Below are 57671 nucleotides of genomic sequence, written 5' to 3' on the forward strand. Positions count from 1 at the left end.
GGTGCGCTGTTGAGGTTTGAGCGCACGGGTAGATCGAGGGTTGCTGGCTTGGTCGCACACGGCGGTGCTGTAGCGCTGTGGTCCAGGGATTGTCTGTGGGCCGATTTAGAGCTTTCGGGGTCAGGGGAGAACGCGCCCGCTGATCGCGCGGCCCGCTATTTGCGGAAATTTCGGGCGCGTAGCGCCCGATCCCCGCTCGCTCTTTCGCCCCACAGCCGCCTTCGCACATAGCCGCCTTCGCACATAGCCGCCTTCGCGCGCAGCTCGCCTCAACCCGCGCAGCTCGCCTCCGCGTGCGCAGCACGCTCTTGATCTCGGGTGTGGACCACACACAGAGGTGACCGCCTGGCTGCCCCGTATGCCGTCGACCCGCCCGCAGGGGTGCAGATCATCGGCAGGGCCGCCACAAACGCAACCGGCGGCAAACAGCGCGACGTAAGCCTGAACCCGACCACGACGCAACCACCGGCGGGCCGCGATACGGAACCCTCAAAACCGGACCACCCGCGAACCGCAGCCGATCAGCGAAAAGCGCCCGCCCAAACGTGAGAACCACGAACCCGCCGCACGACAGACCAGAGCTGGCGGCCCTGCCGATGATCTGCTCGGCTTGTCCCGGGTCGATGGCCTCCGAAGCGGCGGCGGCACTGGCGTAGCAGCAGGAGCGTGGCTGCCAGGGCCAGGATCACGGCCAGCGGGCCCTGCCAGGGGCGCGCGGGGACCGCGGGGGCGGACAGCGCGATTGTGGCCGCGGTGGTGACGGCCAGCACCGGGGCGGGGACGGTGGCGGCCACCAGTGCCCCCAGGCCGGTAGGGCCGGCGGCGGGGATCGAGCGGTGGCAGGCCCAGGAGATCGCCAAGCGGCCGGTGGTGAGCGCGGTGATCACGCTGGTCACCAGGGCGAGTGCGTGGGTGCCGGGGAGCGCGGTCAGCGCGGCGGCCTGGGTGAGCAGGGCGAGGGTGAGGGTGGCGACGCCGAACGGGCCGATGTCGGGCTTTTTCATGATGGCCAGGCCGGCCTCGCCGGAGCGGTAGGAGCCGAGCGCGTCGACGGTGTCGGCCAGGCCGTCCAGGTGCAGGGCACGGGTCAGCAGGGTTCCGGTGCCGAGTGTGACGGCGGCGGCGAGTAGTGGTGGTGCGCCGGCGGCGTGCAGCACCATTAGCACCGCGGCCAGGATCGCGCCGAGCGGGATGCCGATCGCCGGGGCGACGGACATGGCGACCGCGGCGGTACGACGATCCACGACACCCACCCGCATCGGCGTGACCGTGAGCGTGGTCAGTGCCAGCCGCACCCCGTCGGCGAACAGCGTCCACCGACCGGCAGGCCCGCCGCCGGAGTCCTCCGGGGCGGGCCTGTGCGGTGGTTCTGTGTCGGCGGCGGTCACGGGTCAGCGTTTGGTGGCCGAGTCCGGGTCGTCGGAGCGGCGCGGGTTCCCGAAGCCGGGGATCCAGGAGTTGCCGTCCTCCTCGTCGTGCGACGCGGCCGTGGCCGGGGTGCCGGTGGTGATCACCGTGGTCGCCTCGGGGTCGTCCTTCGGCGGCACCCGGATCGCGGTGGTCGCCTCCGGGTCGTCCTTCGGCGGCAGGCTGATCGCGGTGGTCGGGGAGTCGTCGCCGTTGAGCGAGATCATCGTGGTCCGCTCCGGGTCCTCGTCCGCCGCCGACGCGAACGTGGCCGTGGTGGCCCCGGAGTCCTTCGCGGTGGCGCCCGCGTCGGTGACCGTGGTTCCGGCCTGCGGAATCACGGTCGTCGTCTCGGGGTCCGCGCTCGCGGCGGGGGTGATCACCGTCGTCGCGCCGCCGTTGGGCTCCCCGGCGATGACCGTCGTCGTGTCTTCTGCGGAATCCGAGGACGGGGTGATGGTGGCGGTCGCGTCGTCGGTCACCGGACCCGCCGCCGTGGTACCCGCTGTCGCCGTACCCGCCGTCGTGGCATCCGCCGTCGTGGCATCCGCCGTCACAGCACCCGTCGCCGTGGCGTCCGTCGCCGTGGCGGCGTCGCCGCCGGTCGTCACGGCGAAAGACTCCGGGACCGCGGTCTCGTCCGCGGGCGGCGGCACCTCGCGGAGCGGCAGCGAAGCGGCCAACGCGATGGCGGACCGGAGCAGCGGGAGCGCGGCCAGCGCCGCGGTGCCCTCGCCCAGGTCGAGGCGCATGTTGAGGACGGGGGTGAGGCCGAGGACGTCCGCGGCGAGTTTGACGGCGGGGTCGCCGTTGTGGTCGGGGAGCAGGCACCAGTGACGGGCCTGGCCGGCCAGGTCGCGGGAGACCAGCGCGGCGGCGACGCCGATCGGGCCGTCGAGGAGCACGGGGGTACGGCGGGCGGTGGCGCCGAGCAGGATGCCGGTCACCACGGCCACGTCGCCGCCGCCGACCTCGGCCAGGATGTCCTTGGCCTCGCGGCCGCCCTTGCGCACCCGCTGCATGGCGTCGCGGACCGCGGCGCAGCGTGCCATCCAGGCGTTGTCGTCGAAGCCGCCGTCGGGCGTGCGGACCGGCGGCAGCACCGCGGCGGGTTCCGCACCGGCGGTGGCGGCCAGGACCGCGGCCGCGGCGGCGGGGGTGCCCGCGCCGGAGGCGGCGATGACGAGCAGGTCGGCGCCGTTCTCGACCGCGTCCTCGGCGAGCCGCCAGCCGAGCCGGAGCGCCTCGTCGACCTCGTCGGCCGTGAGCGCGGGGCCGTTCTCGATCGCGGCGGACGCGGGCGCGTCCACGACCTGGAGCGTGGCGCCGGCGGACGCGGTGAGCTGGGCGAGCGCGCCGATGCCGAGCCGGGCCTGGGCGGCGCGCCGAGCGGGTTCGCCGTCGGGCGTGCCCGCGGACGCGCCGCCGGCGTGGTCGCCCTGGACGAGCAGCACGCGCACGGACTGCCACGGGCGGGGCGTGTCCGTGCCCTGGGTCGCGGCCGCGAACCGGACCACGCCGGCCAGCTCGCCGAGCCCGCTGCCGCCGATGTCCAGCGTGGTGAGCCGGTCGATCGCGGCCGGTCCGGACGTGTCGTCCGGCAGCGGCAGCTCCATGTTGGGCTGGATGACCAGTCCGCTGCGCACGATCGGCAGCGCGTGGGTGGGGCCGCGGAGCGCGTCGCCGGGCGTGGCCGCGGGCGGCGCCAGCACGGGCGCGGCGACCGGCGTGATCACCTCGGGCAGCACGATCGGCGCGGGCACGTCCGGCAGCACGGAAGCGGCCGGCCCGTCCGGCAGCGACGGCGCGACGGCGACCGCGGCGGACGGGTCCGGATCGGAGGCGCCGGGGAGATCGGAGGCGCCGGGGAGACCGGCCGCGCCCTTCAGCCAGGTCGGCTGGCCGGCGACGACCAGCACCACGGCGTCGGCGGAGGCGGCGACCGCCTGGTTGACCGTGCCGAGCGCGTCCGCGAACGCGCGGCCGAGCGGGGTGGTCGGCACCAGCGACAGCCCGACCTCCGGGCTCACCAGGACCAGGCGCGCGGCGCACGCCCGTACCGCCGCGGCCAGTTCTTCGATGGTCTTGACGTCGTCGGCGGGCTGGTGGACCGGGTCGAGCAGCACGCCGGCCCAGCCGCCGAGGTCGTCGACGAGCAGCGTCTCGTCCGGCTTCGCCTCCAGCAGCGTGGCGATGAGCAGGCCGGGGTCCGCGCCCACCTCGTCCGTCACCCAGGTCTCGGGCCGCCGTTCGCGGTGCGCCGAGATGCGCGCCTCCCACTCCGGATCGCCGGGGGAATCCGACGGGGAGACAGGAGCGGACGTCGCGAGGTAGCGGACACTGGTCGCACCGGACACGAGCGACTCGGCGAACTCCGACTTGCCGGATCGGATGCCGCCGAGCACGAGAAGGGTGTTCCACCCGTCAACGGACATAGCCGTACCTTAGAGCGATCCGCTGTGCGCGGTCAGGCGGGCCGGGCGACTAGGCTTGCAGGACGCGCGGAGACGCCGAACGAGGGGAGACGCGCATGCCGTGGAACTGGCGGTACGAGGACTCGGACGGCAAGCCGGTGGAGGGCCCGTCGGAGGCGTTCTCCAGTCAGGCCGACGCCGAGTCGTGGATCGGGCAGATCTGGCGTGAGCTGCACGGCACCGGTGTGAGCACGGTGATCCTGGTCGAGGACGACCGGGTGGAGTACCGGATGAGTCTGCAGCAACCGGTGTCCGAGTGAGCGATCGGATGGGCAACGGCAACCTCGTGATGGGGGTGCCGAAGGAGGCGTTCCGGCCCAGCCCGATCTTCCTCGGGCTGGTCGCGCTGTTCGTGACCGCGGCCGTGATGGCGTGGAACGGTTTCGGCAACGTGGCGTTCGACGTGTTCCTGCTGGTGGTCACCGGCTGGCTGATCTCACTGTGCCTGCACGAGTACGCGCACGCGCTGGTCGCGTTCCGGTCCGGCGACATCGACGCGGCACACCGCGGCTACCTGACGCTGAACCCGTTGAAGTACAGCCACCCGTTGCTGTCCCTGGTGCTCCCGGTGATCATCGTGGTGCTGGGCGGTATCGGCCTGCCCGGCGGCGCGGTGTGGATCAACCACGGCGCGCTGGGCAGCCGCCTCAAGTCGTCGCTGGTGAGCCTGGCCGGCCCGGCGACGAACCTGGTGTTCGCGATCGTGCTGGCGATCCCGTTCCTGCTGGGCGTGACCGGGCGGACGCACACCGAGTTCTGGGCCGGTCTCGCGCTGCTCGGCTTCCTGCAGCTGATGGCCGCGGTGCTGAACCTGGTGCCGGTCCCGGGCCTGGACGGCGGCAACATCCTGCGGCCGTGGCTGCCGCTCTCCTGGAAGCGCACGTGGGACGTGATCGCGCCGTTCGGCTTCATCATGCTGTTCGCGCTGTTGTGGAACCCGACGATCGGCGGCGTGTTCTTCAGCGGCGTCTTCACGCTCGGCGACCTGATCGGCATGCCGTCCTACCTCTACAGCGAGGGTTTCGCGCTGCTCCGCTTCTGGACCTACCAGGCGAGCTAGACAAAGACCTTCAACACAAGGCCGCGCGGGTACGACGTACCCGCGCGGCATTTTTGTCTTTCAAGGCCGATTGGCCGGGGACTGCGTCTTCGCCGGGTCACGCTCGACCAGGTCACCGAGTGCGTCGTCGATCTGCTTGACCAGGTCCTCCTCCAGCCGCACGCCCGCCGCCCTCACGTTGTCGTGGACCTGCTCCGGCCGGGACGCGCCGACGATCGCGCTCGCCACGTTCCGGTTCTGCAGCACCCACGCCAGCGCCAGCTGCGGCATGCTCAGCCCGGCCGCGTCCGCCAGCGGCACCAGGCGCTGCACGGCGGTGAGCACGTCGTCGTTCATGAACCGGGCGATCGTCTTCGCGCCGGACTCGTCCGTGGCCCGGGAGCCGTCCGGCGGGGCCTGACCCGGCAGGTACTTGCCGGACAGCACGCCCTGCGCCATCGGCGAGAACACGATCTGGCTCACGCCCAGCTCCAGCGACGCGGGCACGACCTGGCCCTCGATGATCCGGTGCAGCGCGGAGTACTGCGGCTGGTTCGAGATCAGGCTGATCTTCAGGTCCTTGGCGAGCGAGTGGCCGGCGCGCAGCTGGTCCGCGGTCCACTCGGAGACGCCGATGTAGTGCGCCTTGCCGGAGTGGACCACGTCCGCGAACGCGGACATCGTCTCCTCCAGCGGCGTGTGGAAGTCGAACCGGTGGGCCTGGTAGACGTCCACGTAGTCGGTCTGGAGGCGGCGCAGCGACCCGTCGATCGACTCGCGGATGTGCTTGCGGGACAGGCCGCTCTCGTTGCGGCCCGGCCCGGTGCGCCAGAAGACCTTCGTCAGGATCTCCAGGCTCTCGCGGCGCTCGCCCCTGAGCGCGCGGCCCAGAACCTCCTCGGCACGGCCGCCGGCGTAGGCGTCCGCGGTGTCGAACGTGCTGATACCCGCGTCGAGGGCGGCGCGCACGCACGCGAGCGCGGCCTCCTCCTCGACCTGGGAGCCGTGGGTGATCCAGTTTCCGTATGAGATCTCGCTGACCAGCAGGCCGGAACGGCCAAGGTGACGGAATTCCATGCGCCAGACCCTACCGGTGAGGTGGGTTTCTGAAGTTCTTCTTGAGGTGCGGGGCCTATGGTGTGAGGAGCCGGCCCGGTTTGCCGTCCGCTTTTCCGGGCCGGTCCCTCCTACAGGACAGGTTTCGTGTCGGCCAGCAGACGGTCGATCTCGTCCATCACGTCCGCGCGGGACGCGTGCACCGGGTCGATCAGCGGCTCACCCCGGCGGTCGATCGCGCCCCACCGCCCGGTGCCGGTCCCGGCGCCGATCAGGAACGCGACCGGGTGGATCACCATCGCCGGGTAGGCCGGCGGGACCACCACGGTGCCGGACCGGTCCACCACGCCCTTGCGGCCGTTCAGGTCCACGATCGCCAGGCCCTCGTCGGTGAAGCCGTCCACGTACCGGCCGTCGGTCAGCGCGGTCGCGAAGCCGCTGTACTGCGTCGGGACCACCACGGTGCCGGACGTGTCGACCGCGCCCCAGCCGCTCTTGCGCCGCACCGCGGAGATGCCCCGGCGGAACGGGCGCACGTCCTCGTACGGCTGCGAGATGATGATCTTGTTGGTCTTGTCGACCGCGACCCAGCCGCCGTTGCCGTCCCGGGACACCCACGCCAGCCCGTCCGAGAACGAGCCCACGCCGTAGTAGCCCGCGTCCGCCGGGATCAGCAGCTCACCCGACTCGTCGATCAGCTCCCAGTGCTGCGCCTCCGGCCGGCGCACCCACGCCACGCCGTCCCGGAACGGCTGCACGTCCGCGTAGCTGGCCGCGATCACCGGCTCGTCGGCCTCGTCGGCGTAGCCCCAGCGCTGCACGCGCTCGGAGAACATCGGCTGCGGCGACCGGTGCACCTGCCGGATCTCGTCCTCGACCCGCGGGTACGGGCCCCAGCCGTTCGCCGCCACCTTCGCGAACACCGCGTCCAGCGCCAGCTCGGTGCGCGAGATCAGGTCCGGGTCCTCCACCTTGCGCAGCTCCAGCGCGCGCTCGAAGTGGTGCAGCGCCTCCATGTAGCGGCCCTGGTCGTACGCGGACCGCCCCGCGTGCTCGTGCATCGTGGCCCGCAGCCGGTCCGGCAGCTCCGACGAGTTCGCCTCCGCGAACAGCCGGTCCGCCTCGATGAAGTCGCCCCGCCACTGCAGCACGTGCGCCAGCCGCGCCTGCGCGATCGCGATCCGCCGGAAATGCCCGGTCAGCTCCGCGTGCTCCAGGCCCATCCTGCCGTCGTGCAGCGCCGGGCCCAGATCGCCGAGGATCCTGCTCACGACCGCGCGGAGGCTCAGCAGACGGGCCCGGGTGGCGTTGTCGGTCGCGCCGGCCAGCTTCTCGGTCAGGCGCTCGCGTACCTGCCGCAGCTCGTCCGGATCGTCGACCAGCTCGCGCAGCGTCTCGTGGTGGAACCGCCAGTGGTACGTGGCCAGCACCTGCTCCGGATCCGCCGGCCTCGGCGGCTCCTCCTCCACCGGCGCGTCGTCGTCCTCCGGCTGCGGCTGCTCCGGCTCGTCCGCGGTGTCCACGGGCTCGTCCGGGCTGATGATCGGCGTGATCATCGTGGGCGACCGCAGCGCCGTGGCCGCACCCGACGCCGGTCCGGCCGGGCCGGGCAGCACGGTGTCCGGGCTGGCGGTGACGGCCGGCTCGGTCTCGGCCTTCTCGTCGTTCTCCTGCGCCTCCGGCGCCTTCTCCGCGGCCGCGGCGGGCTTGCCGCCGAACCAGCCGGAATCGGCCGGCTTCGACTCGGACTCGGGCGCGACGCTGTGCGTCTCGGCACCGCTCGCCTTGAGCAGCTCCCCGAGCGAAGGGCGATCCGGGGGTACGGGCGGGGCCGGAATCGCCTCCGGCGCGCTCTCGCCCTGATGTTCGCCCTGCTGCTCGCTCTGCTGCGGCCCGGTCTCCTGGGCCGGCGGGGTGCTGGGCGTGCTCTGCGGGGCCGGCGTGTCCTGCTGCGGGGCCGGCGTGCTCTGGGCGGTCGGCTGCGGTGCGTCGTCCTGGCGTTGGGCGGCCGGCTGCGGTGGGTCCTGGCGTTGGGCGGCGGGCTGCGGTGCGCCCTGCGCGGCCGCACGATCCCGCTGGGTCGGCTGCTGCGGGTAGAGCTCGTCGTCGTAGGCGGCATCCACCGGCGGCGGCTGTACCGACCCGGCCGGCCGCCGGTACTCGGCCTCCGCGTAGCCCGCGCGATCCTCCTCCGGGAAACCGTCCGGCCCCCGGCGCACATCCGGCCGCGACGCGGCCTCGGACGCGTAGGGAACGGCGCTGACCGGCCGGTCCTCGCCCCGGTAGTCGCTCGGCACGGCGCTGACCGGCCGATCGTCGCCCCGGTAGGGGGCCGCGCTGACCGGCCGATCCTGCGGGTAGACCTGGTCCGGGCGGCGGCTGTCCTCCTCCTGACCCGGCATGACCGGGACGTTCGGGAACGCCCCGCTGCTCTCCGGACGCCCCGCGCCGTCCACGGGCCTGCCGGTCCGCGGGTCGATCGGGCCCCGCTGGTCAGCGGGCACACCGCTGACCGGCTGGTTCTGGTCGCGGCCTGCGTCGGGCCGGGTCTGGCCGTACGGGGTGCCGCTGACCGGCCGGTCCTGGTCGCGACCGGCCTCAGGGCGCACCTGACCGTAGGGCGTGCCGCTGACCGGCCGGGCCGCGTCCGGAGCCCACTCGTGTCCGTAGGGCACGCCGCTGACCGGCCGCTGCGACTCGCGCTCCGCGTCCGGCCGCGGCCGATCCTGAGCCGCCCATCCGCCCTGCTGGGCCGCGCCCGGCGCCCACTCCTGCCCGCGCGGAGGCCCGGCCGCCGGCCGCTGCGGCGCTGAACCCGGCCGCGTCTGCTCGTAGGGCGCGCCACTGGTCGGCGCGGACGCACCCGGCGCCCACTCCTGCCCGTAGGCCGCGCCACGCTCCCGCTCGAACGGCGCGCCACTGACCGGCCGCGCGTCCGGCATCCCGCTGACCGGCCGCACCTGCTCGAACGGCGCCCCGCTGACGGGCCGCCCGCTCTGGTCGTAGGGCGCGGAGCTGACCGGGCGGGCCTGCTCGGACGCGTCCGCCGCGAGCGGCCGGTTCCGGTCGTAGGGCGGGCCGCTGATCGGCTGCGTGCGGTCGTAGGGTGCGGCGCTGACCGGCCGCGTCTGGTCGAACCCGCCGACCGGCTGGGTCCGGTCGGACGGCATCCCGCTGACCGGGCGGACGGTCTGGTCGTAGGGCGCGGAGCTGACCGGTCGCGTGCTCTGGTCGTAGGGCGCGGAGCTGACCGGTCGCGTGCTCTGGTCGTAGGGCGCGGAGCTGACCGGGCGGGTGGCGTCGAACGAGTCCCCGCCGAGGCGGCGGGTCTGCTCGGACGCGTCCGCCCGCGCCGGATCGTAGGGCGCGCGGGCCGGCGGGCCCGGGACCTGATAGGCCGCGGCCGGATTGACCGGCCGGCCCTCCGGACCCCACGGGGTGCCGGACGGCGGCTGTGCGGGCCGCTGCGGGCTCGACGGCGGCTGGTTGGATCCCGGTCCGGGATACGGCCGTCCGGACCCGCCAGGGCGCGCTGAGACGTCGGGACGCGCGTTCCCGCCGGAGCGCTCCGGACCGTCCGGGTAGTCCGGTCGGCGCGTGGGGGACGCCGGGGGCGCGGCAGAGGCCGCGGGCGCCATCGGGCGTCCACGGTCGCCGTCCCGTCCCGGGCGCGGGTCCGCGTCCGGCATGTCCTGACGCGAGTAACCGGACCGCTCCGCCTCCGCGAAGCGCTCGGCCGACGCCGCGGGCGCACGCCGCGACGGATCGCCACCGCGCGACGGGTCCCCACCACGCGACGGATCGCCACCGCGCGACGGGCCACGGACGTCGCCGGCCGCCGGGTCCCAACCGGCCGCGGCCGGTTCCTGCTCCCACGGCTGCTCGTCGCGGCGCCGGATCGGCACGACCGGCGCCAGCGGCTCCTCCGGACGCGCGGGCTCGCGCCGTCCGGGCTCGTCCCCGCGGACGGGCTCGCCACGCCGCTCGTCCCGCCGGCCAGGCTCCCCGATGCGCGACGGCTCCCCGCGACGTGCCGGCTCATCGCCACGACGCCCCGGCTCGTCCCCGCGCACAGGCTCGCGCCGTCCGGGCTCATCGCCACGCACGGGCTCGCGCCGCCCCGGCTCGTCCCCGCGCACGGGCTCGCGCCGCTGCGGCTCGTCCCCGCGGACGGGCTCGCCACGGCGTGCGGGCTCGTCGTCCCGGACCGGCTCCCGGCCACGCGAAGGCTCGTCCTGGCGGGCGGGCCCGCGCTGGCCCGGCTTGATCCAGGTCCGTTCGCCCCGCCGCGACGGATCCCCGCCACGGTCCGGGTCGTCGGGACGCGCGGACGGCTCCTGCCGCCTCGGCTCCCCGGCCCGCACCTCGTCCGGCTGGTCGCGCCAGGCCGGATCGCCCTCGCGTCCCGGCCGGTCGCCGCGCCCACGGCCGGGCACGGGCTCGTCGCGACGCACCGGCCGCTCGTCGTCCCGGCGCCCCGGCCGCTCGTCCTCGCGCCGGATCGGCCGCTCGTCGTCCCTGCGCACCGGCTCGTCGCGCCGGGCCGGGCGCTCGTCCTCGCGCCGGATCGGGCGCTCGTCGTCCCGCCGGACCGGACGCACGTCGTCCCGCCGCCCCGACCGGTCGTCGTAGTCCGCGTCTACCGGCTGCGGCTCGCTCCAGTCCTGGACGACCTCGCGACGGCGCCACGGCTGGTCGCCGCGCGGCGCCTCACGCCGTCCCTCGCGCGCCTGCTGCCAGTCGTCCGCCTGATCCCACCCGGGCCGCCGGCCACGGTCGGGTCCGCCCGCCGCGGCGGCCGGACGCACGTCGCCGGGCCCGTCCTCCGGTCGCCGGGCAGGGCGGCGCGGCCGATCGGGATCACCCGTCCGCCAGTCCTGCTCCCCACCCCGGCCGCCGCCGTAGCGACCACCGTCCCGGCCGCCGTCTCGACCAGAGTCACGACCACCACGGTCACGCGGGTCGATCTCCTCGCCCCGCCGTCCACGATCCCGCGGATCCGGCCCGCCCCGGTCCCGGGGATCCCGCCGCCCGCGCGGATCGATCTCACCCGAGCCGAGGCCCGGGTCGAAGCCGGAGTCGTAACCCGAGTCGAAGTCGGGGTCGAAATCCGGATCGGCGCCGCGCCCGTTCCGTACCCGCGAATCTTTCGTATCGTCCCGAAGGTTGGGATCGCGGCGGCCGCGCGCGCCCCTCGGGTCCCGGCCCTCGTAGTCGAAGTCGCTCCGCTGTCCGCCGCCACGGGCGCGGGGTGCGTCGTCCCAGTCGTCCTCGACCGGCGCGCCGCGGCGCGGCTCGTCGGACCGCCCCCGATCCCCATAAATCCGGACATCGTGTCCGCGGGTGGGCGCCGGCGCGAACTGGTCCTCGTCGTAGTCGTACCCATTGGCGCCTGGTTTGCGTGGTCTGGCGCGGCCGGACGCGGGGCGCGAAGGGCGGCCGTTGGCCGGCGGGGGCGCGGGTGCGGGGTTGTCCGGGTCCGGGCGCACGGAGGACCGGTAGACCGCGCTGCTGCGCGCCTGGACGGACGGTCCGGGGTCGCCCGGATATTTCTGCCCGGGAACCTCCATCCACTCGTCCGTCGTCTCGACGGCCCACGCGGGCAGCGCTGAACCGCGTCGATCCCTACGCTCCGGCGTCACGGTTCACCCCACCTCGCTGTGCGCTCCCGACCTGGGCCCGGTGTCGACGGACCGGGACGCGTGCCAGCGGAGACGCTGGCGGGCGTCGCATGGTCACGCCGGCTCACCTCATGGGAAATCTATCGCTGGGCAGCCGTGGTCACCGGGTAAAGTCACCCGGCTCGGCGCAGCGATGTCCGCGGAAAGGAGGGTAACGGCGTGGGCTTGTTCAACGCCACTGCGCGCACCATGCCGCAACAAAAACTCGTCGGACAAATCACGACATTCTGGGTTATCGCGGCATCAGGCTTTCGTCGGTACTCCACATATCGTCAGGCAACGGTCGCCGGGACGTTCACCAACACCGTCTTCGGATTCCTCCGCTGTTACCTCTTCCTGGCGGTCGCCGGCGGCGCGGTGGCGGGCGGTTACACCCCTGGTCAGCTGGTTACGTACGTCTGGGTGGCGCAGGGCCTGCTCGCGGTGGTGCTGCTCTGGGGCACGCCCGAGCTCGCCGACCGCATCCGCACCGGCGAGGTGACGGCCGATCTGCTCCGGCCGGTCCACCCGGTCACCAGCATGCTCGCGGCCGACCTCGGCCGGGCCTGGCACGCGGTCCTGACCAGGTGCGTTCCGCCCGTGCTCGCCGGTCTGATCTTCTTCCACCCCTATCTGCCCGCCCGCTGGCACACGGTGCCGCTCTTCGCACTCTCCGTCCTTTTTGCGATCGTCATCACGTTCTGCTGCCGGTTCCTGGTGAACGCGATCGCTTACTGGCTCCTCGACGTCCGCGGGCCGCTGATGCTCTGGACGCTCGGCGCCGGCGTACTCTCCGGGCTCCTCTTCCCGTTGCGCTTCCTGCCCGACGCCGTGCTGCTGCCGCTGTGGCTGCTCACCCCGATGCCCAGCCTCTTCCAGGCCCCGCTGGACGTGCTGGTCGAGCGCGACGCCACGCCGGTCCAGTTCGGCATCGTCGGACTCCAGGCGTGCTGGCTGGTCGTCATGCTGCTGCTCTGCCGCCTCGTCCAGCGCCGCGCCGAGCGGCACCTGGTGATCCAGGGTGGGTGAGCTGCGCGCCCGGCTCGGCGGGCACCTCCACCTGCTGCGTGCCCAGGCCCGGTCGCAGATGAGCTACCGCGTGTCGTTCGCCATCGACCTGGTCTCCAACGTCGGCGCCACCGCGCTGGACGTGCTCACCGTCTTCGTGCTCTACGGCGTGTCCAGCGTGATCGGCGGATTCCGGCTCGGTGAGTCGCTCGTCATGGTCGGGATCGCGCAGTGCGGGTTCACGCTGGCGGACCTCGCGGTCGGCAACATCGAGCGGATCCGGCTCTACGTGCGTACCGGCCTGATGGACGCGGTCCTGATCCGCCCGCTCGGGCCGCTCGGCCAGCTGCTCGCCATGGACCTACCGCTGCGCAAGCTGTCCCGCGTGCTGCTCGCCATCGTGGTGCTGGTCGTAGCGCTGGCCCACGCCGGCATCGACTGGACGCCGGCCCGGGTCCTGCTCGCGATCGCGGCGCCGATCGGGGGCGCGGTCTTCTTCGGCGCGATCTTCGTGGGCACCGCGTCCGTGGCGTTCTGGTGGATCGAGTCCGGCGAGCTGGGCAACGCGTTCACCTACGGCGGGCGTGACTTCACCAGCTACCCGGTCACGGTCTTCGACGGCTGGTTCCGGAGCCTCTTCGCGTACGGGCTCGGCTTCGCGTTCGTCGCCTACCAGCCGACGCTCGCGCTGCTCGGCCGCCCCGACCCACTCGGCCTGCCCGCCTGGGCCGGCTGGGCCGCCCCGCTGGTCTGCCTCCCGGTCGCGTTCGCCGCGGCCCTGATCTGGCGCACCGGCATCCGCCACTACCGGAGCACCGGATCATGACCGTCATCGAGGCGCGAGCCCTCAGCAAGGCCTTCACCGTGAGCGTCAAGAAGGGCCGCTTCCGCCGCGAACGCCGGCAGACCGCCGCCGTCGACGGCGTCGACCTGCGCATCGACCGGGGCGAGACGGTCGGCTACATCGGCCCGAACGGCGCCGGGAAGTCGACCACGCTGAAGATGATGACCGGTGTGCTGATGCCGTCCGGCGGCGAGGTCACGGTCTGCGGCCTGGTCCCGGTGAAGCAGCGCATCCGGCTCGCGCTGCGCATCGGCGTGGTCTTCGGCCAGCGCTCCCAGCTCTGGTGGGACCTGCCGCTGCGCGAGTCGTTCGCGCTGCTCCGGCACATCTACCGGGTCCCGACCGCCGATCACGCGGCCCGTCTGCTGCGGTGCCGGGCGATGCTGGAGCTGGACGAGTTCCTGGACACGCCGGTGCGCCAGCTCTCCCTGGGCCAGCGCATGCGCGGCGAGCTGACGGCCGCGCTGCTGCACGGCCCCGAGGTGCTCTTCCTGGACGAGCCGACGATCGGCCTGGACGTGGTCAGCAAGCAGGCGGTGCGGGCGTTCCTGACCGAACTCGGCGCCGCCGGGGACACGACCGTGATGCTCACGACGCACGACCTCGCGGACATCGAACGCCTCTGCCGCCGCCTGGTGATCATCGACCACGGCCGGGTGGTGCACGACGGCACGCTGGAGGCGCTGCACGCGCGCTACAACTCCCGCCGCCGCGTCGTCGTCGACCTCGACGAGCCGCCACCCGCCCCGCTCACGCTCACCGGCGCCACGCTGGACGCCACCGAGCTCGACGGCCGCCGCCTGACGTTCGGCCTGACCACCGGCACCGCCGCGGACGTGGTCGTCCAGGTGGCCCGGTCCGCCGCCGTCCGCGACATCTCCGTCCTCGAACCCGACATCGAGGACGTCATCGCCAAGCTCTACAAAAACACCTAGATCTCCAAAAAAACCTAAGAGCGGATTTTCCCGCTTTCGCCGTGGTCCGGCCCGCATGCTCCCGCGGGCCAACCGCGCCGGCGTCCTAACCTCCGCTTCGCTCCGTTCTGCCGCCGCGGCGGAGCCGGTTCCGCGTCACAAGGGCAAAGACCCGGTCGTGCCGCAGGGGAGATGCGGCCCGGTTCCGCGCCGATGTGGTCAGGGGAGGCCCAGGAAGCGGAGGAGGGCGGTGGTGGCGGCGGCGGTGACGACGACCGCGGTGAACGGGGCCTTGCGCCAGGCGAGGAGGACACCGACCAGGACGCCGGCGGGGCGGGCGACGCCGGCGAGGGCGCCGTTCTCGGTGAGGGCGGCGGTGGCGGCGAGCGCGCCGAGGAGGGCGGCGGCGGCCGGCGGGAGGACGTGACGGATGCGGGGCGGGAGCTGCAGGCGGTCCTGGAGGAGGACGCCGGTGACGCGGAAGGCGTAGGTGCCGACCGCGAGCGCGGCGATGACGGCGATCAGCATGCGGGCGCTCCCGTCGTACCCACGTGGGCTTCTTCGTTTTTTTCGGGTTTTCGGGGGATGAGGAGCGTCAGGAGGCCGGCCAGGGAGAGGAGCACCGGGAGGCCGGCGGGGAGGAACGGGGTGGTGAGGACGGCCAGCGCGGCGCCGGAGAGGGCGACCTCGCGGGTGGCGCGGTCCTTCAGTGACGGCAGGAGGAGCGCGATGAGGCCGGCCGGGAAGGCGGCGTCGAGGCCGAGGACGGCGGGGTCGGTGACGGCGGAGCCGAGCGCGATGCCGGCGAGGCCGCCGAGGTTCCAGAAGATGAAGAGAAGGCCGCCGGTGGTCCAGAATGCGAGGCGGCGGTCGCGCGGATCCTGCTGGGCGAGCGTGAACGCCACGGACTCGTCGATGACGATGTGCGAGCCGATCAGGCGCTGCCACCAGCGGGGACCGACGGCGTCGGCGACGGCCAGGCCGAACGGGAGGTGGCGGGCGTTGACGAGGAGGCCGCCGAGGACGGCGGCGAGGGGGTTGCCGGCGGCGATGAGGGCCACGGCCATGAACTGGGCGCCACCGGCGAAGATGAAGACCGACATGGCGACCACGGACCATGGGGGCAGGCCGCTGCCGACCGCGATCGCGCCGAAGGAGATGGCGACGGCGCCGGTGGCCACCGAGATGGCGAGGGCGTCGCGGACGATCGTCGTTCGATGTACTGAACGCATGTCGTGGAATATCGAACGTACCGACCGGTATGTCAAACCGAACGAAGAGGTCGATGAAACGAACGAGTGAGCCGCCGATCGCCGCCATCGCGGCAGCCCTGAAGCGGGAACGGGAGCGGATGGGGCTCTCGCTGGCGGAGGTGGCGCGGCGCGCGGGTGTGGCGAAGTCCACGCTCTCCCAGCTGGAGGCGGGCAGCGGCAACCCCAGCGTGGAGACGCTCTGGTCGCTCGGGAACGCGCTCGACGTACCGCTGAGCCGGCTCATCGAACCCCCGGCCCCGGCCGTGCGGGTGATCCGGGCGGGGGAGGGGCCGCGGGTGACGTCGGAGCTGGCCAGCTACACCGGCGTGCTGCTGAACGCGGGCGACGGGCGCGCGCGACGGGACGTCTACCTGGTGGAGACGGAGCCCGGCTCGGCGCGGCTGGCGGAGCCGCACCTGCCGGGCACGGTGGAGCACGGGATCGTGGCGGCCGGGCGGATGCGGCTCGGGCCGGCGGAGAGCCCGGTGGAGCTGGGCCCGGGAGACTACGTGTCGTTCCCGGGCGATGCTCCGCACGTCTACGAGGGGCTGGAGCCGGGCAGCTGGATGATCCTGATCATGGAGCACCCATGATCAGAACTTCTCGCCGACCCCGACCGCCGGCACCGGCACCCGCATGCGGCGGAAGCTGAGCGACCGGGAGATGCCGTAGAAGTAGAGCGAGCCCATCCGCTCCGACGTCTTCGGGAAGCGGTCGTTGACCGCCTTCTTGATCCGGCGGCTGATCAGGAAGCTGTCCACGATCACGGCGAGCGTCAGCGCCAGCCAGAGGATGTTGACGACCGTCTGGACCCGCGGGTCCGGGATGGTGGCGCCGAGCAGCACGATGAACGCGCCACCCAGGAAGAACGACCCGGCGGTACGCCGCGAGTCCACCACGTTGCGCACGAGCAGCCGCTCGGGACCCCGGTCACGCGGCCCGCCCTCCTGGCGGAAGCGCTCGGACTCACGCTGCCGCGCGAGCTTGCGCTGCTCCTTCGCCTCCTCCTTGGTCAGCGGCGTCCGGCTGACCGAGGCGCCACCGGGGCGGCGCTGCGTGCTCGGCCGCTTCGGCGTGGTGACGCCCAGCTCGCGCTTGCTCGGGGTGTAACCCCGGGTGGCGGCGGAGCCGGCCTCGGTGGACTCGACCTCGGAGACCTGGTCCTCGACGAGGGCGGTGGACTTACGACGAAACAGCGGCACGTCGCCAAGGGTAGCGGCGAGATGAAGCGCAGCGAAACCGGCCGTCGACCGCAAGGTAGTCACCCGAACGAACGAGAGGCCGGGACCCCGTTCGGGGTGCCGGCCTCTCGTCAGGACGATCGTCAGACGCGCTCGACGTTCGCGCCCAGGTCGGCGAGCTTCGTCTCGAAGTTCTCGTACCCGCGCTTGATCAGGTCGACGCCGTAGACACGCGAGGTGCCCTCGGCCGCCAGCGCCGCGATCAGGTGGCTGAAGCCGGCCCGCAGGTCCGGGATGACCAGGTCGGCCGCGTGCAGCTTGGACGGTCCGGCGATGACCGCGGAGTGGTGGAAGTTACGCCGGCCGAAGCGGCACGGCGTACCACCGAGGCAGTCCCGGTACGTCTGGATCGTCGCGCCCATGGTGTTGAGCGACTCCGTGTAGCCGAGCCGCTGCTCGTACACGGTCTCGTGGACGATCGAGATGCCCCGGGCCTGGGTGAGCGCGACCACGAGCGGCTGCTGCCAGTCGGTGGCGAAGCCGGGGTGCACGTCGGTCTCCAGCGCGACCGCGGTCAGCTCGGTGCCCGGGTGCCAGAAGCGGATGCCGCCCTCGCGGCCCGGCCGGGTCTCGTTCGGCGCGAGCGCGTCGGTGACCTCGAACTGGCCGCCGATGGACCGGAACACGTTGAGGAACGTGCCCATGTCCGCCTGCTGCGCGCCGAGCACGGTGATGTCGCCACGCGTGGCCAGCGCGGCCGCGGCCCAGGACGCGGCCTCGATCCGGTCCGGGATCGGCCGGTGCGAGTAGCCGCCGAGCCGCTTCACGCCCTGGATCTCGATGACCCGGTCGGTGTGCACCGTGATGATCGCGCCCATCTTCTGCAGGATGCAGATGAGGTCCATGATCTCCGGCTCGACCGCGGCGTTGCGCAGCTCGGTGACGCCCTCGGCGAGCACCGCGGTCAGCAGCACCTGCTCGGTGGCGCCGACGCTCGGGTACGGCAGCTCGAACTTGGTGCCGTGCAGCCCGTTCGGCGCGGTGAGGTGCATGCCCTCGGGCGCCTTGTCGACGATCGCGCCGAACTGGCGCAGCGCCTGGATGTGGAAGTCGATCGGACGCGGGCCGATGTGGCAGCCGCCGAGGTCCGGGATGAAGGCGTGGCCCAGCCGGTGGAGCAGCGGGCCGCAGAAGAGGATCGGGATCCGGCTGGACCCGGCGTGCACGTTGATCTCGTCAGTGGAGGCGGACTCGACATTGGACGGGTCGAAGATCAGCTCGCCCTCGGTCTCACCCTTGCTGACCCGGACCCCGTGCAGCTCGAGCAGGCCGGTGACGACCTCGACGTCGCGGATGTTGGGGACGTCGTAGAGCTTGCTCGGGCTGTCGCCGAGCACGGATGCCACCATCGCCTTGGAGACGAGGTTCTTGGCGCCGCGGACTCGGACCCGGCCGTTCAGTGGAGTGCCACCGTGCACAGCCAGCACGTCGTCGGTCAACGCAACCTCCAGCGCTTGCGTAAGGGGGATGGGCGCCGGCACTCGTCTCAACTTCGGCGAGCGGGGGGTGGCGCTTGTCGCGGGGGGAAGCATAGCGCTCGGTTACCAAGACAAGAACCCACGCACCGCTCGTCCTGGCGCGAAACCGGGACGAACGGCCGTGGTTCTGTCGTGGATCTTACGGATGTGCCCGTTCGGTGTTACGGCAGCGCAAGCATCTGATCGAGCGCGGATCGTGCAAATGCCGAAGTGTCCGGATCGACCGTAATCTGGTTCGGTGTCCGTCCGGCGACAAGCTCCTCCAGCGCCCAGACCAGATGCGGCAGATCAATGCGGTTCATAGTCGAGCAGTAACAGACAGTGCGTTCCAGGAACGTGATCTGCTTGTCCGGGTGCGCGTCCGCCAACCGGCGCACGAGGTTGAGCTCGGTGCCGATCGCCCAGGCGGACCCGGCCGGAGCGGCCTCGACGGTCTTGATGATGTACTCCGTCGAGCCCACGTAGTCGGCTGCCGTCACCACCTCGTGCCGGCATTCCGGGTGCACGAGCACGTTTACCCCGGGGATGCGCTCGCGAACCTCCTCCACGCAAGACAGTGTGAAACGCCCGTGCACGGAGCAGTGGCCGCGCCAGAGGATCATCTTCGCGTCCCGCAGCTGCTCCGGGGTGAGCCCGCCGTGCGGCTTGTGCGGGTCGTACAGCACGCAGTCGTCCAGCGTGAGGCCCATCTCCAGCACCGCGGTGTTGCGGCCCAGGTGCTGGTCGGGCAGGAAGAAGACCTTGGAGCCCTGCTCGAACGCCCAGTCCAGCGCGCGCTTGGCGTTGGACGAGGTGCACACCACACCCTTGTTACGGCCGACGAAGCCCTTGATGTCCGCGGACGAGTTCATGTACGTGACCGGCACCACGTCGCCGGCTATGCCCAGGTCCTCGAACAGGTCCCACGCGGTCTCGACCTGCGACAGCACGGCCATGTCGGCCATCGAACAGCCGGCCGCCAGGTCCGGGAGGATGACCTTCTGGTCGGCGGTGGTCAGGATGTCCGCGCTCTCGGCCATGAAGTGCACGCCGCAGAACACGATGAACTCCGCGTCCGGCCGGGCCGCGGCCTCGCGGGCGAGCTTGAACGAGTCGCCGGTCACGTCGGCGAACTGGATCACCTCGTCGCGCTGGTAGTGGTGCCCGAGGACGAAGACGCGGTCGCCGAGCGCGAGCTTGGCGGCCATGGCGCGGGCGACCAGGTCCGGGTCGCTCGGTGACGGAAGATCTCCGGGGCAGTCGACGCCGGCCTCGGAGGCCGGGTCGGTGCCCCTGCCCAGCAGAAGCAGGGCGGTTGCGGTATTGGACGGCTCTACCCAGGTCGATGTCACAGCAAGATTGTCTCACAGTGAGACCGGCCCGCCGATGTGATCCAGGCTTCCCTCAGAATGGTCCGGACGGCCGCCTACCAGGAGGTACAGGGACGTGCGAATCCTGATTTGTCCGGATAAATTCGCGGGGAGTATCGATGCGGTGTCGGCCGCCCGCGCCATCGCCGACGGCTGGCGGCGGCACACGGAGACCGACGACCTGATCGAGCGCCCGCTCGCGGACGGCGGCCCCGGCTTCATCGGCGTGCTCGCGCCGGCCGTGCACGGGCGCCGCGTGATCGTCGACACGGTCGACCCGCTCGGCCGCCCGGCACAGGGCGAAATTCTGATCAAAGACGGCATCGGGTACGTGGAGAGCGCCCACGCCTGCGGCCTGCACCTGCTTTCCGAGCCGGAACGGGACCCGAAGCGCACCACGTCCTACGGTCTCGGCCTGCTGCTGCTCGCCGCGATCGAGCACGGCGCGGTCCGCGTGGTCATCGGCCTCGGCGGCTCCGCCGTCAACGACGCCGGCGCCGGCATGCTCGCGGCGCTGGACGCGGCCCCGATCGACGCGGCCGGCTACGCGCTGCCCTACGGCGGCGCCGCGCTCACCGCCGTCGAGGGCCTGACCGGCACGCCCCGGATCCGCGGCGCCGAGCTGCTCGCGGCCACCGACGTCGACAACCCGCTCACCGGCCTGCACGGCGCGTCCGCGGTCTACGGCCCGCAGAAGGGCGCCACCCGCGAGGACGTGTTCCTGCTGGACAGCGCGCTGGAACGATTCGCCGGCATCCTGCAGACGCTGCCCACCGCGCCACCCGGCGTGCGCGACCTGCCGGGCGCGGGCGCGGCCGGCGGGCTCGGCGCCGCGATCCTGGCGCTCGGCGGCCGCTGCGAGTCCGGCATCGACCTGGTGACCAGGCTCACGGACCTGCCCGCGGCGCTGGACGAGGCGGACCTGGTGATCACCGGCGAGGGCTCGTTCGACCACCAGTCGCTGCGCGGCAAGGTCGTGGCCGGGGTGGCCGGTGGCGCCCGCGACCGCGGCCTGCCCTGCGTGGTGCTGGCCGGTCGGGTCACCACCGGGCGGCGTGAGGCGGCCGCGGCCGGCGTCACCGAGACGTACTCGCTCGTCGACTTCTACGACGGCGACGTGGACGCGGCCATGGCCACGCCGGCGGACGGTCTGGCCGCGCTCGCGGAGCGCCTGGCCGGGCAGTACAGCCGGTGAGAGCAAGCGCGCACGGGCACAAGCTGGGAAGAGTTTTAGACTGGGTGGGAATGCAGGGTCAGCGGACATGCGTTGGCCACAGACGGAATAAATCCGCACAGCGCAGGGAGACTTCCAAGTGACCACTTCAGCGCAGACCGGCACCGAGGCAGTGGCCGAGGAGACCAAGGCCGCGACCACCGTCCTCCTCACGGACGTGGCAGCGGAGAAGGTCAAGAACCTGCTCGAGCAGGAGGGCCGCGACGATCTTCGTCTGCGCGTCGCGGTGCAGCCCGGCGGCTGCTCCGGCCTCCGCTACCAGCTCTTCTTCGACGAGCGCTCGCTCGACGGCGACATCGTCGACGACTTCGGCGGCGTCGAGGTCGTCGTGGACCGGATGAGCGCGCCTTACCTGACCGGCGCGACCATCGACTTCGCGGACCGCATCGACGCGCAGGGCTTCACCATCGACAACCCGAACGCCGGCGGCTCTTGCGCCTGCGGCGACTCGTTCCACTGAGTTGCTGGTCGTCGCTTCGCTCCTCCGGGCTCGCCGCCGCTCCCGGCGCTGACACGTTCACCGGCAGACGAAGAGCATGTCTGCCGGTGGCCGCGCCAGCTCTGGTCGCCTGCGTCTCACGACGTGGTCCAGGCCGTGGCGGGTCGGGGGGAACTACACAAAGATCAAAAGCCGCAGGGGGTACGACGTGCACGTCGTACCCCCTGCGGCCTTGGTTTGTGCCCTTGGGGCTGCGGCGTTACGGTCGGGTGGCGTGCGTCTGACTCACAGGCGGCCTCCGGGCTGCCTGCCGTAGGCTGTCTCAGCTATAGCCGCCGACACTCGAGGGCCGACATGAAGATCGCCGTTACCGGCTCGATCGCCACCGACCATCTGATGCACTTCCCGGGACGGTTCGCCGACCAGCTCCTGGCTGACCAGCTGCACAAGGTGTCGCTGTCCTTCCTCGTCGACGACCTCGTGGTGCGCCGCGGCGGCGTGGCCGCCAACATCGCGTTCGGCATGGGCCAGCTCGGGCTCAGCCCGATCCTGGTCGGCGCCGTCGGTGCGGACTTCGCCGACTACCGCTCCTGGCTGGAGCGGCACGGCGTCGACTGCGGCTCGGTCTACATCAGCGAGGTCGCGCACACCGCGCGCTTCGTCTGCACCACCGACACCGAGATGAACCAGATCGCGTCGTTCTACGCCGGCGCGATGGCCGAGGCCCGCAACATCGAGCTCGCGCCCGTCGCGGACCGCAACAACGGCCTCGACCTGGTGCTCATCGGCGCCAACGACCCGGCCGCCATGGTCCGCCACTCCGAGGAGTGCCGTGAGCGGGGCATCCGGTTCGCCGCCGACCCGTCGCAGCAGCTCGCCCGCGTCGAGGGCGACGACGTGCTGAAACTGATCGACGGCGCCGAGTTCCTCTTCACCAACGAGTACGAGAAGTCGCTGCTCGAGAGCAAGACCGGCCTCACCGAGGCGCAGGTCCTGGACCGGATCAAGGTCCAGATCACCACGCTCGGCAAGGACGGCGCGCGCATCTCCGGCCGCGACATCGAGACCATCCACGTCCCGGTCGCCCGCGAGGTCTCCGCCTACGACCCGACCGGCGGCGGCGACGCGTTCCGGTCCGGCTTCTTCGCGGGCCTCACCTGGGGCCTCAGCCTGGAGCGCTCCGCGCAGATCGGCTCGCTGCTCGCCACCTACGTGCTGGAGACCATCGGCACCCAGGAGTACGAGATCAGCGCCGACCAGTTCGTCAAGGCCCTCGGCGAGGCCTACGGCGACGCCGCGGCCGAGGACGTGCGCCCGCACCTGATCCCGTGAGCGGCCGCCCGGTGCTGATCGTCTTCGCCGGGCTGCCGGGGGTCGGCAAGAGCACGCTCGCCCGCCGGGTGGGCGCCGCACTGCCGGCCCCGGTCCTTCCGGTGGATCCGATCGAGCGTGTCTATGGTGCGGCCGGGCCGGAGGCGTACCAGGCGGTGGCCGCGCTGGCCGAGATCCAGCTGGAGCTCGGGTTGCCGGTGATCGTGGACGCGGTCAATCCGGTGGCCGAGGCACGGGAGATGTGGCTCGAACTCGCGGAGCGGGCCAAGGTGCCGCTGCGGGTGGTCGAGGTCTGGTGCGCGGACGAGGACGAGCACCGTCGCCGGATCGAGGCTCGGCAGGCCGCGGACCCGGCGTACGCGGATGTGGACTGGGTCCGGGTGCTGGAGAGACGCGCGGAATACCAGCCGTACGTCGGGCGCCGCGTGGTGATCGACACGACGGTGCCGGGGGATCCGCTGGGCTCGTTGCTGGACTATCTGCGCGGGTGATCGTGGGCGCCGCGCGGAGCCTGTGAACGGGGCTCCGCGCGGCGCGCGAACGCGGTGCGATTGGGTCCGCGCGGTGCCCGTCCGGCATACGGAACAGCCAGGCGGTCACTCATCCGCGAAAAGCGAAGATCAAATGCCCACGTATACGTCAGCGAGACCGGGGTATCGTCCGAACACTCTGTGCCCGAAATTTCGGCTTATTGCGTGATCGCGACCTCCGGCGGGCCGGAGGTGAGGGCTGGTCCGGCGGCGGCGCCTGGAGCGACGGCGGGGCTGTCCGGTTCGCCGGCATGGTCGGGCGTGCTTGCGAGGGTGGTGGGTGGGGGAGTGAGGCGCGCGGCGAGGTAGCCGAGGGCGGCCAGGGCCAGGGGAATCGTGCCGGCGAGGATGGCGGTGCGGACGGTGGTGGCCTGGGCGATGGCGGCGAGTGTGATGCTGCCGACCGCGCCCGCGGGCTGGCCGGCCATGGAGCTGAGGGACGCGACGGTGGTGCGGTTCGTGGCGTCGGCCTGGCGGTGGAGGAGGCCGGAGTAGACCGGGTTCACGGCGCCGTGGAGTGTGTAGCAGAGCAGGTAGGCGGTGATCGCGCCGGCGGGGCCGGTGAACAGGCCGATCGCGAGGACGGCGAGTGCCTGGCCGAGTTGCAGCGTCAGGCCGGACCAGGCGGGGCCGAGTCGCCGGACCAGGAGTGGGACCAGGGCTGCGCCGGCGGCGGAGGCGAGCCAGGCGGCGGAGCCGACGGGGCCGAGGATCGAGGCGGCGGTGGCGGGGTCGCCGACCACTTCGGAGAGGCGCACGGGGAAGAAGACCTCGAACGTCATCATGCCGAACGCCCAGCACAGTTCCACACCGACCAGCGCGGCCAGCACGCGGGAGCGGCGCAGGAGGCCGAGCGCGTCGGTTACCACGGCGGGCACGCCGCGCAGGGTGGCGGCGAAGCGGGTGCGGGAGTGGCGCGGCGGCTCGCGGAGGAGCGTGAGGATCGCGGTCACGGTTATCGTCTGCAGTACGACGGCGACCAGGATCGGGGTGGTGAGCGCGCTCACGGCGGGGATCGGGTCCAGCGCGACCAGGGCACCGGAGAGCAGCGCGCCGCCGCCGATCGCGATGCCGGACACGACGCCGGCACGGCTGAGGCCGCTCTCGAAGGACGCGGACGGGTTCTCGGCTAGGGTGGCGTCGACGTACCAGGAGTCGAGCGGGCCGCTGTCCAGGGCGCGGAACACACCCTGCATCGCGAAGATCACCACGAACATCCAGAACTGGTCCGCGACCACCAGGAACGCCAGTGACGCGAGGTTGACCAGTGCGGCGAGCAGTAGCACGGGGCGGCGGCCGATGGTGTCGGCCAGGCCGCCGGTGGGCAGCTCCAGGCCGAGCACGACGAAGCCCTGCGCGGCGGTGATCAGGCCGATCTGGGCGAGCGTCATGCCACGCTCCTGCGCCAGCAGCACCAGCACCGGGATCATCAGTCCGACCGGCATCCAGCGCAGGCCGTGGAGTATCAGATAGCGGGTCCGGACGGTCATCGCGGCGTCCTCCTCGGGACCGGATGGTTCTCGTACATGACCAGGACACGCTCGGAGCCGTCCGTGACCGGCATGGTGCGGTAGCGCTCCATCACGGCGTCGACCTCGGCGGTCAGGGCGCGGACCTGGTCGGGGGTGAGCGTGAGCAGGTAGTCGTTGGTGGTGGCGGCGGCCTGCCACTCGGCCGGCCACTCCCGGGACTCGGCGCGCCACTGGGCGGCCCAGCGGCCGTGCTCGGAGCGGTAGAACTCCTCCAGCCAGTCGAGTGCGGCCTGGGAGTCGGGGTCGTCCGCGAAGTCGCCGGCGATGATGCTGTGCCAGTTCTGCGCGGCGCGCCACCAGCGTTGTTTGCCGGAGCCGGGCCGGTCCTCCTCCACGACCAGGCCCACCTCGGCGAGTTGCCGCAGGTGGTAGCTGGTGGCGCCGGTGTTCGTGCCGAGCCGCTCGGCGAGCTTGGTGGCGGTGGCGGCGCCGTCGGTCCGCAGCGCGGCAAGCAGGCGGGACCGCAGCGGGTGGGCCATCGTCTTCAGCTGCGCCGGGTTGATCCGGACACCGATCCAGTCGCGTTCTTCCACAGATGCACAATAACTGTGCACAGAAATTATGCACAAGAGTTGTGCACGGAAACGCCGGACTCGTCGTCGCGCGGAGCAGATACTAAAGCCGCAATTACGACGAAAGGCTCTCAATCATGAAGAAAACAGCGCTTGCTGCGGCCCTGCTGGCGGCCCTGGTCCCGAGCCCGGCCCTGGCCGCGCCGGTCGACCCGGTCCTGGTGCCGCCGGTCGCGGACACGGACGGCCCCACGCCGTCGATGGCGGCCGTGCTGAAGCAGGCCTGGTCCGTACCCGCGAAGGGGTTGACCGGTGATCCGCTCTACTTCGCGGGCGCGGTCTACTACGCGGAGAGCGGCGGCGGCAGGGCCGGCCTGGTCCGGCGGGACACCGGGACCGGCAAGCGGCAGTCGTTCGCGCCGGCCGTGCGCGGGTACGGCATCGCGAGCCCGGTCAGCGACGGCGACTCGGTCTTTACGATCACCACGGATGACGGCGTCGTGCGCGCCTACCGCCCGGACGGCAAGCCCCGCTGGACCGCGAAGCTCCCCGGCGACGTGCGCACCGACTGGGTGCTGGCCACCGGCGGGCTGGTGCTGGCCGCGGCCGAGTTCCGGTGCGGCCACCACGAGGGCGACGTCTGCGAGCGGACCGAACTGCACGCGTTCCGCGCGGACACAGGTCGCCGCACCTGGATCCGGAAGCTCGCCGGCGGCAGCCCGGTCGCCACCGTGGCCGGCGGGCGGATCGCGGTCCGCACCTGGCAGGACAGGGACGAGCTGTACGGCGACGACATCATCGAACCGGGCAAGGAGCCGGAGCCGATCGTGGACGACTCGCCCGCGCTGGTCACCGTGCTCACCCGGAAGAACGTGAAGGTCTGGCAGCGAGCGGTGCCGGGCGGCGGCGAGATCGCGGCCGACGCGGACGCGGTGGCCGTGAACGGCGACCGGCTCTGCGCCTACCGCGCCACGAACGGCAAGACGCTCTGGTGCGCGCCGACGTCACACCGCTACCAGGACCTGGCCGCGGCCGACGGCCGGTTCTACGTCGGCCTGAACGACGCGAAGATCCCGGACGACCACCGGGTCGCCGCGCTCGACGGGAAGACCGGCCGCCGCCTGTGGACCGCGCAGGGCGCCCGCCCGTACGGCGGGATCACCTCCGGTAACGGCGTGGTCTGGCTGGTCAGCAACACGGACATGCCGGCCGGTCAACTATTGGCGCTGCGTGCCACGGACGGTAGGGAACTGCGCCGGCTGCCGCTCGGCGAGTACGGCGGCAGCAAGGTCGCGCTCGGCGTGAACCGCGCCTTCCTGTTCCGCGACGGCCAGACGGTCGCCGCGTTCCGTTAGACGCCCGCCTCGGCGCGCAGCTCGGCCACGATGCCGGGCAACTCGGCCAGGAACCGGTCCACGTCCTCCGAGGTGGTGTCGCGGTGCAGCGACACCCGCACGTTGCCGTGCGACAGCACGCCCATCGCCTCGAGGACGTGGCTCGGGCGCAGCGTGGACGACGTGCACGACGAGCCGGACGACACCGCGAAACCGCGCCGGTCCAGCGCGTGCAGCAGCGCCTCGCCGTCCACGTAGAGACAGGAGAACGTGACCAGGTGCGGCAGCCGTTCGACCGGGTCGCCGACCACCTCCACGTCCGGGACCAGCCGCGGCACCTCGGTCCTGATCCGGTCGACCAGCGCGGACTGCCGCTTGCGTTCCGCGGCCGCGTCGTTGGTCACGGCCCGCAGCGCGGCCGCGGCCCCGACGATGGCGGGCAGATCAATGGCGCCGGGGGTACGGGCATAGGAGCGCTCGTCCTCCGGGTACGGCGACACCCAGCGCATGCTCTTGCGGATCACCAGCACGCCCACGCCGGACGGCCCGCCCCACTTGCGCGCGCTCGCGGTCAGCAGCGACCAGCCCGGCGGCACGCCCATCCGGCCGATCGACTGTGCCGCGTCCACGTAGAGCGGCACGCCCGCCTCCGCGCACATCTCCGCGGCCGCGGACACCGGCTGCACGGTCCCGGCCTCGTGCGACGCGCTGATCAGTGCGGCCAGCGCCACGCCCGGCGCCTTGACCGCGGCCTCCCAGGCCTCCAGATCGAGCCGGCCCTTGAGGTTCACGCCGACGCTGGTGGCGGGCGCGCCCGCGAACGTCGCGGCGTGCAGCACGGCGGAGTGCTCGATCGCGGAGTGCACAAAGGTCTCGCCGGCCCGGCGCCGGCCGGCGAGGCCGCCCAGCACGGCCGCGTGCGCGGCGGTGGTGCCGCTGGTCGTGAAGAACAGCTCCTCACGGCGTACGGAGAGACACTCGGCGATGGTGGCGCGCGCGGCCTCGACGAGGTGCCGCGCCTTGCGGGACTGGGTGTAGAGCTTGCCGGGATCGGCCCAGCCCTCGGCCATCGCGGCCATCATGGCCTGTTTGGCCAGCGGGTGCAGGGGGACCGCGGTGGCGGCGTCGAGGTAGGCGGCCGAAGCTCCGGGTTGCGCGCTTGAGGACACGTGCCAAACGGTATCGTCCAGATGATCGCCGTGATCACAAAGCGGCTGACACGCGGACCCCTGGGGCTTGCGCCGAGGCCAGGTGAAGTAATCTGCGGTCGTCGGTGCCGCCTGAAGAGGCGGTGCCCGGTGGCGAGAAACCGGCCACGCGGCACACCAACCACCGCGGCCGGTCGTATCACACGGCGGTGAGGCATGGGGCGCGAATGAGCAACATGTACCGCGGAGGAGAGGCAGGAGCAGTGGTCGCAAAGGGTTCGGGCGTGCGCGCCTCGGACACGGGACGGGACAACGGCTCCCGCAACCGGCGGGTCGCCGGGCTCGGCTTCGGGGGCGTGCTGCTGGTCGCCCTGCTGAGCGGCTGCGACGTCGGTGCGGCCTTCGGCGGCTTCGGCTGGCCGCAGGGCGGCATCACGCCGCAGGGCCAGAAGATGTACGACCTGTGGATCGGCTCCGTGGTCGCGGCGCTCGTGGTCGGCGTCTTCGTGTGGGGCCTGATCTTCTGGTGTGTCATCCGGTACCGGAAGCGCGGCGACGAGCTGCCTCCGCAGACCCGGTTCAACATGCCGATGGAGGTGCTCTACACGGTCACTCCGGTGCTGGTGGTGTGTGTGCTCTTCTACTACACCGCGATCACGCAGACCGAAGTGGACAAGCTCTCCACGAACCCGGACGTCACCGTCGAGGTCGTCGCGTTCAAGTGGAACTGGCAGTTCAACTACCTGGCCGAGCCGGGCAAGGACTCCGAGGTGCTGGCCTCGACCGTCGGCTCGACCGACGAGATCCCGCTGCTGGTCCTGCCGACCGGAAAGAAGATCCGGTTCGAGGAGACCAGCCGTGACGTCATCCACTCGTTCTGGGTGCCGGAGCTGCTGTTCAAGCGCGACGTGCTCCCGGGCAGCGCCCGCAACGTCTTCGAGGTCTCGATCGACACCGAGGGCCGGTACGTCGGCCGGTGCGCCGAGCTGTGCGGCACGTACCACTCGATGATGAACTTCGAGCTGGTCTCGGTCTCGCCGGAGCGCTACCAGACGTTCCTGCAGGCCAAGCAGGCCGGCAAGTCGACGCCGGAGGCGATGGAGGCCATCGGCTTCACCGGCGACGACCGGTTCGCGGTGACGACGGACCCGTACACGCAGAAGCGTGACGAGCACAACTTCAACGGCTCGCAGCCCGCTGGCACGGGAAGGTAGGGGACGGCCATGAAGGCTGAATATCGGATGTTCGGCGGTGTCGCCCTCTTCCTGTTCTTCGCCGCCGCGCTCTACGGTTTCTGGACCGACGGCGAGACCGGCCACCTGGAGTGGGTCGGCGTGGTCGCGCTGATCCTGTCCGGCCTGCTCTGCTCGATGTGTGCCGGCTTCTTCTGGTTCGTCTCGCGGCGCATCGACCTCCGTCCGGAGGACCGGGCGGACGCGGAGATCGCGGAGGGCGCCGGCGAGGTCGGCTTCTTCAGTCCGGGCAGCTACTGGCCGTTCGGTCTCGCGCTCTCCTGCGCGCTCACGGCACTGGGCCTGGTCTTCTTCATGTGGTGGCTGATCGCGCTGGGCATGCTCCTGGTGATCAGCTCCGCCTGCGGCCTGCTCTTCGAGTACTACTCCGGCACCCGGCGTCCGGTCGAGTTCTAGAGGCTTCCACAGAAACGCCCGCCCCGGTCTTCCGGGAGCGGGCGTTTCTGCTGTGTCTAGGCGGCGCGTCGCTGTATCGGCGCCACGCGGTTGCCGGGTGTCCTGCGCCAGACCCGCATCGTGATCGGCTGCAGGACGATCGCCGCGCCGCAGCCGGTGCAGACCAGCTCGGGGCAGTCGACCCCATGATCATCTTCACAGGGCGGGATCTCGAACAGCATCTCCCGCTGGCAGATGACGCACTGCATCTCTCGTTCTTCCACGGGTACCTCCTCGGGGAAGGGTGGGGAATTACCCGAATGTGATTCCAACCTGCCACCGACCACCGACAAAAAGTGGGACCCCGCGTCGGCGTGTCACCACAAAACGGGCAAAAGTAGTGGGGGTACGACGTATCTCACGCCGTACCCCCGTGTGATTTTGATCGTGAGGGGTTTATTCGGCCGCTTTGGCGGCGGTGGCCGCGTCGACCCACGTGGCCAGCAGATTCTCCGTGGCGCCGGAGTCGACGGCCTCGGCGGCCCGCTTCAGGCCGTCGCTGAGCGCCTCCCGGAGGTCACCCTGAAGCCCGGACTGCGCGGCGAAGCCCGCGGCCGCGTTGAGCAGCACGGAGTCCCGCACCGGACCGGTCTCGCCGGCGAAGAACCGCCGTGCGGCCGCACCGTTGAACGCCACGTCGCCGCCGCGCAGATCACCCGGCGCGGACCGCGGGATGCCCAGCTCGGTCGCGTCGAGCAACTGCTCCGTGACCGTGCCGCCGGACGTGGCCCAGACCCGGGTCGGCGCGGCGGTGCTGAACTCGTCCAGCCCGTCCTCGCCGCGCATGACCAGCACGGAGTCGCCGCGACGGGCGAACACGCCGGCCATCACCGGCGCCATCCGCGGGTCGAAACAGCCCACCGCGCCCGCGGTCGGCCGCGCCGGGTTGGTCAGCGGGCCGAGGAAGTTGAACGCGGTCGGCACGCCCAGCTCGCGCCGGGTCGGGCCGACGAACCGCATGCCGGGGTGGAACCGGCCCGCGAAGCAGAAGCCGATGCCGGCCTCGGTCACGGTGCGGGTCACGCCCTCCGGGCCCAGGTCGAGCGGGATGCCGAAGTGTTCCAGCAGGTCGGCGGCGCCGCACGAGGACGACGCGGCACGGCCGCCGTGCTTGACCACCGGCACGCCGGCCGCGGCCACCACGACCGCGGCCATCGTCGAGATGTTCACCGTGTGGGCGCGGTCGCCGCCGGTGCCGACGATGTCCACCGCGCGGGTGCGGATCTCCTCCGGCACCGTGACCGGCACCGCGTTGGCCAGCATCGCGTCGACCAGGCCGGACAGCTCGGCCGGCGTCTCACCCTTGGCCCGGAGCGCGATCGCGAAGCCGGCGACCTGGGCGGGGGTGGTGTTCCCGGTGACGATCTCGTTCATCGCCCACCAGGTGTCCTCGGTGGACAGTTCGTCGGCTCGCAGCAGTGCGGTGAGCAGATTCGACCAGGTCCGTTCGCCCATGGCGGGCCTCCCGAGGATCTGTAGTGGGTGTTATGTCGGTATTTACGCGTTGGTGACCTGTGGCGCCTTGCCGGAGCGGAGCATCGCCGCCACGGCCCGGCCGGTCTCCACCGGGTCGAGCGGGTGCAGCAGCGTGCCGTCGACCTCGGCGAACGCGGCAAGCCATCGGTCCGCCGCGCGGGCGATCACGACGATCACCGGCGGGGGAGACGTGTATTCGTCCTTGACCTGCCGGGCGATGCCGAGACCGCCGGCCGGCGTGGCCTCGCCGTCGAGCACCATCAGGCTGATCTCGTAGTCGTCGACCAGCCGGCGGCACTCCTCCCAGCTGGACGCGTCCGCGAACTCGACGACCAGGTCCGGAGCGGGACGGGTGCCGATCGCCAGGCGCATGTGATCGCGCACCTCGGGATCGTCGCTGTAGAGCAACACCGTGTACGTAGCCTGCGGGTTGCTGTCACCACTGGTCATGATCCGCTCCGTTCCGACGCCGTGCTGATCTCCTGCGCGCGACAGTCGCGGCGCACGTGTGAAGTGCGTCGCAGACCGTCGTGCGGATGCTACTCGTCACCCGCCGGAAGGGGAGGCCCCGGCACGCGTGATCTCGTCCGTACCCTCGGAATCGCTCTTGATCCTGGCGGCCTCGGCCGCCTCCTCGCGATCCAGTTGGCGGTCGACGCGGCGGGCCTCACGCTCCTGCTGACGGATCCACTGGAGGATCAGCACGCCCAGCATGGTCACGCTGACGATCTCGCCGCCGGCCCAGAGGATGCCGCCCGCGGTCTTCTGGTCCGTGAACGGATCGAGCCAGGTCAGGCCCAGGTTCGGGTACCAGTCGCCGCCCAGCAGCGTGGTGCTCTGCATGATCGTCAGACCCAGCACGGTGTGGAACGGCACGGAGAGCAGCATCAGCAGCGCACGGCCCGGGTACGGCCAGCGGTTCGGCAGCGGGTCCAGGCCCAGCAGCGGCCAGAAGAACAGACAGCCGGTGGCCAGGAAGTGCAGGTGGACCAGCTCGTGGACGAACGCGTTCTCCAGGCTGAGCCGGTAGAGGCCGCTGAAGTAGAGCACGAACGGGTTGATGACGAAGAGCGCGTAGGCGTAGAGCGGGTGCGTCACCACCTTCGCGACGCGGCTGTGCAGCACGCTCAGCAGCAGGGCCTTCGGTGACTTCGGCAGCAGGCGCAGCGCCAGCGTCACCGGCGCACCCAGCGCGAGGAAGATCGGCGCGATCATCGACAGCACCATGTGCTGGATCATGTGGACCGAGATGACCGCGGTGTCGTAGGCGTGCAGCCCGCTCACGGTCACGGCCGCCACCGAGCCGAACCCGAGCACCAGGAAGCAGAACGTGCGCAGCGGCGGCCAGGCGTCGCCGCGCAGTCGCAGCCGGTACACCCCGTAGAGGTAGAGCGCCGTGCCCACGACCAGGCCGGCGGCCAGCCAGCTGTCCACGCTGGCCTCGGTGAAGAACTTGCTCCCGGTGAGCGGCTCCACACCCGATGGTACGGAAGCGGCCGAGGTCGCGAGGGGATTCCGATCGACGAGCAGCACGTCACCGAGGCTATGCCCACGCGTTTTCCGCGTGCGGTCCGGCCCGGCCGGGTGACCGACACGCCCCAAGATTGCCACCCCGGCGATGTTCGCCCCACGTATGGGGCAATAATGACGGCGTGACTGCGGCAGCCATTGACAAGAGCCGGATCCATTCGCTGACCCGACCCAACATGGTCAGCGTCGGCACGATCGTGTGGCTCTCCAGCGAACTGATGTTCTTCGCGGCCCTGTTCGCGATGTACTTCTCCATCCGGGCCGCGGCGCCTGAGCTGTGGGAACACCACACCGAGGCGCTGAACATCCCGTACGCGACGACGTTCACCGTGATCCTGGTCCTGTCGTCGATCACCTGCCAGATGGGTGTCTTCGCGGCGGAGCGGGGCGACGTGCACTCGCTGCGGCGCTGGTTCACGATCACGTTCGTCATGGGTCTGGTCTTCGTGCTCGGCCAGGTGAACGAGTACATCACCCTCGTGGGCGAGGGCGTGAAGATCAACACTGATGGGTACGGATCGATGTTCTACCTGACGACGGGCTTCCACGGCCTGCACGTCACCGGTGGCCTCATCGCGTTCATCATCTTCATGGCGCGCACCACGATGGGCCGGTTCACCCCCGCTCAGGCCACCGCCGCGATCGTCGTGTCCTACTACTGGCACTTCGTCGACGTCGTCTGGATCGGCCTGTTCGGGATGATCTACTGGCTGCAGTAGTTCGGTCTCGGCGTCACATCCTGGGCCACCGCCCCGTCCCTTGAGCACGAACGGTCTACCACCGCGTAAGGACTCCTTGCCATGACTTCTCATTCCCCCGCCAGCCGGGGTGCGGGCCGCGGCGGCGGTCTTCGCGCCCGGTGGCGCCGTGGGCGTAACTCGCCGCCGAGCAAGCTGCGGCGCCGCGCCGGGGCCGCCGTGCGGCTCGTCGCCGCGCTGATGCTGGCCGGCGGCGTCTACACGTTTCTCGCGCCCAGCGTCCAGGCGCAGGAGGACGTTGCGCTCTCCACCGCGGCGCAGCAGGGCAAGGAGATCTTCGACAACAGCTGCATCACCTGCCACGGCCGCAACGCCCAGGGCATCGAGGGCCGCGGCCCGAGCCTGATCGGCGTCGGCTCCGCCTCCGTCGAGTTCCAGGTCGAGTCCGGCCGCATGCCGATGGTCCGCCAGGAGGCGCAGGCCGAGCGCAAGGCCCCGATGTTCAACGCCGAGGACACGCAGAAGCTCGCGGCGTACATCCAGGAGCTCGGCGGCGGCCCACAGATCCCGTCCGGCCCGCTGACCCACGACATGGACGCGGACCCGGAGGCACTCTCCCGCGGTGGCGAGCTGTTCCGGCTCAACTGCACCTCCTGCCACGGCTTCGGCGGTGGCGGCGGCGCGCTCTCGTCCGGCAAGTTCGCGCCGTCGCTGACCGACGTCAGCGAGCGCGACATCTACGCGGCCATGCTCTCCGGCCCGCAGAACATGCCGGTCTTCGGCGACAACCAGCTCACGCCGGACCAGAAGCGCGACATCATCACCTACATCACCGGCCAGCTGCAGGACGGTGGCGACCCGGGCGGCTTCAACCTCGGCCGCTTCGGACCGATCACCGAGGGGCTGGCCATCTTCCTGGTCGGCATCACCGCGCTGGTCTTCACGTGCCTCTGGATTGCGGGGAAGTCGTGAGCACGAAGACGCCGTCCACCGAAGCGGTGGACATCAACGACCCGAAGCTGTCCCGCTTCGAGATCATCCGTGAGGGTGCGCGCCGGGACGACATCGAGATCGTGCACTACGAGCCGCAGTTCGCGCCCGGCAGCAAGGCCGAGAAGCGGATGGTGCGGATCGTCGCCGGGTTCTTCCTGATCACCGGCGTCGCCTCGCTCGCGTTCCTGGGCATCTTCATCTTCTGGCCCTGGGAGTACGAGTTCGGCGCCTACACGGCCAGCAAGTTCTACACGCCGCTGCTCGGCGTCACGCTCGGCATCGCGCTGCTCGGCATCGGCTTCGGCATCCTGACCTGGGCCAAGAAGCTGCTGCCGCACGAGATCTCGGTGCAGGACCGGCACGTCGGCACGAACGCGGACGAGCAGAAGCTGACCGGCGAGACCGCGCTCTACATGCTCGACGAGCTCGGCCTCAAGCGCCGCCCGCTGCTGAAGGGCGCGATCGGCCTCGGCCTCGCCCCGGTGGCCGTGGTCGCGGCCGCGCCGCTCATCGGCGGCCTGATCAAGGACCCGCACGGCGACGAGCGCCAGTCGATGTTCAAGACCGGCTTCAACGCCGACTACAACGACGGCAAGCTGGTCCGCCTGGTCCGCGAGGACGGCTCCCCGGTCCGCCCGGAGGACGTCAGCGCCGGCGGCCAGATCACGGTGTTCCCGGGCATCTCGCACGGCGCCACCAACGAGTGGGCCGACTCGCCCACGCTGCTGATCCACCTGCGGGCGAACGACGCGGCCAAGGCCGCCGAGGCCGCCGACGCGGACGAGATCAACAAGGGTGCGTACTACGGGCCTTATGTCGCGTTCTCCAAGATCTGCTCGCACGCCGGCTGCCCCGCCAGCCTCTACGAGCAGCAGACGAACCGGCTGCTGTGCCCCTGTCACCAGTCGCAGTTCCTTATCATTGACAACGCCCGACCGATTTTCGGTCCCGCCCACCGCAGGCTCGCGATGCTGCCGATCGAGGTAGACGCCGAGGGCTTCTTCGTGGCGAAGGCCGACTACAAGGAGGCCGTCGGGCCGGACTTCTGGGAGCGGCCATGAAACGCCGGAAGCTGGACATCGGCGCCGTGCCCGGAAACGTGGCGCGCGGTGCTGACGAGCGACTGCAGGTGGCGACCCCGCTGCGCAGCCTTCTGAACAAGGTCTTCCCCGACCACTGGTCCTTCCTGCTCGGCGAGATCGCGCTGTTCTCGTTCGTCGTGCTGCTGCTGACCGGCGTGTTCCTGACCCTCTTCTTCGACCCGTCGATGAAGGAGGTCGTCTACGACGGCTCCTACACGGCGCTCCGGGGCACCGAGATGTCGGCCGCCTACGCCTCGACGCTGGACATCTCGTTCGACGTCCGCGGCGGCCTGATCATGCGGCAGATGCACCACTGGGCCGCGCTCATGTTCATGGCGTCCATCGTCATCCACATGTTCCGGGTGTTCTTCACCGGCGCGTTCCGCAAGCCGCGCGAGACCAACTGGGTCATCGGCGTGACGCTGTTCTTCATGGGATTCTTCGCCGGCTTCACCGGCTACTCGATCCCGGACGACGGCCTCTCCGGCACCGGCCTCCGCATCGCCTCCGCGATCATGCTCTCCATGCCGGTCATCGGCTCCTGGCTCTCCAGCTCGATCTTCGGCGGCGAGTTCCCGGGCATGCTGATCATCCCGCGCTTCTTCATCGCGCACGTGCTGATCATCCCCGCGGTCCTGCTCGGCCTGATCGCCGCGCACCTCGGCCTGGTCTTCAGCCAGAAGCACACGCAGTGGCCGGGTCCGGGCCGCACGAACGAGAACGTGGTCGGCGAGCGCATGTTCCCGCGGTACGCCATGAAGCAGGGCGGCTTCTTCATGGCCGTCTTCGGCGTCATCGCGTTCATGGCCGGCGCGTTCCAGATCAACCCGATCTGGCTCTTCGGGCCGTACCGGGCGTCCGAGGTCTCCTCGGCCTCCCAGCCCGACTGGTACGTCATGTTCATGGACGGCCTGGTCCGCCTGATGCCGGCCTGGGCCATCGAGATCCCGATCGGCGACGGCTACGTCATCCCACCCATGTTCTGGCCCGCCGGCGTGCTGCTCGGCGTGCTGGCCGTCCTCCCGATGACGTACCCCGCCATCGAGGCCCGCCTCACCGGCGACAAGAAGATCCACAACCTGCTCGAGCGTCCGCGCGACAACCCGCCGCGTACCGCGCTCGGCATGATGGCCATCTCGTTCTTCATCATCGCCACCATCTCCGGCGGCAACGACGTCGTGGCCGACAAGTTCCACATCAGCCTCAACGCGATGACGTGGGTCGGCCGCATCGGCCTCCTCGTCGTCCCGCCGATCGCCTACTGGGTGACCTACCGGATCTGCCTGGGCCTCCAGCAGCACGACCGCGAGGTCCTGGCCCACGGCGTCGAGACCGGCATCATCCGCCGGCTCCCGGACGGCCGCTTCATCGAGGTCCACCAGCCGCTGGCGGCCCCCGACGAGCACGGCCACACCCACCTGGAGTACACCGGCTGGGTCGTCCCGAAGAAGATGAACCGCGTCGGCGCCCTGGCACCGGCCATCAAGGGCTTCTTCTTCCCGATCGAGAAGCCGTCGGAGGCGCCGGTCTCACCCGGCCACCCGCCGGTCGACCCCGCCGCGAAGCGCGAAGAGGTCGGCAGCAGCCACTGATTCCCTGCCTCTGGTAACAGCCCGCCGGTCCTCGCGACCGGCGGGCTGTTCCGTTCTCATCGAGTTCTCGGCGTCAGCGCAAGCCGCTATTTCACGACATTTCGGGCACGGAGTGCCCAGTTGACCGCGACGAGCCCCACCCTCGACGCCACAGCGCAGCGCGCTCTTCGGCCTTCGGGTGTGCCCCCCACACAGAGGTGACCGCCTGGCTGCCCCGTATGCCGTCGACCCGCCCGCAGGGGAGCAGATCATCGACAGGGCCGCCACCAATGCTCCGCAGGCAAACCACGCGACGCAAGCCTGAACCCCACCACGACGCAACCACCGGCGGGCCGCGATACGGAACCCTCAAAACCGGACCACCCGAGAACCGCAGCCGATCAGCGAGAAGCAACCGCCCAACGCGAGAACCACGAGGCCGCCGCACGACAGACCAGAGCTGTCGTGCGCCGGCTTCGTGGTCCTCACGTTTGGGCGGTCGCTCTCGCGCGGATCGGCGGCGGTCCGTGGGTGGTCCGGTTTTGAGGGTGACGGACCGCCGCCGGTTTCGCTGGGCTCGGGTTCAGGCTTGCGTCACGAGTCTTGCCGCCGGTGCGTTGGTGGCGGCCACGCCGATGATCTGCACCCCTACGGGCGGGTCGACGGCAAACGGGGCAGCCAGGCGGTCACCTGTGTGGGTGCTTGCGCACAGAAGACAGAAGACCGCCTGGGCGGGGTGATCAGTCGCTTTCGGGGAGGCCGATGGCGAAGGTCTCCTCCAGGTCGTGCTGGGAGTAGGCGCGGAAGGCGATGTGGGACTCGGTGTTGATCACGCCGGGCACCTTGGAGATGCTGCCGGCGATCACGTCCGCGATCTGTTCGAACTGGCGCACCCGGATGATGGCGATCAGGTCGACGTGGCCGGCGGTGGAGTACACCTCGCTGACGCCGGGCAGTGCGGCCAGCGTCTCGGCCACCTCCGGGATGGAGTCGGTGGCACAGTCGATGAGGACGATCGCGGTGATCACCGGACAGCTCCCTTGATCAGCAAGACTCGGATCAGCTCATGCTAGCGGGCCCTCGACCGCCACCGTCAGGTCGTTGCCGACCCGGATCGACCGGGTCAGCACCTCGCCCTCGGCGACGTGGCCGCCGGGCCACACCACGGAGTCGCGCACGTCGCCGCGCACCACGGCTCCGTCGCCGACGACCGACCGTTCCACCACCGCGGAGGAGGAGACCAGGGCGGAGGAAGCGATCAGCGGCGCGGTGTGCAGGTTCGCCGCGAGGTAGAGCGCCGGGGTGCCGGTGTCCAGGTAGGTGCCGCCGTAGGGGATGACGGACAGCGCGCCCTCGCGCTCGGCGGGGCGCCAGACGGACCGTACAACCTCATGCTTGTGATCTGGCAGTGTCGCCACGAAACGCCAGGGCAGCAGCGAGAAGCCGGCGAAGTCGTATTCGCCGAACTCGCCCTGGCCGGCGGGGGCGGGGCGGCCGAGCATGCGCACGGACTCGCCGTCCCAGCCTTCCAGCAGCGCGGCGATGTCGGCGCCAGGATCAAGATCGGCGTCATGGAGGTACGCGTCCGCGTTGCCCAGCAGCACGCCGCGCCCGTCCACCCAGGATCTCAGGCGCGCGAGGCCGCCACCGGTCCCCAGTGGCCCGTCAGGCTCCACGGAGACGTGTGCGCGGCCCTCGACGTGCCGTGCCACGGCCTCGCCCAGATAGGCCGCGTTCACGGCGGCGGGAAGGCCGAGCGCCTCCACCCGTGCCAGCGCGCGGTCCAGCAGCGGCACGTTCCCGACCGGGCACAGGGCCTTCGGCACGGTCAGCGTCAGCGGACGCAGCCGCTGGCCCTCCCCGGCGGCCAGGATGACCGCGGCTATGTCGCTCATCGGGGCACCGACGGGATCTGGGGCGTCGAGCCGGGCGCGGCCTGCGGGCCGATGCCGAACATGCCGAGCAGCCGCGCGGTCGCGGGGGAGAGCTTCGGCAGGTCGTCCAGCGAGTACCAGCCGATCTCCAGCACCTCGGCACCGTCCGCGCGGATGGGCGCGGTGGAGGCGGGCACGAACGCGTGGAAGCACATGTCGACCCAGCCCTTGGCGTGGACGATCGCGTTCGGCGTGGCGGGGATCAGGTCGGCGCGGGTGAGCTTGAGGCCGGTCTCCTCGTGCAGCTCGCGGAGCGCGCCGTCGATCGGGGCCTCCTTGCGCTGGAGCAGGCCGGCGGGCAGCGTCCAGCTGACGCCGGGCGGCTGGAACTGCAGCAGCAGGCGGCCGGGGGCGGGCGCCTCGGAGTCGTGCACGAACACCACGGCGCCGACGACGTACTTCGGCACCACCGCGCGCACTATTCGGCGGCGGACGACCAGCGGCAACCGGTAGAAGGTGCCGTAGGCGATGGCGCGGAGCGTGGTGGAGTGGCGGAGATTCACATTTGCAAGGCTAGTGGGTGCGCTCTCAGTCCGGGTGATCCACCGAGGCGACAAGCTTCTGCGCCAGATCGTCCGGGTCCACCGTACGGTCGAAGACGGCCACGAGCAGCGTCTCCAGATCCGGATAACCGAGCTGTTCGGCGAGGCGGAGCAGCGGGCGCTCGCTGGCCAGGCCGCGGTTGTGCTTGCGCAGCAGCGTCAGGCCGATCGTGGCACGCCCGAGACGCACCTTGTCGGTGATCGTCATGCCCGGCGCGTCCTCCTCGGCGAACCGGCGGTTCAGCGTCAGCTGGGCGTGCGAGGTCTTGACGTGCTGCAGCCAGTCGCGGTGCGGGCCGGTGCTGCCGTCGGTGTCCAGGATCAGCTCGACCACGTCGCCCTCGGCCAGCTCGGAGAGCATCGGCGCGGTGCGCCCGTTGATCGTCACGGCCACGCACCGGTTGCCGGAGTCGGTGCCGACCTCGTAGGCCAGATCGACGGAGGTAGCACCGAGGGGCAGCATCAGTTGCCGCCCCTCGCAGAAAACCTGGATCTGTGACTCCGCGAGCTCACATCGGAGCGAGCTGAGGAAGACGGCCGCGTCCTTCGCCTCGGGCTCCCAGTCGAGCACGCGGTGCAGCCAGTCGAGCTGCTCCGCACCCTCGCCCCGGGCCACGAGCTTGGGGAAGCGGTAGGGCGCGGCGACGCCGTACTCGGCGAGGCGGTGCATGGCCTCGGTGCGGATGAGCACCTCGACCGTGCGCCCGTCCGGCCCGGTGACCGTGGTGTGCAGCGAGCGGTAGAGGTTGTTCTTCGGCGAGGCGATGAAGTCCTTGAACCGGCCGGGCACCGGGCGCCACTTGGTGTGGATCGCGCCGAGCGCCATGTAGCAGTCGGTCTCCGTGCCGTCGATCACGATCGCGATGCGGGGCAGGTCGAACGGCGTGGTGTACTCGCCGCGGACCGTGTCCTTCCAGATCGAGTAGAGGTGCCGGGGGCGGGGCGAGACCGTGGCGCTCACCCGCTGGCGGCGCAGCTCGGCCTTGGACTGGCGGACCACGTCGTTGAGGTAGTCGTCCCAGCCGGGGCGGTTGGCCACGTGGGTGGCGATGCGCTCGTGCGCGTCCGGCTGGAGGTGGAGCAGCACCACGTCGTCCAGCTCGCGCTTGAGCCACTGGATGCCGAGCTTGTCGCAGAGCGGCACCAGCACGTCCAGCGTGGCCTTGGCGATGCGCTCGCGGGAGGCGTTGGAGCGGGCGCCCAGCGTGCGCATGTTGTGCACGCGGTCGGCCAGCTTGATGATCAGGACGCGCACGTCCTTGCCGGCCGCCACGATCATCTTGCGGATCGTCTCGGACTCGGCGGCTTTGCCGTAGAACGCCTTGTCGAACTTGGTCACGCCGTCGACCAGGTGGGCCACCTCGTCGCCGAAGTCGCCGCGCAGCGCCTCCAACGTGTACGACGTGTCCTCGACCGTGTCGTGCAGCAGCGCCGCGATGAGCGTGGTGGTGTCCATGCCCATCTCGGCCAGGATCTCCGCGACCGCTAGCGGATGCGTGATGTACGGATCGCCGCTCTTGCGCATCTGCCCCCGGTGACAGTTCTCCGCAACCCGGTACGCGTGCCGCAGCGTCGCGAGATCTCCGGACGGATGGATCGACCGGTGCGTCTTGACCAGCGTTGTGACCGGGTCGTTCTCCGGCGGCTGCCAGGAGAGCAGCGAACGCAGTCTCCGGGTCAAGGGCACGTCGGGGGAGGGCAGTGCACGTCCTAGTGCGGCGCCGTGGCCGGCGTCGACGTCCACCCGGACACCTCCTCAATAAGCCGCTTCTGCCTTGAAACGAGCGCGGCCCGGAACAGTGTTGCTCTACAGCCTATGCGAGGCTTCGTCATGCGAATGGTTACTTGCCTATGACCGAACGGCTGAGTCTTTTACCGAAACAGCCCCTTCCGCCCTGGCCAGGAGCTTGCTGAAGCGTGCGGCTCCCCGAGCGGGTGACGCCCACGTGGCCGTCATCTCCACCAACCGGGTCTCCGGCCGCTCCAGCCACGCAAGGATGCGCTCCGTCTCCTCGGCGGTCGCAGCCGGGGTCGGTCCCGGACCCGGCAGCACGGTCTCGGCGGTCAGCCGCAGCGACTCGATCGTGGCGCGCGGATGCTGGCGCGGCGGGGAGACACCGGCCGCGGCCAGCCGTCCGTACCGGACGATCGCCAGGTCCCAGCCGCCGCCCGCGTGCGGGCGCGCCGCGACCAGCTCCTCCTGCGAGGTGAGCGCGGTCAGGCGCTGCATGCGGATCAGCGCGCGCAGGATCGCGGCCATCCGGCCCCGGATCACGGCCGCCTCCTCGTACCGCTGGGCCGCGGAGAACGCCTCGATCCTGGCCATCAGCGCGGTCACCAGCGGGCCCGGGTCCGCGGTCACGGCCTCACGGAACGGGCCGGCGGCCATCGCGTCGTACTCGTCGACGGAGACCCGGTGCTCGCACGGTGCCGGGCACTTCCCCAGCTCGGCCAGCGCGCAGGCCGGCGTCCGGACGCGGACCGAGAGCTTGTGCCCGCACTGCCGGACCGGGATCGCGTCGTAGACGCCGGCCGCGGCCAGCTCCGCGGACCGCCGCGACGAGAACGGGCCGAGATAGGTCCCGCCGTCGTCGGCCAGCCGGCGCACCATGGACAGCCGCGGGTACGCGTCCGTGGTCAGCTTCAGCCACACCACCCGTTCGGGGAACTTCGACCGCCGGTTGTACGGCGGCGCGTGCGCCGCGATCAGCCGCAGCTCCCGGACCTCCGCCTCCAGCCCGTGCGCGCACTCGATCGCCTCGACCCGGACCGCCGCGTTGAGCATCTCCGAGATCCGCGCCCGCTTCTCCGCGGCCGTGAAGTAGCTGCGCACCCGCGTGCCGATGTCCACCGACGTGCCCACGTAGAGCGGGCGGTCGTCGGAGGCGCGGAACACGTACACCCCCGGGGCCTTGGGCAGGCCCTCGGCCAGGTGCTTCTTGCGGCGCTGGGCCGGCGTCACCGCCTTCGCGAACTCGATCGCCTCGCCCAGCGTGGACACGTTGTGGCTGCCCAGCCGGTCGAACAGGCCGTGCAGCACGTCCACGGTGGCGCGGGCGTCGTCCAGCGCGCGGTGCGTGGGCGCGACCTCGGTGCGGAAGAACGCGGCCAGCGTGCCGAGCTTCCGGTTCGGCACCTCGTCGCGGGTCAGGGCGCGACGGGCCAGCGCGGCGGTGTCCAGCACCTTCGGGTTCGGCCAGTCGTAGCCGTGCCGGGCGCAGGCGGCCTTCAGGAAACTCACGTCGTACGGCGCATTGTGCGCGACCAGCACGGCGCCGTTGATGAACTCCAGGAACGCGGGCAGCACCTCCTCGATCGGCGGCGCCGGCGCGATCATGGCCTCGGTGATGCCGGTCAGCACCGTGATGAACGGCGGGATCGCCTCACCGGGGTTGACCAGCGTGCCCAGCACGCCCAGCTCCTCGCCGCCGCGGACCTTCACGGCGCCGATCTCGGTGATGCCGACGCCGTTGCTGCCGTCCGGCTTGGCCGGGGCGCCACCGGTGGTCTCCAGGTCGACCACCACGAACGTGACCCCGGAGAGCGGCACCGCGAGCGGGTCGTCGAGCAACATGCCCTGGACGAAGTTATCGGTCTGTGCCACCAGGGCACCCTAGGTGCCGGGTCCGACACTTCTTTACCGGGTGACCGCAGAGTAGCCTGAGCGCACTAGACGAGATCAAATGCCGCTGTCGCGCGGTCGGGGGCCGTACGGTGGGAGACTTGGCGTATGTCCGTACCGGCGCCGCCCGACGACCGCTCCCCCGGGGAAGCGGCGCCGTACCCTGCCCTCGTCCGCCTGCCTGAGTCCGCGGAGTCGCTCGACCTGGCCGAATCGGCCGAGCCGATACTCCCCGAGCAGGTCCGCCAGCGCGTGATCACGCTCACGGCCGCGCTGCTGCCCGGCCTGACGCACGACGAGATCCCGGACGTGTTGCGCAAGGTCGCCCGCTTCGCGCCGAACCGTCGCGCCCGCCTCGGCGGCGCCGCCATCGCGGCCCAGCTCGCCGCGGACCCGCTCTTCCGCCAGCGGATCGGCCGCAAGGCCGCCGGTGAGGCCGGCGACCTGGGCACCGCGATCGCCGAGGGCACGGCCGTCGGCGCGGCCGAGCCCGTCGAGGTCGCCGCGCTCGCCTACCTGGTCCGTCCCACCGGCTGGTTCGACCTGGTCGCGGCCGCCGGCGACGCGGTCCGGGCGGAGGCGGACAGTGCCGCGGTCAGCGAGGCCGTGCGCGTCGCCGAGCAGCGCGCCGCCCGCGCCGAGCACGACCGCGCGGTCGCCCGCGTGGAGGCGGACAAGCTCCGGGACGAGCTGGCCCGCGTCCGCGAGGAGCTCGGGCAGATGCGTGAGGAGCACCGCACCACCGCGCGTGCGCTGCGCGAGACCCAGGCTCGCGAGCGCAAGGCCACGGAGATGCTCGCCACCGAGAAGGGCCGGGCCAAGGTCGCGACCGACCGGCACGACCAGGAGCTGCGCAAACTCCGGTCCAAGCTGGCCGATGCGGAGGCGACCGCGAGCGGCGCCCGGCAGGCGGCCCGCGACACGCGCACCGCGGACGACGCCCGCCTCTGGCTGCTGCTGGAGACGATCGGCCAGGCCGCCAGCGGGCTGCGCCGCGAGCTCGCGATCGGGCCCACCGACCGGCGGCCGGCCGACCTGGTCGCGGACGCCACCGCGGTCCGGCCGGACGGGCCGGACCGGGTCCAGGCCCGCGCCACCGACACGGACGACCCGGCCCGCCTCGACCAGTTGCTCGCGCTGCCCAAGGCGCACCTGGTCGTGGACGGCTACAACGTCACCAAGCGCGGCTGGTCCGAGATGTCCCTCGAACACCAGCGCAAACGTCTGATCACCGGGCTCGGCGGCATCGCGGCGCAGACCGGCGACGAGGTGACCTGCGTCTTCGACGGCGCGGAGCGGCAGCACGGGCTGCCCCCGGCGCCGCGCGGCGTCCGCGTGCTCTTCTCCCGCAAGGGCGAGACCGCGGACGAGCTGATCCGCCGGCTCGTGCGTAACGAGCCGGAGGGACGGCCGGTGATCGTCGTGTCCTCCGACCGGGAGGTGGCGGACGGCGTCCGGCGTCACGGGGCGTACCCGATGGCAGCGGATTCCCTGCTCAGACGGCTCGCCCGCGCCTAGCCACGGATTCTTGTCATACCCGTCACCTAGCGTGTATGGCGTCACCGTGAGGAGGACCGATGCTCATCGACTGCGACACATGCGCTGTTCGTGGCACGGGCTGCGCAGGCTGCGCCATCCACGCACTGTTCGACACCCCACCCGAGATCGAGCGGCTCACCCACGACGAGATCCAGGCCATCGAGGTGCTCGCGCGCGCGGGCCTCGAGCCGGAGATCGTCGAGGTCCCGGACGAGTCCGTTCCCCGCACCCCGCTACGGCTCGTCCCGCTCCGCCGCTCCGCATAGCCCTATGATCACTGCCCATGACGCCTCGCTGGTGGGCCGTGCTCACGCTCGGCGGCCTCGCCGTCGCACTGCTCGCCGTCGCGCTGCTGACGATTCCGTGGCAGCGTGCGCCCGCCCCGCGCGCCGACCAGGTCGCCGCGCTCGGCACGCTGCCCGGTGAGCAGGTCGCGCACGCCCGCGAGTTCCGGTCCACGCTCCGGCCCGCCACCTGGGGCGGCCTGGCGCTCGGCCTGGTCCTGGCGCTGCTGCTCGGGCTGACGCCGCTCGGCGCCCGCCTGGTCGAGCTGTGCGGCCGCCCGTTCGGCGACCACTGGACGGCGCAGGCGCTGCTCGGCGGCTTCGCCGTGGTGCTGGCCGGCGACCTGCTCACGCTGCCGATCAGCGCCTGGCGGCACACGGTGCTGGTCCGCTATGGCCTCTCCACCCAGGGCTGGGGCGGCTGGGCCACCGACCTCCTGAAGTCATATGCGGTGAGTGCCGTCATCGGCGGCCTCGTCCTGCTCGGCTTCTACGCGCTGACCCGGTTCGCGCCGCAGTGGTGGTGGGCGTTCGGTGCGGCCGGTGCCGCCACGCTCGTCGTGCTGCTCTCCTTCGTGCTGCCGGTGCTGGTCGAGCCGGTCTTCAACCGCTTCACCCCGATGGCGGACGGCCCGCTGCGCACCGAGCTGATGCAGCTCGCCGCGCGCGACGGCGTCCCGGTCCGGGAGGTGCTGGTCGCGGACGCGTCCCGCCGCACGCGCGCGGTCAACGCCTACGTGTCCGGGTTCGGCCCTACCCGCCGCATCGTCGTCTACGACACGCTGATCGAGGAGGCCACGCCGGAGGAGGTCGCGTCCGTCACCGCCCACGAGCTCGGACATGCCAAGGACAACGACGTCTTCACGGGTACGCTGCTGGGCGCGCTCGGCGCCGCCGCCGCGGTCATCGCGCTCTACCTGCTCGGCTCCTGGCCCGGCCTGCTCCGCGCCGCAGGCGTCGACTCGATCGGCGAGCCCCGGGCGATCGCGCTGGTCATCGCGGTCGTCACGGTCGCCGGCCTGCTCTCGTCACCGTTCCAGGCGTTCGTCAGCCGCCGCATCGAGGCCCGCGCGGACACGCACGCGCTCACGCTCACCGGCGACCCCGCCACGTTCGAGTCCATGCAGGCCCGCCTGTCCACCGTCAATCTCGGCGACCCCGACCCGCCCCGCTGGGAATACCTCTACGGCGCCACCCATCCCTCCACCGTGGAACGGATGGCCGCGGCCCGCGCCTACGCTCGAGGGGAGCGCTGACCGCGTTGACCAAGACCCTGCTGGTCACGAACGATTTCCCGCCCCGCCCCGGCGGCATCCAGTCCTTCGTGCACAACCTGGCGATCCGCCGCCCCGCGGAGGACGTCGTCGTCTACACGTCCAGCTGGAAGGGCTCCGACGCGTTCGACGCGGTCCAGCCGTTCGAGGTGATCCGGGAGAGCACGTCCGTGCTGCTGCCCACGCCGGTGGTGGCCCGCCGCGCCGCCGACCTGGCCCGCGCGCACGGCTGCGACACGGTCTGGTTCGGCGCGGCCGCCCCGCTCGGCCTGCTCGCCGACGGCCTGCGCCGTCAGGCCGGCATCGGCCGCGCGGTCGCGCTCACCCACGGCCACGAGGTCGGCTGGGCCGCGCTCCCCGGCGCCCGCCGGCTGCTGCGGCGCATCGCCCGCGGCAACGACGTGATCACCTACCTGGGGGAGTACACGCGGTCCCGGCTGGACAAGGCGCTGCACGGCCTCACCGACCTGCAGCGGCTCGCCCCGGGCGTGGACGTCGACGCCTACCGCCCCGGCGCCGGCCGCGACGAGATCCGGGCCCGCCACCACCTCGGCGACCGCCCGGTCCTGGTGTGTGTCTCCCGGCTGGTCGCGCGCAAGGGGCAGGACACGCTGATCCGCGCGTTCCCGGAGATCCGCCGCCGGGTGCCGGACGCCGTGCTGCTGCTGGTCGGCGGCGGTCCGTACCGGCAGGCCCTGGAGAAACTGGCCCGCGAGCAGGGCGTCGAGCAGCACGTGATCTTCACCGGCAGCGTGCCGTGGGAGGAACTGCCCGCGCACTACGCGGCCGGCGACGTCTATGCGATGCCCTGCCGGACCCGCAACCGTGGCCTGGACGTCGAGGGTCTCGGCATCGTCTACCTGGAGGCGTCCGCCACCGGCCTGCCGGTCATCGCGGGTGATTCCGGCGGTGCGCCGGACGCGGTGCTCCAGGGCGAGACGGGTTACGTGGTCGGCGGCCGGGATCTCGCCGCGCTGACCGATCGGGCCGCCACCCTGCTCACCGACCGCGACCTGGCCCGCCGCCTGGGCGCGGCCGGCCGTGAGTGGGTCGGCAAGGAGTGGCGCTGGGAGCAGCAGGCGGCGAGGCTCACCGCGCTCCTCGAAGCGACATGAGCTGCGTGAACGAGTAGCACGCGAGTCGCCCCGCATGTGGCGTACTGATAGCTGTGACGACCACGGCGGCGGACCACGCCGATGAGGATGTCGAGCTGGAAGTCCCCTACTACCTGAAGAGCAGCGTCGAGGCCGCCAGCGCCGGCTTCTGGCGGATGCTCAGACGCCTCCCGAAGCTGCTTCGGGAGGCCTGGCGCCTCGCCTGGGAGAGCAGCCCGCGGATCACGATCGCGGTGGTCGTGCTGCAACTGGCGGGCGGCGTCGTCGGCGCGATCGGCCTGGTCAGCGTCGTCGGTGTGCTGGACGGCCTGCTCGCCGAAGGCCCCACCCCGGAACGGATCAGAGCCGCGATCCCCTCCGTCCTGGTCTTCGCCGCCGCCGGTGCGATCCGCACGCTGCTCAGCTCCGCCGGCACCGCCGCCCACGGCCGGCTGTCCCCGCTGGTCAGCCAGACCGCCGAACTCCGGCTGCTGGAGTTGACCACCCGCGCGGACCTGGCCGTCTTCGACGACGCCGAGTGGCGCGACACCATGCACCGGGCCCGGGACCGCGGCGTCTTCGCCTCGCAGTCGCTGGTGGACCAGGGGATCAGCCTGGGCACGAACGTCATCTCGCTGCTGGCGGCCGGTGGTGTCCTGACCGTGCTGCACCCCGCGCTGTTGCCGCTGCTGGTGCTGGCGGTCGTGCCGACGGCCTGGGCGGCGGTCCGGTCCGCCCGGCTCAACTGGCGGCAGCGGATGCGCCTGTCCGCGCTGTACCGGCGCCGATACATGCTCTCCGACCTGCTGGCCGACCGGGATGCCGCGCCGGAGCTGCGCGCGTTCACGCTGCGCGGCTTCCTGCTGGGCGAGGTGCGGCGGTTGCTGGACGTGCAGACGCGCGCGCAGATCCGGGTGATGGAACAGCAGGTCAAGACCACGCTGGTGGGTACGGCTCTGGGCGCGTGCGCTACCGGGCTGACGTACACGCTGATGATCTGGCTCTTGATGACCGGCCGGATGGAGCTGGCCGTGGGCGGGGCGGCCGCCTACGCGATCGGGATCGGGATCGGCGCGCTGTCGCAGGTCGCGTTCACGGTCCGGCATCTGTACGAGGAGGGCCTGAGTTTCGCCGACTACCAGGCCTTCTGCGAGCTGGCGCGGACGCACGCGGAGCCGGTGCGACGGCAGACCGCCCCGCGCGCGTTCGAGGAGCTGCGCGTGGAGAACGTCAGCTTCCGTTACCCCGGCGCGGAGAAGCAGGCGCTCACCGACGTCAGCCTGACGCTGCGCCGCGGGCAGACGGTCGCGCTGGTCGGCGAGAACGGCTCCGGGAAGTCGACGCTCGCGAAGATCCTGGCCGGCCTCTACCGCCCGGAGAGCGGCTCGGTCAGCTGGGACGGCGTGACGCTGGACGACTACGGCCCGGAGAGCGTCCGCGAGGGCGTGGCCGTGGTCATGCAGGAGCCGACCCGCTGGCCGCTGCGGGCGAAGGACAACATCGTGATCGGCCGGTACGACCGGGACGCCGCGGACGACGCCGTGGTGGCCGCGGCGCAGGCCGGGGACGCGCACGACTTCATCGTGGAGCTGCCCCGGCAGTACGAGACGCTGCTGTCCCGCCACTTCACGGACGGCGCGGACCTGTCCGGCGGCCAGTGGCAGCGGCTGGCGGTGAGCCGCGCGTTCTTCCGCGACGCGGCGCTGCTCATCTGCGACGAGCCCACCGCCAACCTGGACGCCCGCGCCGAGCACGACGTCTACCAGCGGTTACGCGAGCTGGCCGAGGGCCGCACGGTCGTGCTGATCACGCACCGGCTGGCCAGCGTCCGTACCGCCGACCTGATCCTGGTTTTTGATCATGGCAGGCTGGCGGAGCAGGGTGATCATGACGCGTTGATGGCGCGGAGCGGGCTCTACGCCGAGCTGTTCACGTTGCAGGCGGAGGCGTACTCAGATCGCTAGCTGCGCGTCGATCACGGACGGCGGGCCCGGGTGGCCGAAGTGCCAGCCCTGCGCCGAGTCGCAGCCGATCGCGCGCAGCCGGGCGGCCTGACCGGCGGTCTCCACGTTCTCCGCGGTGACCACCAGGTCGAGCGTGTGCGCCAGCGCCACCAGCGTCGCCATGATCTTCTCGTCGACCGGCGAGTCCCCGGTGCGCAGGCCCTCGACGAACGCGCCGGCCACCTTCAGCTCGCGGACCGGCAGATGCCGCAGGTACGCCAGGTTGGAGTAGCCGGTGCCGAAGTCGTCGATCGCCAGGCGCACGCCCATCGAGGCGAGCGCGTCCAGCACGCCGAGGTCCACGCCGGCCATGGCATCGCTCTCGGTGATCTCCAGCTGGAGGCGTGCCGGCGGCAGCCCGGTCCGTTCCAGCACGTCGGTGACCTCGGCTATCAGGCCGGGATCGCCGATCTGCCGGACCGCCAGGTTGACGCTGACGAACGGTGCCTCCGGGCTCACGTCCAGCCAGCGGCGGGCCTGCGCGCACGCCTCGCGCAGCACCCAGGCGCCGAGCCGGACGATCAGGCCGGACTCCTCGGCCAGTCCGACGAACGTGTCCGGGCGGAGCACGCCGAGCGTGGGGTGCCGCCAGCGGACCAGCGCCTCGACGCCGCGCAGCCGGCCACCGTCCAGCGCGACCAGCGGCTGGTAGTCGACGAAGAACTCGCCGCGCTCCAGCGCCGCGGGCATGGACGAGGAGAGCTGGTAGCGGGCGATCTCGTTCTCGTTGCGTTCCGCGTCGAACAGCGCCCAGCGCCGCTTGCCGCCCTCCTTGGCCCAGTGCAGCGTGACGTCGGCCGCGCGCATCACGTCGCTGGGCGACGAGCCCTCGGTCTCCCGCTCCACGATGCCGATGCTGGCGGAGACGCCGAGGCGCTGGCCGTCCACCTCGACCGGCTCGTTGATGGCGGTGAGCGCGGCGTCCGCGACCTTGAGCGCGTCCTCGGTGCAGCTGGTGTCCTGGACGAGGATCACGAACTCGTCGCCGCCGAGCCGCGCCACCAGGTGCTCGCCGACGCTGCGCCGCAGCCGGCGCCCCACCTCGATGAGCAGCTGGTCGCCGGCGTGGTGGCCGAGCGTGTCGTTGACCATCTTGAAGCCGTCCAGGTCCACGAAGCAGACCGCGAGCCGCCGTCCGGGGACCGTGAACGCGGCGTGCAGCCGGTCGGTGAACAGCGCGCGGTTCGGCAGGCCGGTCAGCGAGTCGTGGGTGGCCTGGTGGCGGAACCGGGCCTCGCTCTCGCGGAGCGCGTGCTCGGCCTGCTCGCGCGCGACCATGGCGGCCCGGCGGATCGACTCCTGCTCGTCCAGCGTGCGGTCGCGCAGCGCGCGGGCATAGCCGGTCGAGACGGTGCCGAGCAGGCGCGCCATCCGCCCGCCGGTGTCGGCGAGGCCCAGGTCACGCAACAACCTCTGATCAAGAACCTCGATGGTACGGCCGAGCCCCTCCGCGGACACCACGTGCGCCCGGACCAGCGAGCCGCCCACGCGGTAGCCGCGGCGGATGCTGAACGGCTCGGCCAGCAGCGCGTCGCGCAGTTCGCGGGTGAGCAGCCGGAGCTGTTCCTCCAGCTCGCCCTGGCTCATCGGGATGTAGCTCGTGCCGGAGATCGCCTTGGCCCACGCGCGGGCGAACGCGGCGACGCCGTCCTCGTGGTCACTCACCAAGACTGCCCACGCCGCCGATGAAGACCACCCGGTCCGCGTCCTCGGTGTTGTCGGTCGGGTCGGGCCGCCACAGCGGCACCCACACCAGCCCGGGGTCGAGCAGCGTGAACCCGTCGAAGTAGGGGAGCAGCATCTCCCGGGGGCGCGCCCGGACCAGGTTGTCGGCCCGCCGGTAGACCGCGAACGTCTCGGCCGCCTCCTCCTCGGTGCGGCCCTCGCCGCTGGCCTGGGACAGCACCAGGTAGCTGCCGGGCGCCAGCGCGTCGCGGATCCGGGCGATCAGTCCGGCCGGGTCGTCCTCGTCCGGGATGAAGTGCGTGACGGCCACGATCAGCACCGCGATCGGCTGCGAGAAGTCGAGCAGCTCGCGGACCTCCGGGTGTTTGACGATCTCCTCGGGGGTACGCAGATCCGCCTGGATGATCACGGTCTGCGCGTTGCCGGCCAGGATCTCCCGGGCGTGCGCGACCGCGACCGGGTCGATGTCCACGTAGGCGACGCGTGCGTCCGGCATCTCATGCTGCGCGATCTCGTGCACGTTGCCGACGGTCGGGATGCCGGACCCGATGTCCAGGAACTGCCGCACGCCACGGGCCGCGAGGAACCGCACGGCGCGGCGCATGAACGCGCGATTCGCCTGGGCCATCAGCGGGGCCTCGGGCACCGCCGTGATCATCGCCTGCGCGGCGGCACGGTCGACCGCGAAGTTGTGCGACCCGCCGAGGTAGTAGTCGTACATGCGGGCGACGCTGGGCCGCTCGATGTCGATGCTCTCCGGTGCCCACTCGGGCCGCTGCATGGTCGCCCCTCTAATCGTTAAATGTCTGGATATGCGCTGTTCGTGCCCGGGTAGGAGGCCGCTGCCATTCTGCCCGTTCTGCGGCTGGCTATCCAGAGCCGGAACGCGATGCCTGGGTGTGACATCTCGTTCCGGCGTCCGGGTTCTGCTGGAGGCCTGGACGGTTTCGAGATCATCGGCCGGAAGGGTGATGGCCATAACTGGATCCAGCCCTGGGTATTTCCTACTTGCCGTGTCAGGATTTGCCCGTGGACGGAGATCCGCTGGCCGGAGCGGTGGTCGTCGCCGCGGTGTTGCTCGCCGCGACGATCTTCGCTGTCCGGCGCCGTGCCCGCGCCGGCCACGTGAGACCGGAGGCCGCCATGGACCTGCTCGACCCCGCGCTGCGCGACGCGCTCGGCGTCGTACCCGGCGAGGTCACGCTGTTGCAGTTCTCCACCGCGTTCTGCCAGCCCTGCCGCGCCACCCGCGCGGTGCTGGCCGGCGTCGGCCGTGACCTGACCGGCGTCCGGCACGTCGAGGTGGACGCGGAGAGCCACCTGGACGCGGTCCGCGCGCTCAACATCTGGGCGACGCCGACCACGCTGGTGATCGACCGGGAGTGCCGGATCATCGGCCGCGCCGGGGGAGTGCCGACCCGTGGTCAGGTGCTCGCGGCCGTCGCAGCCCTCTAGAGGAACGTAGGAACAATTGAACGGCATAGACCCGCGCGGCCCCCGCTTCGGCGCCGCGATCACGTCCCTCGTCCTGGTGATCGTGCTGGTCACCGGCTCGGGCTGGCTCGCGCTGGCCCAGGCGGTGGTCTTCGCGATCACCGCGTACGACCTGCGCCTCGGCCCGTACGGCCTGCTCTACCGCACGCTGGTCGCGCCGCGGCTGGCCCCGCCGGCCGAGCTGGAGGCCCCGGAGCCGCCGCGTTTCGCCCAGCTGGTCGGCGCCGTGTTCACGGTCCTGGCCACGATCGGATATCTGTTCGGCGCGCCCGTGGCCGGCACGGTGTTCGCCGCGTTCGCGCTCTTCGCCGCATTCCTGAACGCGGCGTTCGGCTTCTGCCTCGGCTGCGAGATGTATCTGCTGATCCGCCGAATGGTCACCCGATAGAGACCGAAAAGACGAACGCGCCTCGGATTTCCCGGGGCGCGTTCGTCTGTTCTGGAATCGTTCAGAACTTCGGCGCGTCCGGCGCCTCGAGAAGACCGAGCCGCAGCGCGGTCATCAGTGCCTGAGCGCGATTGGCCGCACCCAGCTTCTCGTACAACTTGGAAATGTGCGTTTTGGCGGTGGACTCGCTGACGAAGAGCTGCTTGGCGATCCCGGCCACGCTCATGCCGTCCGCGAGCAGGCGCAGCACCTGGCCCTCACGCGGGGACAGCTGCGGGCCGGACGGCGCGAGCCGCCGTTTCATCGCCTCGGCCAGGTCGGCGGCCGTGAACGCGCTGGGTGCGGAGGCGGCGTGCCGCGCGGCGGCCACCACCTCGTCCGCCGGCGCGGTCTTCGGGACGAACGCGGACGCGCCCGCCTCCAGCGCGCCGAAGAGCTGGTCATCGCCCGCATACATGGTGAGGACGACGATGCCCATGGTCGAGCTGTTCTTGCGGAGCGCGCGGGTGGCCTCCAGTCCGCTGCCGTCGGGCAGGCGAAGGTCCATGATGACCACGTCGGGCTGGAGGGCACCGGCCTGACGCACCGCCTCGGCGGCGGTGGCGGCCTCACCGACCACCTCGAACTGCCGGTCGCGCTCGAATGCGTGCCGCAGTCCCTTTCGGATCAGATCGTGATCGTCGACAAGAAGGACCTTGGTACGCGTCGTCGGCGCAGGGCTGGTCGACATAGCTCGGGTTACTCCCCTTCTGGTGCGTTGACGCTATCGCGCACGCTATCGCGTCGGGGCGAGGCTCCGAGCACCACCGCCACCGTTGTTCCACTCGGATTGCGCGGCCTAATCTCCAGACGGCCACGGATACGTTCCGCTCTCTCATTCATGATCGCAAGACCGTACCGGCCGTCCGGTCGCTTATCCGCCATTCCCTGTCCATCGTCCGATACTTCGATGCGTGCGTAAGGGGGGTCCACCTCGCAGGTGACCCAGAGGTTCGACGCGCCCGCGTGCTTGCGGGCGTTCGTGATCGCCTCCTGCGCGATGCGCAGCATCTCCGCCTCGGTCGCGGCCGGCAGCCGGGCCGTGGACTCGTCCAGTGTGTAGTGCACGCGCAGGCCGGCGGCGGAACCGACGGTCCGTGCGTACTCCGCGATGGCGCCGGCCAGGCCGCCGTGCCGGTCGACCTCGGAGCGCAGCTCGAACAGGGACAACCGTAGCTCAGTGATCACGCGGGTGACCTCGCCGCGCAGCGTGCGCAGCTCCTCCGCGGTCTCCTTCGCGTCCTCCGGGAGCGTGGCCAGCGCGTTGTCGATGCCGTAACCGACCATGACCAGCTCCTGGGCCACACCGTCGTGGATCTCCCGGGCCAGCCGCTGCCGTTCCTCGTTCGTGGCGAGCGAGCGCACCTCGTCGAAGAGCAGCGCGGCCTCCAGACGCAGCGCGGCCGGGCCGGTCACCGCGGTCACCTTCGCCACCACCGGCGCCGGGTACGCCAGGCTGCTGTTCGCCTCCACCACCACGAGCCCGATCGACCGCACGCCCGCGACCAGCGGCACCACCAGCGCGGACACCTCCGCACCCCGGTGCGAGCGGGACTGCGAGCGGCTGGCCGTGGCCGGCTGCTGGCTGGCCCACGCGTCCGCGATCGCGGAGTCCGCGTCCAGAGTGGTCTCCCAGTCGACGCGTTCCATCGCGGACTGGGCCAGCACCACCAGGCGCCCGCCGCCGCTCGCCGTGAGCACGGCGGCCCGGTCCGCGGGCGCGACGGCGCGCAGCTCCTCCAGCAGGTGCTCCGCGATGCCGCCCGGGTCCAGCGTGGCGCCGGGCAGCTGACGGGCGACGCTGCGCAGCTGGGTGAGCAGGCGGGTCGCCTCCGCGTACGGCTGGGGCTTGGTCTCGCGCACCAGCATCCACCTCCGGAGCGTGTCCGCGGCGAACGTGCCCAGCCCGCCCAGGATCAGCCACTGCGCGCAGACCGCCATGTACCCGATCTGGGCGATCTGCGGCCCGGTGGCGGTCATGTTCACCGCGCCGCTGGCCAGCAGCGTGCCCGCGGCGGCGCCGAGCAGCACCGCACCCTCGCGGGACCGTCGTTGCAGCGCCGCGACCGTGAGCGGGACCGCCAGATACGGCAGGATCACCTCGGCACCGACGCCGGGGCCGAGGCTGCCGACCGCGCTGGCCGCGCCGGCCACGTCGCTGGCCGCGAGGCCCACGACGACGACCTCGGCGAAGCGGGCGGCCGGCGCCAGCACCCGGTGCCGAGGCGCGATGACACCGGGAATGCTGAGGAACAGCAACGCCACGATCCACCACAGGCGGTCGGGATCGCGGGTGGTGATCAGCGTGAGCAGCGCGACGAGCGCCAGCATGACGAAGCGAGCCGCGACCGCCAGAGGATGCGGACGTGGGGCGACGGGGGGTGAGGCGGCCACTCCGGGATGCTATCGCCTGGCCGGGGTTACGCCGTCACTTGGTGTAGATGGCCGCGATTTCATCCGCGTAGGTCTTGTGCACCACGTTGCGCTTCACCTTCAGCGACGGGGTCAGTTCGCCGGTCTCCTCCGTGAAGTCACGGCCCACGATGCGGAACACCTTGATCGCCTCGGCGCCGGACACCGCCTTGTTCGCCTCGTCGACCGCGGTCTGGATCTCGGCCCGCAGTGCCGGGTCCTCCCGCAGCGCCGCGACCGTGGTCTCCGCGCCGTGCCCGTGCGCGGCCAGCCAGCCCGGCCACGCCTCCTCGTCGACGGTGATCAGCGCCGCGATGAACGGCTGCCGGTCGCCGACCAGCACGCTCTGGCTGATCAGCGGGTGTGCGCGGAGCCGGTCCTCGAGCACGGCGGGCGCCACGTTCTTGCCGCCCGCGGTCACGATGATCTCCTTCTTCCGCCCGGTGATGGACAGGAAGCCGTCCCCGTCCAGCACGCCCAGGTCGCCGGTGCGGAACCAGCCGTCGTCGTCCAGCACCTCGCGCGACGCGTCCGGGTTCTTCCAGTACCCGCGGAACACGATGTCGCCCTTGACCAGGATCTCGCTGTCGTCGGCGATCCGGACCGTGACGCTGGGCAGCGGCCGGCCGATCGTGCCGATCCGGATCGCGCTCGGAATGTTCGCCGCCACGGCCGGCGACGTCTCGGTCAGGCCGTAGCCCTCCATCACCAGCACGCCGATCCCGCGGAAGAAATGGGCCAGCCGGGCCCCGAGCGGCGCGCCGCCGGAGACCGCGTCCGTGCACTTCCCGCCCATCGCGGCGCGCAGCTTCGCGTAGACCAGCCGGTCGAAGAGCGCGTGCTGGGCACGCAGCAGCAGGCCGGGGCCGCCCTTGGTCTCCAGCGCCTCGCTGTACGCGATCGCGGTCGCCTCGGCCCGCGCGAAGATCGCACCCCGGCCGCCGGCCTCCGCCTTCTGCTTCGCGCCGGTGTAGACCTTCTCGAACACGCGCGGCACGGACAGCAGGAACGTCGGCTGGACCTCGCCGAGGTCCGGCAGCAGCGTGCGCGTGTCCGGCGTGTGCGCGAGCGTGGCCCGCGTGGTCACCACCGCGATCTGGATCAGCCGGGCGAACGCGTGCGCCAGCGGCAGGAACAGCAGCGTGCGGGACTCGCCCTTGAACAGGTGATCGAACGCGACCACCGCGTTCAGCACCTCGGTGAGCAGGTTGCGGTGGGTCAGCTCGCAGCCCTTCGGCCGCCCGGTCGTGCCGCTGGTGTAGATGATCGTGGCGAGGTCCCCGGCGCGCGCCTTCCGGCGGCGCTCCTCGACCTCCTCCGGCTGGATGCGCTCGCCCTCGGCGCGGACCGCGTCCACGCCGCCGGTGTCGAGCTGCCAGACCTCGCGCAGCAGCGGCAGGTCGTCGCGCAGGCCGGTCACGGTCAGCACGTGCGCGTTCGTCTCCACGAAGATCGCGACCGCGCCGGAGTCGGACAGGATCCAGGAGACCTGCTCCGCGCTGGACGTCTCGTAGATCGGCACGGTGACCGCGCCGGCCGCCCAGATCGCGTAGTCGATCAGCGTCCACTCGTACCGCGTCTTGCTCATCAGCGCGACCCGGTCACCGGCCTGCACACCGGCCGCGATCAGGCCGCGCGCCACGGAGACCACCTCGGCCTGGAACTCCGCGGCCGTGACCGGGAGCCAGGTGCCGGCGGACGCGGCGGTGCGCCGGAGGAACGAGACGTTTTCCGGCGAAACACGCGCGTTGTCCCAGACCGCGTCGGTCAGGGTCGTGGTGTCGGCGATCGTGACGACCGGCGGGACGGAGAACTCGCGCACCTGACAGCTCCTCGGACGGCTCGGGCCCGTGTGACGGCCCTGTTACAGCTGAAACGTACCGTCCGGGACGGCGATCCGACACATCTGACCGTCACCGCAGATCAATCGCCGCCGGTCGCGACGGTGCATCGGAAAGTGTCGGGGGCGCACGGTAGCCTGCCCGCATGGCGGACTCCTCCACCCAGACGATCGTTATCGCCGCACCGGCCGAGCGTGTCGCCGAGGTCGTTGCCGACTTCGGTGCGTACCCCGAGTGGGCCGACGCGTTCAAGCAGGTCGAGGTCCTCGAGGAGTACGAGGACGGCTATGCCAGCCAGGTCCGTTTCGTGATCGACGCGGGCGTGCTGGCCGATGAGTACACCCTGCAGTACGAGTACGCGGAGGATCTCTCCCGCATCGAGTGGCACCTGGTCGCGCCGTCGAAGATGCAGAAGGCGCAGCGTGGCTCCTACGACATCGCGCCCGCCGCGGACGGCGGCACCTCCGTGACGTACACGCTGGAGGTCGACCTGTCGATCACCACCATCGGCATGATCCGGCGCAAGGCCGAGAAGCGCATCATGGATACGGCGCTCAAGGAGCTCAAGCGGCGGGTGGAGAGCCTGCCGGCCGGCTGACACACCGCACAGGGGGATTCGACCATGGCGACTCCGGACTCTTCGGCAGACGGCGCCGGTTCGGCGCGCGAGGAGGCGGAGCGCCTGGTCGCGGCCGTT

The 57671-nt window shown here is 71.6% G+C and carries 51 protein-coding genes and 1 pseudogene (1 of these 52 running past the window's edge); 26 read left to right on the forward strand and 26 right to left on the reverse strand.

What is annotated here, in order from left to right:
- Window positions 1–521: 521 nt before the first annotated feature.
- Window positions 522–1388, reverse strand: a complete 867-nt coding sequence (locus OP04_RS19470; protein ID WP_051798317.1) for an adenosylcobinamide-GDP ribazoletransferase — start codon at window positions 1386–1388, stop codon at window positions 522–524.
- Between the two features lie 414 nt (window positions 1389–1802).
- A pseudogene (locus OP04_RS19475) lies at window positions 1803–3842 on the reverse strand (bifunctional adenosylcobinamide kinase/adenosylcobinamide-phosphate guanylyltransferase); the annotation flags it as partial.
- Between the two features lie 95 nt (window positions 3843–3937).
- Here OP04_RS19475 and OP04_RS19480 point away from each other — a divergent pair.
- Window positions 3938–4141 carry a hypothetical protein gene (locus tag OP04_RS19480; RefSeq protein ID WP_033341189.1) on the forward strand — a complete coding sequence of 68 codons (204 nt, stop codon included), beginning with the start codon at window positions 3938–3940 and terminating at the stop codon, window positions 4139–4141.
- 8 nt (window positions 4142–4149) lie between these two features.
- Entirely contained in the window at window positions 4150–4941 is a 792-nt protein-coding gene (locus OP04_RS19485) for a site-2 protease family protein (protein WP_033341190.1), read from the forward strand.
- A 60-nt stretch (window positions 4942–5001) separates the two neighbouring features.
- On the opposite strand, the gene OP04_RS19490 is transcribed toward OP04_RS19485, so the two are convergent.
- The gene (locus OP04_RS19490) at window positions 5002–5997 is read right to left on the reverse strand and encodes an aldo/keto reductase family protein (RefSeq protein WP_033341191.1); all 996 of its coding nucleotides are present in this window, start codon (window positions 5995–5997) and stop codon (window positions 5002–5004) included.
- A 110-nt stretch (window positions 5998–6107) separates the two neighbouring features.
- Complete coding sequence (locus OP04_RS55730; RefSeq protein WP_232323647.1) at window positions 6108–11618, reverse strand: WG repeat-containing protein; 5511 nt, start codon at window positions 11616–11618, stop codon at window positions 6108–6110.
- Window positions 11619–11816: 198 nt separating this feature from the next.
- Between OP04_RS55730 and OP04_RS19500 the strand changes: the two genes are divergently transcribed.
- From OP04_RS19500 to OP04_RS19510, 3 genes are read left to right on the forward strand one after another with little or no spacing between them, the layout of a single operon-like run.
- Window positions 11817–12665 (forward strand): ABC transporter permease, encoded by an 849-nt coding sequence (locus tag OP04_RS19500; RefSeq protein WP_332309670.1) that lies wholly within the window; start codon window positions 11817–11819, stop codon window positions 12663–12665.
- Window positions 12658–13470, forward strand: a complete 813-nt coding sequence (locus OP04_RS19505) for an ABC transporter permease (protein WP_033341192.1) — start codon at window positions 12658–12660, stop codon at window positions 13468–13470. Before OP04_RS19500 ends, OP04_RS19505 begins: the two co-directional genes overlap by 8 nt.
- Window positions 13467–14423 carry an ABC transporter ATP-binding protein gene (locus OP04_RS19510; protein WP_033341193.1) on the forward strand — a complete coding sequence of 319 codons (957 nt, stop codon included), beginning with the start codon at window positions 13467–13469 and terminating at the stop codon, window positions 14421–14423. The genes OP04_RS19505 and OP04_RS19510 overlap by 4 nt, the downstream gene beginning before the upstream one ends.
- Before the next feature lie 198 nt (window positions 14424–14621).
- Here OP04_RS19510 and OP04_RS49830 read toward each other — a convergent pair whose 3' ends face one another.
- Together OP04_RS49830 and OP04_RS48530 are read right to left on the reverse strand one after the other, a co-directional pair.
- The gene (locus tag OP04_RS49830; protein WP_051798322.1) at window positions 14622–14930 is read right to left on the reverse strand and encodes an AzlD domain-containing protein; all 309 of its coding nucleotides are present in this window, start codon (window positions 14928–14930) and stop codon (window positions 14622–14624) included.
- The gene (locus OP04_RS48530) at window positions 14924–15634 is read right to left on the reverse strand and encodes an AzlC family ABC transporter permease (RefSeq protein WP_051798324.1); all 711 of its coding nucleotides are present in this window, start codon (window positions 15632–15634) and stop codon (window positions 14924–14926) included. Before OP04_RS48530 ends, OP04_RS49830 begins: the two co-directional genes overlap by 7 nt.
- A 53-nt stretch (window positions 15635–15687) precedes the next feature.
- Between OP04_RS48530 and OP04_RS19520 the strand changes: the two genes are divergently transcribed.
- Window positions 15688–16248 carry a helix-turn-helix domain-containing protein gene (locus OP04_RS19520; protein WP_033341194.1) on the forward strand — a complete coding sequence of 187 codons (561 nt, stop codon included), beginning with the start codon at window positions 15688–15690 and terminating at the stop codon, window positions 16246–16248.
- Here OP04_RS19520 and OP04_RS19525 read toward each other — a convergent pair whose 3' ends face one another.
- The 3 genes from OP04_RS19525 to nadA form a co-directional block, all read right to left on the reverse strand.
- Window positions 16249–16857 carry a DUF3043 domain-containing protein gene (locus OP04_RS19525; protein WP_033341195.1) on the reverse strand — a complete coding sequence of 203 codons (609 nt, stop codon included), beginning with the start codon at window positions 16855–16857 and terminating at the stop codon, window positions 16249–16251. It lies immediately after the preceding gene.
- Between the two features lie 122 nt (window positions 16858–16979).
- Window positions 16980–18335 carry a UDP-N-acetylglucosamine 1-carboxyvinyltransferase gene (gene murA, locus OP04_RS19530; protein WP_033341196.1) on the reverse strand — a complete coding sequence of 452 codons (1356 nt, stop codon included), beginning with the start codon at window positions 18333–18335 and terminating at the stop codon, window positions 16980–16982.
- A 200-nt stretch (window positions 18336–18535) separates the two neighbouring features.
- Window positions 18536–19705: a quinolinate synthase NadA gene (gene nadA, locus OP04_RS19535; RefSeq protein WP_033341197.1), complete on the reverse strand. Its 1170-nt coding sequence runs from the start codon at window positions 19703–19705 to the stop codon at window positions 18536–18538.
- Between the two features lie 94 nt (window positions 19706–19799).
- On the opposite strand from nadA, the gene OP04_RS19540 reads away from it, so the two are divergent.
- The 4 genes from OP04_RS19540 (at window position 19800) to OP04_RS19555 (ending at window position 23219) form a co-directional block, all read left to right on the forward strand.
- Window positions 19800–20918, forward strand: coding sequence for a glycerate kinase family protein (locus OP04_RS19540; protein ID WP_033341198.1), 1119 nt, complete (start codon window positions 19800–19802; stop codon window positions 20916–20918).
- Between the two features lie 118 nt (window positions 20919–21036).
- Window positions 21037–21417: an iron-sulfur cluster assembly accessory protein gene (locus OP04_RS19545; protein ID WP_033341199.1), complete on the forward strand. Its 381-nt coding sequence runs from the start codon at window positions 21037–21039 to the stop codon at window positions 21415–21417.
- A gap of 333 nt (window positions 21418–21750) precedes the next feature.
- Complete coding sequence (locus OP04_RS19550) at window positions 21751–22728, forward strand: carbohydrate kinase family protein (RefSeq protein ID WP_033341200.1); 978 nt, start codon at window positions 21751–21753, stop codon at window positions 22726–22728.
- Entirely contained in the window at window positions 22725–23219 is a 495-nt protein-coding gene (locus OP04_RS19555; RefSeq protein ID WP_051798327.1) for an AAA family ATPase, read from the forward strand. Before OP04_RS19550 ends, OP04_RS19555 begins: the two co-directional genes overlap by 4 nt.
- Window positions 23220–23416: 197 nt before the next feature.
- Here the strand turns inward: OP04_RS19555 and OP04_RS19560 are convergent, their stop codons facing one another.
- Window positions 23417–24748 (reverse strand): MFS transporter, encoded by a 1332-nt coding sequence (locus OP04_RS19560; RefSeq protein WP_051798330.1) that lies wholly within the window; start codon window positions 24746–24748, stop codon window positions 23417–23419.
- A complete protein-coding gene (locus OP04_RS19565) occupies window positions 24745–25323 on the reverse strand; it encodes an ArsR/SmtB family transcription factor (protein WP_033341201.1) in 579 nt (192 codons plus the stop codon). The genes OP04_RS19560 and OP04_RS19565 overlap by 4 nt, the downstream gene beginning before the upstream one ends.
- A gap of 116 nt (window positions 25324–25439) precedes the next feature.
- On the opposite strand from OP04_RS19565, the gene OP04_RS19570 reads away from it, so the two are divergent.
- Window positions 25440–26657, forward strand: coding sequence for an outer membrane protein assembly factor BamB family protein (locus OP04_RS19570; protein WP_033341202.1), 1218 nt, complete (start codon window positions 25440–25442; stop codon window positions 26655–26657).
- On the opposite strand, the gene OP04_RS19575 is transcribed toward OP04_RS19570, so the two are convergent.
- Window positions 26654–27805, reverse strand: coding sequence for a cysteine desulfurase family protein (locus tag OP04_RS19575; RefSeq protein ID WP_033341203.1), 1152 nt, complete (start codon window positions 27803–27805; stop codon window positions 26654–26656). The genes OP04_RS19570 and OP04_RS19575 overlap by 4 nt on opposite strands.
- A 215-nt stretch (window positions 27806–28020) precedes the next feature.
- On the opposite strand from OP04_RS19575, the gene ctaC reads away from it, so the two are divergent.
- Together ctaC and OP04_RS19585 are read left to right on the forward strand one after the other, a co-directional pair.
- Window positions 28021–28998: an aa3-type cytochrome oxidase subunit II gene (gene ctaC / locus OP04_RS19580; protein WP_085066606.1), complete on the forward strand. Its 978-nt coding sequence runs from the start codon at window positions 28021–28023 to the stop codon at window positions 28996–28998.
- 9 nt (window positions 28999–29007) lie between these two features.
- The gene (locus tag OP04_RS19585; protein WP_033341205.1) at window positions 29008–29433 is read left to right on the forward strand and encodes a cytochrome c oxidase subunit 4; all 426 of its coding nucleotides are present in this window, start codon (window positions 29008–29010) and stop codon (window positions 29431–29433) included.
- A gap of 56 nt (window positions 29434–29489) precedes the next feature.
- Here the strand turns inward: OP04_RS19585 and OP04_RS19590 are convergent, their stop codons facing one another.
- The 4 genes from OP04_RS19590 to OP04_RS19605 all read right to left on the reverse strand — a co-directional run bounded on the left by OP04_RS19590 (window position 29490) and on the right by OP04_RS19605 (window position 32478).
- A complete protein-coding gene (locus tag OP04_RS19590) occupies window positions 29490–29696 on the reverse strand; it encodes a hypothetical protein (RefSeq protein WP_033341206.1) in 207 nt (68 codons plus the stop codon).
- Window positions 29697–29868: 172 nt separating this feature from the next.
- Window positions 29869–30927 (reverse strand): anthranilate phosphoribosyltransferase, encoded by a 1059-nt coding sequence (trpD, locus tag OP04_RS19595; protein ID WP_033341207.1) that lies wholly within the window; start codon window positions 30925–30927, stop codon window positions 29869–29871.
- Between the two features lie 42 nt (window positions 30928–30969).
- Window positions 30970–31398, reverse strand: a complete 429-nt coding sequence (locus tag OP04_RS19600) for a response regulator (RefSeq protein ID WP_051798332.1) — start codon at window positions 31396–31398, stop codon at window positions 30970–30972.
- Window positions 31399–31494: 96 nt separating this feature from the next.
- Window positions 31495–32478: a cytochrome c oxidase assembly protein gene (locus OP04_RS19605; protein WP_063746643.1), complete on the reverse strand. Its 984-nt coding sequence runs from the start codon at window positions 32476–32478 to the stop codon at window positions 31495–31497.
- Between the two features lie 122 nt (window positions 32479–32600).
- On the opposite strand from OP04_RS19605, the gene ctaE reads away from it, so the two are divergent.
- The 4 genes from ctaE (at window position 32601) to qcrB (ending at window position 36843) form a co-directional block, all read left to right on the forward strand.
- Window positions 32601–33197 carry an aa3-type cytochrome oxidase subunit III gene (gene ctaE / locus OP04_RS19610; protein ID WP_033341208.1) on the forward strand — a complete coding sequence of 199 codons (597 nt, stop codon included), beginning with the start codon at window positions 32601–32603 and terminating at the stop codon, window positions 33195–33197.
- Window positions 33198–33278: 81 nt separating this feature from the next.
- A complete protein-coding gene (qcrC, locus tag OP04_RS19615) occupies window positions 33279–34148 on the forward strand; it encodes a cytochrome bc1 complex diheme cytochrome c subunit (RefSeq protein WP_033341209.1) in 870 nt (289 codons plus the stop codon).
- Window positions 34145–35230 carry a cytochrome bc1 complex Rieske iron-sulfur subunit gene (gene qcrA, locus OP04_RS19620; RefSeq protein ID WP_033341210.1) on the forward strand — a complete coding sequence of 362 codons (1086 nt, stop codon included), beginning with the start codon at window positions 34145–34147 and terminating at the stop codon, window positions 35228–35230. The genes qcrC and qcrA overlap by 4 nt, the downstream gene beginning before the upstream one ends.
- Window positions 35227–36843 carry a cytochrome bc1 complex cytochrome b subunit gene (gene qcrB, locus OP04_RS19625; protein ID WP_033341211.1) on the forward strand — a complete coding sequence of 539 codons (1617 nt, stop codon included), beginning with the start codon at window positions 35227–35229 and terminating at the stop codon, window positions 36841–36843. Before qcrA ends, qcrB begins: the two co-directional genes overlap by 4 nt.
- 719 nt (window positions 36844–37562) lie before the next feature.
- Here the strand turns inward: qcrB and OP04_RS19630 are convergent.
- The 5 genes from OP04_RS19630 to OP04_RS19650 form a co-directional block, all read right to left on the reverse strand.
- Window positions 37563–37850 carry an Lrp/AsnC family transcriptional regulator gene (locus OP04_RS19630; protein ID WP_033341212.1) on the reverse strand — a complete coding sequence of 96 codons (288 nt, stop codon included), beginning with the start codon at window positions 37848–37850 and terminating at the stop codon, window positions 37563–37565.
- 36 nt (window positions 37851–37886) lie between these two features.
- Entirely contained in the window at window positions 37887–38717 is an 831-nt protein-coding gene (locus tag OP04_RS19635) for an NTP transferase domain-containing protein (protein WP_033341213.1), read from the reverse strand.
- On the reverse strand, window positions 38714–39259 hold the full coding sequence (locus tag OP04_RS19640; protein WP_033341214.1) for an NUDIX hydrolase: 546 nt from the start codon (window positions 39257–39259) through the stop codon (window positions 38714–38716). Before OP04_RS19640 ends, OP04_RS19635 begins: the two co-directional genes overlap by 4 nt.
- Window positions 39260–39284: 25 nt before the next feature.
- Window positions 39285–41042: a RelA/SpoT family protein gene (locus OP04_RS19645; RefSeq protein WP_033341215.1), complete on the reverse strand. Its 1758-nt coding sequence runs from the start codon at window positions 41040–41042 to the stop codon at window positions 39285–39287.
- Window positions 41043–41147: 105 nt separating this feature from the next.
- A complete protein-coding gene (locus OP04_RS19650) occupies window positions 41148–42905 on the reverse strand; it encodes a DEDD exonuclease domain-containing protein (RefSeq protein WP_408606768.1) in 1758 nt (585 codons plus the stop codon).
- A 123-nt stretch (window positions 42906–43028) separates the two neighbouring features.
- Here OP04_RS19650 and OP04_RS19655 point away from each other — a divergent pair, with 123 nt between their 5' ends.
- From OP04_RS19655 to OP04_RS19675, 5 genes are read left to right on the forward strand one after another with little or no spacing between them, the layout of a single operon-like run.
- Window positions 43029–44438: an NYN domain-containing protein gene (locus OP04_RS19655; protein ID WP_033341217.1), complete on the forward strand. Its 1410-nt coding sequence runs from the start codon at window positions 43029–43031 to the stop codon at window positions 44436–44438.
- Between the two features lie 59 nt (window positions 44439–44497).
- Window positions 44498–44725, forward strand: coding sequence for a hypothetical protein (locus OP04_RS48535; protein WP_051798338.1), 228 nt, complete (start codon window positions 44498–44500; stop codon window positions 44723–44725).
- A gap of 17 nt (window positions 44726–44742) precedes the next feature.
- Entirely contained in the window at window positions 44743–45999 is a 1257-nt protein-coding gene (locus tag OP04_RS19665; RefSeq protein WP_033341218.1) for a M48 family metallopeptidase, read from the forward strand.
- Between the two features lie 5 nt (window positions 46000–46004).
- Window positions 46005–47132: a glycosyltransferase family 4 protein gene (locus tag OP04_RS19670; RefSeq protein WP_033341219.1), complete on the forward strand. Its 1128-nt coding sequence runs from the start codon at window positions 46005–46007 to the stop codon at window positions 47130–47132.
- A 53-nt stretch (window positions 47133–47185) separates the two neighbouring features.
- Window positions 47186–49075, forward strand: a complete 1890-nt coding sequence (locus tag OP04_RS19675; RefSeq protein WP_232323649.1) for an ABC transporter ATP-binding protein — start codon at window positions 47186–47188, stop codon at window positions 49073–49075.
- Here OP04_RS19675 and OP04_RS19680 read toward each other — a convergent pair.
- A complete protein-coding gene (locus tag OP04_RS19680; RefSeq protein WP_085066608.1) occupies window positions 49064–50701 on the reverse strand; it encodes a putative bifunctional diguanylate cyclase/phosphodiesterase in 1638 nt (545 codons plus the stop codon). The genes OP04_RS19675 and OP04_RS19680 overlap by 12 nt on opposite strands.
- Window positions 50702–50771: 70 nt before the next feature.
- Window positions 50772–51581, reverse strand: a complete 810-nt coding sequence (locus tag OP04_RS19685; RefSeq protein WP_033341222.1) for an SAM-dependent methyltransferase — start codon at window positions 51579–51581, stop codon at window positions 50772–50774.
- 248 nt (window positions 51582–51829) lie between these two features.
- Between OP04_RS19685 and OP04_RS19690 the strand changes: the two genes are divergently transcribed.
- Entirely contained in the window at window positions 51830–52255 is a 426-nt protein-coding gene (locus tag OP04_RS19690) for a TlpA family protein disulfide reductase (RefSeq protein ID WP_232323650.1), read from the forward strand.
- A gap of 16 nt (window positions 52256–52271) precedes the next feature.
- Window positions 52272–52682, forward strand: a complete 411-nt coding sequence (locus OP04_RS19695; protein WP_198153894.1) for a DUF4395 domain-containing protein — start codon at window positions 52272–52274, stop codon at window positions 52680–52682.
- A gap of 61 nt (window positions 52683–52743) precedes the next feature.
- On the opposite strand, the gene OP04_RS19700 is transcribed toward OP04_RS19695, so the two are convergent.
- The 3 genes from OP04_RS19700 to OP04_RS19710 are packed head-to-tail and all read right to left on the reverse strand — an operon-like array spanning window position 52744 to window position 56955.
- Window positions 52744–53412, reverse strand: a complete 669-nt coding sequence (locus tag OP04_RS19700; RefSeq protein ID WP_033341223.1) for a response regulator transcription factor — start codon at window positions 53410–53412, stop codon at window positions 52744–52746.
- 8 nt (window positions 53413–53420) lie between these two features.
- Window positions 53421–55115, reverse strand: coding sequence for a sensor histidine kinase (locus OP04_RS19705; protein ID WP_033341224.1), 1695 nt, complete (start codon window positions 55113–55115; stop codon window positions 53421–53423).
- A 34-nt stretch (window positions 55116–55149) separates the two neighbouring features.
- Window positions 55150–56955, reverse strand: a complete 1806-nt coding sequence (locus OP04_RS19710) for an AMP-dependent synthetase/ligase (RefSeq protein ID WP_033341225.1) — start codon at window positions 56953–56955, stop codon at window positions 55150–55152.
- Window positions 56956–57119: 164 nt separating this feature from the next.
- Between OP04_RS19710 and OP04_RS19715 the strand changes: the two genes are divergently transcribed.
- Complete coding sequence (locus tag OP04_RS19715) at window positions 57120–57572, forward strand: SRPBCC family protein (protein WP_033341226.1); 453 nt, start codon at window positions 57120–57122, stop codon at window positions 57570–57572.
- Window positions 57573–57596: 24 nt separating this feature from the next.
- Window positions 57597–57671, forward strand: partial view of a hypothetical protein gene (locus OP04_RS55735; RefSeq protein ID WP_051798343.1) — the beginning only. The gene runs 870 nt beyond the window's last position; the window shows 75 of its 945 coding nt (coding positions 1–75); it begins with the start codon at window positions 57597–57599; its stop codon lies off the right edge, out of view.

This window comes from Catenuloplanes japonicus (genome assembly GCF_000717135.1).
GTDB lineage: Bacteria > Actinomycetota > Actinomycetes > Mycobacteriales > Micromonosporaceae > Catenuloplanes > Catenuloplanes japonicus.

Coding starts and splice junctions, on each gene's coding strand:
- OP04_RS19485 (WP_033341190.1), top strand. CDS start 4,150: ATGGGCAACGGCAACCTCGTGATGGGGGTGCCGAAGGAGGCGTTCCGG.
- OP04_RS19680 (WP_085066608.1), bottom strand. CDS start 50,701: ATGAGCCAGGGCGAGCTGGAGGAACAGCTCCGGCTGCTCACCCGCGAA.
- trpD (WP_033341207.1), bottom strand. CDS start 30,927: ATGGGCGAACGGACCTGGTCGAATCTGCTCACCGCACTGCTGCGAGCC.
- OP04_RS19560 (WP_051798330.1), bottom strand. CDS start 24,748: ATGACCGTCCGGACCCGCTATCTGATACTCCACGGCCTGCGCTGGATG.
- OP04_RS19480 (WP_033341189.1), top strand. CDS start 3,938: ATGCCGTGGAACTGGCGGTACGAGGACTCGGACGGCAAGCCGGTGGAG.
- OP04_RS19665 (WP_033341218.1), top strand. CDS start 44,743: ATGACGCCTCGCTGGTGGGCCGTGCTCACGCTCGGCGGCCTCGCCGTC.
- OP04_RS19600 (WP_051798332.1), bottom strand. CDS start 31,398: ATGACCAGTGGTGACAGCAACCCGCAGGCTACGTACACGGTGTTGCTC.
- OP04_RS48530 (WP_051798324.1), bottom strand. CDS start 15,634: ATGCGTTCAGTACATCGAACGACGATCGTCCGCGACGCCCTCGCCATC.
- qcrC (WP_033341209.1), top strand. CDS start 33,279: ATGACTTCTCATTCCCCCGCCAGCCGGGGTGCGGGCCGCGGCGGCGGT.
- OP04_RS19635 (WP_033341213.1), bottom strand. CDS start 38,717: ATGAGCGACATAGCCGCGGTCATCCTGGCCGCCGGGGAGGGCCAGCGG.
- qcrB (WP_033341211.1), top strand. CDS start 35,227: ATGAAACGCCGGAAGCTGGACATCGGCGCCGTGCCCGGAAACGTGGCG.
- OP04_RS19685 (WP_033341222.1), bottom strand. CDS start 51,581: ATGCAGCGGCCCGAGTGGGCACCGGAGAGCATCGACATCGAGCGGCCC.
- OP04_RS48535 (WP_051798338.1), top strand. CDS start 44,498: ATGCTCATCGACTGCGACACATGCGCTGTTCGTGGCACGGGCTGCGCA.
- OP04_RS19550 (WP_033341200.1), top strand. CDS start 21,751: ATGAAGATCGCCGTTACCGGCTCGATCGCCACCGACCATCTGATGCAC.
- OP04_RS19520 (WP_033341194.1), top strand. CDS start 15,688: ATGAAACGAACGAGTGAGCCGCCGATCGCCGCCATCGCGGCAGCCCTG.
- OP04_RS19490 (WP_033341191.1), bottom strand. CDS start 5,997: ATGGAATTCCGTCACCTTGGCCGTTCCGGCCTGCTGGTCAGCGAGATC.
- OP04_RS19715 (WP_033341226.1), top strand. CDS start 57,120: ATGGCGGACTCCTCCACCCAGACGATCGTTATCGCCGCACCGGCCGAG.
- ctaC (WP_085066606.1), top strand. CDS start 28,021: ATGTACCGCGGAGGAGAGGCAGGAGCAGTGGTCGCAAAGGGTTCGGGC.
- OP04_RS49830 (WP_051798322.1), bottom strand. CDS start 14,930: ATGCTGATCGCCGTCATCGCCGCGCTCGCGGTCGGCACCTACGCCTTC.
- OP04_RS19585 (WP_033341205.1), top strand. CDS start 29,008: ATGAAGGCTGAATATCGGATGTTCGGCGGTGTCGCCCTCTTCCTGTTC.
- OP04_RS19700 (WP_033341223.1), bottom strand. CDS start 53,412: ATGTCGACCAGCCCTGCGCCGACGACGCGTACCAAGGTCCTTCTTGTC.
- OP04_RS19655 (WP_033341217.1), top strand. CDS start 43,029: ATGTCCGTACCGGCGCCGCCCGACGACCGCTCCCCCGGGGAAGCGGCG.
- OP04_RS19510 (WP_033341193.1), top strand. CDS start 13,467: ATGACCGTCATCGAGGCGCGAGCCCTCAGCAAGGCCTTCACCGTGAGC.
- OP04_RS19570 (WP_033341202.1), top strand. CDS start 25,440: ATGAAGAAAACAGCGCTTGCTGCGGCCCTGCTGGCGGCCCTGGTCCCG.